Here is a 57,163-nt window from a genome sequence, read left to right on the forward strand (position 1 = left end):
TCACACCCGTTCCCATACCGAACACGGAAGTTAAGCTCTTCAGCGCCGATGGTAGTTGGGGGTCTCCCCCTGTGAGAGTAGGACGTCGCTAGGCATTATTTATTCCGAAGTAGCTCAGTGGTAGAGCAACCGGCTGTTAACCGGTTGGTCGTAGGTTCGAGTCCTACCTTCGGAGCCATTCTATGGAGAGCTGTCCGAGTGGCCGAAGGAGCACGATTGGAAATCGTGTATACGTTAATCGCGTATCAAGGGTTCAAATCCCTTGCTCTCCGCCATAGAGCTCTTACAAACAATGGCCCCTTGGTCAAGCGGTTAAGACACCGCCCTTTCACGGCGGTAACACGGGTTCGAATCCCGTAGGGGTCACCATTCATACGGAGGATTAGCTCAGCTGGGAGAGCACCTGCCTTACAAGCAGGGGGTCGGCGGTTCGATCCCGTCATCCTCCACCATTTATTTTTTATTAGTATTGTCGCGGGGTGGAGCAGCTCGGTAGCTCGTCGGGCTCATAACCCGAAGGTCGCAGGTTCAAATCCTGCCCCCGCAACCAAGGTCCCGTGGTGTAGCGGTTAACATGCCTGCCTGTCACGCAGGAGATCGCGGGTTCGATTCCCGTCGGGACCGCCATTTTTTAATAAGTAGATTTTACATAAGCCATATCGCTTACATAAAATCTTGTTGGCTCAGTAGCTCAGTTGGTAGAGCAAAGGACTGAAAATCCTTGTGTCGGCGGTTCGATTCCGTCCTGAGCCACCATTTTTAGGCCGGTGTAGCTCAACTGGTAGAGCAACTGACTTGTAATCAGTAGGTTGAGGGTTCAAGTCCTTTCGCCGGCACCATAGTTTGTGGAGGGGTAGCGAAGTGGCTAAACGCGGCGGACTGTAAATCCGCTCCTTAGGGTTCGGCGGTTCGAATCCGTCCCCCTCCACCATTTTTTTATTTAGGGGCATAGTTTAAAGGTAGAACTACGGTCTCCAAAACCGTCAGTGTGGGTTCGATTCCTACTGCCCCTGCCAATTCTTACATTGATAAATCGTGGCGGTCGTGGCGAAGTGGTTAACGCACCGGATTGTGATTCCGGCACTCGGGGGTTCAATTCCCCTCGGTCGCCCCATTATTTGTCTTTTTTTATTTGTCTTGATATAGTTTTTATAATCGTGGCGGTCGTGGCGAAGTGGTTAACGCACCGGATTGTGATTCCGGCATTCGGGGGTTCAATTCCCCTCGGTCGCCCTTTTGATGGGGTATAGCCAAGCGGTAAGGCAACGGATTTTGATTCCGTCATGCCTAGGTTCGAATCCTAGTACCCCAGCCATTTTGCGGAAGTAGTTCAGTGGTAGAACACCACCTTGCCAAGGTGGGGGTCGCGAGTTCGAACCTCGTCTTCCGCTCCAAAAAATTGGCGGCATAGCCAAGTGGTAAGGCACAGGTCTGCAACACCTTTATCACCGGTTCAAATCCGGTTGCCGCCTCCATATAGCGCCGGTGTGGCGGAATTGGCAGACGCGCTGGACTCAAAATCCAGTTCCTTCACGGGAGTGTCGGTTCGACCCCGACCGCCGGTATATTATGTAGTACGACTCTACCTCTGCCAGGTAGAGTTTTTTTATTTGGTTTTTGGGTAGTTAAGTTTGAAAGAGGTGTTGTAGAAATGGAACGACAAAAGTTATGGACGCGAAACTTTATTCTTATTTCGAGTGTCAATTTTCTACTGACACTCGTTTTTTTCTTATTAGTTGTGATCATTGGTCTTTATGCTGTTGATTCATTTAAAGCCACAACGAGCCAAGCTGGTTTGGTTACTGGAATTTTTATTGTAGGAACCTTGATCGGTCGATTGCTCATCGGTGGAAAGATTGATGAGATTGGACGAAAAAAGACATTACTTATTGGGTTTATTTTGTTTAATGCAGTCACTTTGTTGTACTTTGTGCAGGTAGACATAACGATTTTATTACTTACGCGCCTGTTGCATGGTATTTCACTTGGAATTGCAAGTACAGCTGCAGCAACGATGGTAGCTTCTATTATTCCAATTGCAAGACGTGGAGAAGGGATCGGCTATTTTAGTATGAGTTCAACCCTAGCTACAGCAATTGGTCCGTTTGTTGGATTAATGCTGACACGCGTAACTACTTTCCCTGTAATTTTTTTGATTTGTTTCATTGTAGGAGTAGTTGGTTTAGTCATTGCTTCATTAGTTCAAGTACCTCCAGTAAAAGCTTTAAAGGATGAAAAGGAAACATCATTCTCAATCCGAAGTCTTATCGAACCAAAGGCAGTTCCTATAGCATTTGTAACACTTGTTATTGCGTTCTGCTTCTCGAGCGTTTTATCATTCATGAATTTCTATGCGATTGATTTAGACTTGATTGAGGCTGCCAGTGTCTTCTTCTTGGTGTATGCTCTATCCGTTCTTATTTCAAGGCCATTTACAGGGCGTTTAATGGATCGAAAGGGAGCAAACTATGTGATGTATCCTGCGTTTGTTTTATTAGCGTTAGGTCTTTATCTATTAAGTACAGCTACAAGCTCCCTTACGTTCTTGATAGCTGCAAGCTTGATTGGTTTCGGATTTGGAAACATGCAATCTTGTACACAAGCAATCGCAGTTAAGCTGACGCCGATGCATCGTATGGGCATGGCTACATCTACATTCTTTATTTTCTTGGATGCTGGGCTTGGTTTTGGGCCATATTTATTAGGAATCATGTTAGGGTTTTTAACGTATGCCGAGATGTACTTTGTGTTAAGCATTGTTGCACTCAGTGCTGTTTTGCTTTACTTCTTTGTGTATGGGAAAAAGGACAAAGAGTATCAGCAAATTTACTAGCTATTGCAGATACCATTAGAATTTGCTATAGTGAGGTTCATATAGAAGAGTCTTTGAAGTGGTCAAGTACGTAATGTAAACGTTCAGAAAGTGCAGTGAGTGATGAGAGCTGCGCCGTCCATGCATGCGGAAACCTCCCATGGAGATGCTGTGCAAACACAGCCGGTTCGTCCCCGATAAAGACGCTTGAGATCGTCCTTGTGACGAATGAAGGTGGTACCGTGTCTATCCAGCAGGAAGGCGCCCTTTTGGGTGTTTTTCTGCTTTTTATTTTGTCAAAATTAAAGGAGGCAATACAATGTCAGTACAACAAAATGATTTTTCAAAGTGGTACATCGATACGATTCAAAAAGCAGATTTAATGGATTATACACCTGTTCGCGGATGTATCGCATTCAAACCAGATGGTTATGAGCTTTGGGAGAGAATACAAGCGGAGATGGACCGTCGTTTTAAAGAGACAGGTCACCGCAATGCGTATTTCCCGATGTTGATTCCTGAGTCTTTCTTCCAAAAAGAAAAAGACCATATCGAAGGTTTCTCACCTGAATTACCATGGGTGACAGAAGCTGCAGGCGAACAGTTAGAAGAACGTCTCGCATTACGTCCGACGTCTGAGACGATGATTGGTCATCTTTATTCAGATTGGATCAAAAGCTATAGAGACCTCCCTGTACTGATCAATCAATGGGCAAATGTTTTCCGCTGGGAGAAAAAGACGTTACCTTTCATTCGTACATCTGAATTTTTATGGCAAGAAGGACACACTGCTCATGTTGATGAAGAGGATGCACGTAAAGAGACGATGCAAATGCTTCAAGTTTACAAAGAAGTAGTAGAAGACTTACTAGCGATTCCAGTATACGACGGTCAAAAAACACCTTCTGAGCGCTTTGCGGGTGCAGTAGATACGTTCTCAATCGAGGCGATGATGAAAGACGGAAAGGCTGTTCAAGCTGGAACATCTCACTATCTCGGGACAAAATTTGCGGAAGCATTTGATATTAAATATTTGAATAAAGAAAATAAGCACGTGCATGTTCACACTACATCTTGGGGAACATCGACTCGCTTGATTGGTGCCATGATCATGGTGCACGGAGATGAACAAGGCCTTGTATTGCCACCAAAAATGGCGCCAACACAAGTCGTATTGATTCCAGTAGGACCTTGGAAAAAGAAGCCTGAAATCGTGGAGAACTTGGATAAAATCTTTGCTGAACTAAAAGCAAAAGGCATTCGTGTGAAATTAGATGATTCGGACCAATCTCCTGGATACAAATTCAACGAGTGGGAATTGAAAGGTGTTCCTGTACGCGTAGAATTAGGTCCTCGTGATTTAGAGAATGGCCAAGCGCTGATGAAAGCACGTGATGCAGAAGAGAAGACAGCAGTCGCTCTTGACGATCTAGTCGCATCGATTGAAAACGAATTAACAGTGATGCAGACTCGACTTTATGACAAAGCGGTTGTTTTCCGTGAAGAGAATAGTCATACGCATGTGGACACATTAGATGAGTTAAAAGCACATATCGAAACTTCACAAACAGAAGGAAAGATTCCTGGATGGATTCTTGGTGGCTGGTGTGGAGAAGACGCATGTGAAGAGAACGTCAAAGAAGAGACGAAATTCACGACGCGTAACATTCCTTTCAATCCACCGACTGAGAAGAAAACATGTATAAACTGTGGTAACGAAGCGAAACATAGCGTGTGGTTTGGTCGCGCGTATTAATAGCAAAACGCCTGCTTGTCACTAGGACGAGCAGGCGTTTTCTGATCCGGTTAAGATTTTGCTTACGCATCTAATTTTTGGTTGGTCAAAAGAGATGGGGAACGTTGGAACGAGTGAAGGGTTATGGGTTGGCTTCACAGGTAGTTGGTTGAGACCGGATCAGCTTCTGACAAGAGTCTCACTTGTCAGAAGGTTACTCGTAACGAGATGCATCAAACTCTAGTTCTACTTGATAGTTCTTAGCATTGACAAGACCTGAAACTTTATTGGCATTTCTTTCATATTGCAGCGCTTTTTCGCGGTATTCTTCTGGGTCGAAACGGGCAACACGCATATAGGCTGCCGCTTCTCCGTATCCATACTCCGGTTGTTCTTTAGGAGATGCACCAAGCTGTTTATAAAGCTTTGCTTGCGCACGAAGCTGCATCGCATACTCAATAGCCTCTACCAACGGAATTTGTTCTCCTTGATAGTCTATTGCTGTAGCAAGGTTTGCTTTATAAATTAAGCGGTCAAGAAGCATGATGTCTTGTCGAATCATTTTAATATCGCTATCGACATCATCTACGGAACGTCGTTGTTCTGGTAGAGCTTGGCCTTTTTCAGAAAGTGTAAATGCAACACGCAGCATTTCTTGTTCGAGTTCTTGTACTTGTTTCGTTAAAAGGCTTCGTAACCGTATACCATCTGCTAATGTAAAAGATGTCATTTAAATCGTTCCTTCCGGATTGGATTTGGATAAGAGAAGTTGTTTACAATCTCCACCATGAATTTGCGTGAACATGGACTGAACAGCATTTAAAAGTTTCCCAGCCTGTTGATCGGCCGTTTCAGGTGTAAGATACACGATATGTAAAGCATCTGTTGTCTGAGTCGTCACCGCAGTTCGCACCGAGTCGACATAGGGACTGCCGAATGGACCAGTTGCATCATGGGAAGTTAGAATACCTGTAAGAGTGGTTTCACGTCCATTTAATGCTTCGTAGGATGTGCTTTCGTCTCCAATGGCAAAATGTAGATGTCCATCAAGATGAGCCGTATCATATAAGCCAAACGGGATGCCGTAATAAAGAGAGAAGAATGTGTTACTATCTATGCCTGAATGCACAGGAAGCATGTAATTCTGCTTTGCCACCCGACGATAAAGGGCCTCAGCGGAAGGACGGTAACGGGTAGGGTTTGTACCTGTCTGTTTAAAAATGGTGCGGTAACTTGTAAGTGTAGGAAAATGTTCGAATCCATGCTCCTCAATTTCAAAAAAAAGTTGCTCTTGAAATAGTTGCAAGCGCCCTTTAAGCATTTGAGGAGAATCGCCTACAGAAATTTTGGTATAATGGATAAGTCCGATTTTCAGCTCAGGTACTCGTTCGATGAGTTGAGAATCAAGTGATACACGCATATATAACCACCCTTTCTATTTGACATCATACCACAGGAGGTGAGGCAGGTGAATGTACGCGATTTTCAAACCCAATTGATTCACTATGCCCACTCCATTGGGATTGATAAAATCGGCTTTGCGCGAGCAACACCTTTTCCAGATTTGAAGCAGCGATTACTTGTTCAACAACAGCTGGGGTTTGCTTCAGGGTTTGAAGAACCCGATATCGAGAAGCGTACAGAACCAGAGTTGTTGCTAGAACACGCGCAGTCCATCATCTCGATTGCAATCGCCTATCCGTCTAAAATGAAAGACGCTCCACAAAGTAAAAGAGGGGCGCGTCGCGGTATTTTTGCACGTGCTTCCTGGGGGATGGATTATCATACGGTGCTACGTGAGAAGCTTGCGCAACTAGAAGCGTTCATCCTTATTCATGTACCAGATGCTAAATTGAAGTCGATGGTGGACACAGGGGAACTTTCAGACCGAGCTGTTGCTGAGAGAGCTGGAATTGGCTGGAGCGCTAAAAACTGTTCCATCATCACACCGGAATTCGGTTCGTATGTCTATTTAGGAGAGATGCTCACAACGCTTCCCTTCGAGCCTTCTGTCCCAATGGAAGATGAATGTGGAGATTGTCGCTTATGTTTGGACGTTTGTCCGACAGGGGCTCTGATTGAAGGAGGCCAATTAAACGCACAGCGCTGCATTGCGTTTCTCACGCAGACCAAGACGATGATTCCTCAAGAGTTCCGTGCGAAAATTGGGAATCGGATTTACGGCTGTGATACGTGTCAGACGGTTTGTCCGAAAAATAAAGGCAAACATACAGCGCACCAACAGGCCTTCACCCCTGACCCAGAGCTTGTAAAACCATTACTCTTACCACTTGTTGAACATACCAATCGTACGTTTAAAGAAACATACGGGCACATGTCTGGTGCTTGGAGAGGGAAGAACCCGATACAACGAAACGCACTCATCGCACTCGTGCATTTTAAAGAGCGAGAAGCTATTCCGAAATTCATTTCGATTTTGCATGAAGATCCTCGTCCAGTGATGCGTGGAACGGCTGCTTGGGCACTTGGAGAACTTGAATCAGACGAGGGAACGAGTGCGTTAAAATTGCGCCTTGAAAATGAAGAAGATGCCACTGTGCGTTCTGAAATCCAACTTGCTTTAACTAAAGGAGAAAACTAATGGCAATTCATATTGTTTTATATCAACCACAAATTCCAGCGAATACCGGGAATATCGCGCGTACTTGTGCAGGGACTGGAGTCAAGCTTCATTTGATTAAACCACTCGGGTTCTCAACAGATGATAAAATGTTGAAACGTGCAGGGCTTGATTACTGGGAGCACGTCGACATTACGTACCACGAGTCACTGGAAGACTTTATTGCGGCTTATCCCCAAGGAGAGTTTTTCTTATTAACAAAGTTCGGTTCGAAGCCCCATACCGATTTTGATTATAGCGACCTGAATAAAGACTATTTCTTCATCTTTGGACGTGAGACAACCGGTCTTCCTGTTGAATTCCGAGAAGCACATCCAGAACGCGCTCTCCGTATTCCGATGAATGACAACATTCGATCACTCAATTTATCGAATACCGCTGCCATTTTAGCATATGAGGCGTTGCGTCAACAAAACTATCCTGGACTCCATTAAAAAAGGACAGCCTCCAAAACGGAGACTGTCCTCTTCTATTATTTTTGAGTTGTTGAACCTGGTTTGTCATCATAGCCTGCAGTTAAGATTGCAGAAAGGAATGCTACACATACACCGAGGATTAAAAGTAATTTCATGGGTTGTGCCTCCTAGCTTAATAGTCTGTTTCAAGTATACAGGATTCTATTTAAAAAAGAAATGCCGAGCAATCGGCTAATTATGGCGAAAAAGCGTCAATTGGGCTAACATGATAAGAAAAGGAGGAGACAGCACATGACGAAAGAGAACACTTCACGAGAGAATGGGTCCATGGCTTCGAATATGGATGAGCTTAAGCAGCTCGGTAAGCAGATGGAAAAATTACGTGATGAGCGAGAACTCTCACAAGATGAGCGCGTCGCCGACCCAAGTCAACACGATAAAGCACCAGAGATTCAAAAACGCGAGGAGTGACACGAGTGAACTTATCCCTACAGGCAACGAAGACACTACAAAATGGAATAGAAATGCCGCGTCTTGGACTTGGCGTATATAAAATGACAGACCGAAAGGAAGCGCTACAAGCGATTTCACACGCTTTAAAAACGGGATATCGCCACATTGATACAGCGTCATTATATGACAACGAGCAAGAAGTAGGCGAGGCGATACGTCATTCTGGCATTGTACGCTCTGATATTTTTGTCACGACAAAAGTCTGGAACACCGATCAAGGGTACGACCAAACATTACGAGCTTTTGAAAAATCACTTAAGCTTTTAGATATGGACTATTTAGATTTGTACTTGACTCACTGGCCAGTGGAAGAGACATTTGTTGAGACGTACCGAGCAATTGAACGCTTATACGATGAAAAACTGTTGCGTGCGACAGGCGTTTCTAACCACCATGCCCATCACTTAGAAAAAATCATGGCTTCGGCAAACGTTCCGCCAATGGTCAATCAAGTAGAATGCCATCCACGTCTTGCACAATTTGAGCTTCGTGAGTTTTGCGCAGAGCACAACATCGCCGTCACAAGCTGGTCTCCACTTTCACGCGGGCGACTGTTAGAAGAACCGAGTCTTGTGCGTCTTGCTGAGAAGCATGGCAAGTCGACTGCACAAATTATCATTCGCTGGCATTTACAAGGGGACCTTATTGTCATTCCTAAGTCTGTAAAGCCGCACCGAATCGAAGAAAATGCGGATGTGTATGATTTTGAATTATCAGCAGAAGATATGCGTATAATCGATGCCTTAAATCGCAACGAGCGTGTCGGAAAAGATCCGGACAATTTTCATTTTGATTTTTAACCTAAGAAAACGCCGTTCCCTTTTGCGGGAACAGCGTTTTTTACGATCTTGGAATTTCTACGTTTACGAGCTCGCCTGTGATCGGATGGCGGAACTGAATACGAAAAGCTTGCAGCGCATAATGTTCGGCCTTGATCGCTTTGGCACCGTATAATGTGTCGCCGACAATGGGATGACCAAGGTGCGCCATATGCACTCGAATTTGGTGAGTGCGACCTGTCTCTAGCAACACATGTACTTTTGTCATTTGAGGGTTGCGTCCCACGACTTGATAGTGCGTGATGGCAGTTTGACCTGTTTGAGACACGCGCCGACGTGATGGATGATGACGGTCTGCTGCAATCGCTGTCTTAATCGTTCCTTGATCTTTTTTAACAGAACCTTCAACAATAGCTTCGTACGTCCGCACAATTTGCTTTTTCTCAAGCATCTTATCCAAAAGGTTTTTCGCAATCGGATGTTTCGCAATCAATACTAAGCCACTTGTTCCTTCGTCAAGACGGTGAACATGCTCAGCGTAACTATGACCTTTCGCATCTAAATAGTGGAACACACCATTCATCAATGTTTGCGTTTCCGTTGGTTCATTCGGATGCGTTTTCAACCCAGCTGGTTTTCCAACAATCAAGAAATGATCATCTTCATAAAAGGGTTGAACCGGTATTTTAGGACTCGGGAAGTAGGACGAACCTTCGTCTTCAAAGGTGATTTGAAACAATTGCCCCACTTCTAGAGGTTTGCTCCAGTCCAGTGCGATTCCTTCCGGTGTTTGAAAAGCCTTTTGCATCCGAAGGGAATGGACAGTCTTTTTGCCAAGCTGCCAATTGTCTTTCACAAGTTCTTCAATTGTAATCGCTGCTGGACTTTTTACTTTTACTGAAAATTTCATAACAAACTCCTTACAGACATTAGTTTTTTACAACTTCGTCAAAAAAGCGTTGGATGTCGGCTTCTGGCATTCCACCGACTGCACGCATTTCTTCTACGCCTTCTTCAAAATGAATCAAAGTAGGGGTTGAATTGATGCCGTACTCTGCACCAGCTTCAGGATATTCTAAAATATTATATTGAAGAATTTCTACATCCTCTTGCTCTGCAAGTGGCATTAAGACTGGCGTCATCTCTTTACAGAAACTACATTCCGGGCTGAAGAAGTAAACTGTCGCGGTTTCACCATTCTCAAGTTTTTCTGTTAGTTCATTCGGTAAGATGATATTTTGATAATTCTCGTCATCAATCAAATCAATCGTCGACTGTGAAAGATTGTCTGTATCGTACGGGTTATTTGCTAGTTTATCTTGGTTTTGAATATTTGTTAAGACTATGATTGCAACAAATGCTGCAACAATTACGCCTCCGAAAAGTAATAATTTCTTCATGCTGTTTTTTCCTCCATGATGGTTTTTAAAAGATAGATACTCATCACTGCAATCCCACTAAACGCTACAAGAGCTAAAAATGGAATTGTAATGAACCCTAAATAATTGATGTATTCGCCTGTGCACGAAACTAGCCCACACTCCGGTGCGCGCTCCCCGAAGAAATCGATTTTTTGAATGGCATAGTGATATCCGCTAGTCAAAACACCGATTCCTGAAAATACAAGTGTTGTAAGTGCAATTCGTGCGTTTTTCTGGTAAATGGCGATTCCGGAAATCACGACGATTGGATACATAATAATTCGCTGGTACCAGCACAGTTCACATGGTTCATACCCTCGGATTTCAGAGAAATAAAGGGAACCAAGAGTTGCAATCAGCGCCAAACCAAAAATACCAAGTAAGGCATTTTCCGACTTTTTGTTCATAGGCAAGGAATCCTTTCAGAAGTTCAGTTTCTTTTCAAGTATAGACAATACGTGCAATCAAGTAAATTATTTTCAACCTCTCCAATCTCACGGTATAATGAGGGATAACGTGTTCAAGGAGGGATAGTTATGAAAGAAGAATTTGATTCAACTCAATTTGAAAAACATATGATCATCCGTCCGATGACATTTGCAGATATAGACTCTATTTTGGAAATGCAACGACTGTCATTTCCAGGTATGGAACCATGGAAAGTGGAACATTTGCGCAGTCACTTGACCGTTTTCCCAGATGGCCAATTAGTGGCAGAACTTGATGGCAAAGTAATCGGGTCCTGTTCAAGCTTGATTATCAACTTTGATGAGTACGATGATCGGCACTCGTGGTCTGATGTAACAGATGGTGGGTACATTACGAATCACAATCCAGATGGCTACAACTTATACGGCATCGAAGTTATGGTGCACCCTGAATACCGTCGGATGAAAGTAGGGCAACGTTTATATGAAGGACGCAAGGATATAGCGCGCCAATACAATCTAAAGTCGATTATTATCGGTGGTCGTATCCCGAACTACCATAAATACTCAGAAGAGATGTCACCGCGTGAGTATGTGACTAGTGTATCGCGTCACAAAATTTATGATCCCGTGTTAACATTCCAGCTGATGAATGGCTTCACATTAATGCGGATCAATCCAAACTATCTGCCGGACGACAAAGCTTCTGGGAAATTCGCGACACTGATGGAATGGAACAATGTCGATTACATTCCACTGTCAAAGCGCCATTTCAGAACGAGTTACCCCGTGCGGATTTGTGTAGTACAGTACATGATGCGCAAAATCAACTCATTTGAAGAATTCGCAAACCAAGTCGAGTATTTTGTCGATGTAGCTTCAGACGCACAATCTGACTTTGTTGTGTTCCCGGAAATCTTCACGACGCAACTTATGTCCTTCCTAGAAGAGCCATCTCCATCTCAAGCGGTTCGAAGATTGACGGAATATACACCACAGTACATGGAATTGTTCAGTGATTTATCGGTTCGATACAATATCAATATCATTGCAGGGTCACACTTTGTTAAAGAAGAAGACGATGAAATCTACAACATCGCGTACCTGTTCCACCGGGACGGGTCGATTGATAAACAATACAAAATTCACATCACACCAAATGAACGCAAATGGTGGGGAATCAGTGCAGGAGACTCAGTTCGTGTATTTGATACAGATTGCGGGAAAATCGCTATCCAGATTTGTTATGACATCGAGTTCCCAGAGCTTGCCCGTATTGCAACAGACATGGGCGCGAACATTATTTTCACACCGTTCTGTACAGAGGACCGCCAAGGCTACTTGCGCGTGAAATATTGTGCACAAGCTCGCGCAGTGGAAAACCAGATTTACACCGTTATTTCCGGGACCATTGGAAATCTTCCACAGACGGAAAATATGGATATCCAGTACGCACAATCCGCTATCTATGCACCATCTGACTTTGAATTTGCGCGTGATGGAATTGTTGGAGAGACAGAAGCGAATGTAGAGATGGTGTTGATTGGAGATGTTGATTTAGAAATTTTACGTCGACAGCGCCAAGACGGGACAGTTAAACAATTAAAAGATCGTCGCCATGACGTCTATTCAGTAGAATACAAAAAGAGCTAAAGACTGGTCAGTGACCAGTCTTTTTCTACAGGAGGGCACTGGTTTTGAATGAACATATGACGCTACTCAAAGAAATCGCAGAATTTTTGAATGAAGAAACCGAAATGGAGACGATGTTACAAGGTGCGCTCAAAAAGCTACTGACGCGCAGTGTTTTTGCTTCCGGCTGGATTTTCTTTATTGATGCGAAAGGGAAGCATACACTGATTGCCGCAGAGAATCTTCCAGACTCGTTAATGGACAATGCGTGCCGCTCGATGAAACGCGGAGGGTGTTGGTGTGTTTCGCGCTATAACAATGGAGAACTACAAAAAGCCTCCAATATCATCGAATGCCAGCGTATCGAACAAGCAGGACGTCTTAGCACACTCCCTTCTGCCGGAATCACGCATCATGCAACCGTACCACTTCAGTCTGGTAAGGAAAAGTTCGGACTTTTGAATGTGGCGACTCCGCATACAATCGAATATGATCAGAGTGAACTAGCATTGTTGGAAGCCATTGCTTTTCAAATCGGATCAGCCATCAAACGTATTCATTTGACGAAGCAAGAGCAAGAAATCGCCCTTGTTCAAGAACGGAATCGACTTGCGCGAGATTTGCATGATTCGGTCAATCAACTTTTGTTTTCTGTGACATTGACCTCTCGTGGAGCAATGGAGATGACAGAAGACACGGATTTGAAGCAAGCGTTTGGAGATATCCATTCCCTCACGCAAGAAGCACTGACAGAGATGCGTGCGCTAATTTGGCAGTTGCGTCCAAAAGGATTGGAGACAGGTTTATTAGAAGGAATCAAAGGCTACGCTGAAATGCTTGGAATTTCTTTGAAAACGCATGTCAGTGGAGTCATTCAACTGCCTTCACGAATAGAAGAGACCGTCTTCCGTATAGCGCAAGAAGGGCTTAACAATATTCGTAAACATTCGGGAACATTGGAAGCGGAATTATTTCTAACAATCAACTCAACAGATATTTTATTTATTTTAAAAGATGAGGGCAGAGGATTTGTCGCTGGGAAAATTCCAGAAAGTCTAGCGTCTGTCGGAATGAATAGCATGCAGGAACGTGCGCGTTCAGTAGAAGGAACGATTGAATGGATCAGTGAACCATCAAAAGGGACAGAGGTATTTGTACGAATTCCGTATTAAAGGAGTGTGCGTATGATTCGCATTGTGATAGCAGATGATCACCACGTAGTAAGGCGTGGGTTATTATTTTTTCTAAAGACGCAAAAAGATTTTGAAGTTGTGGGAGAGGCGACGAATGGGGAAGAGGCGATTGCTATCTCTAAAGAGGTTCGTCCTGATGTGATTTTAATGGATCTTGTCATGCCTGAAAAAGATGGAATCCAGGCAACACGAGAAATTAAAAAGCTGGTACCCGAAACGCATATCTTGATGCTGACAAGTTTCTCTGACCGAGATCATGTGATCCCAGCGATTGAGGCGGGAGCAGCAGGATACCAATTGAAAGATATCGAACCAGACGAGCTTGCAGCGGCTATACGTCAGTTAATGAAAGGCGAAAAACCGCTCAGTCCACTAGCTCAGACGGAACTTGAAAAAGATTGGTCAGAAGAAAAGCCACATCTGACAAATCCTTTAACGGCTCGTGAGCAAGATGTGCTTGCCGAGCTTACAAAAGGTAAGAGCAACAGAGACATCGCTTCTACTTTGTTTGTAACTGAAAAAACGGTGAAGACACATATCTCGAATATCTTTTCGAAATTGAACGTCCAAGACCGCACACAAGCGGCGTTGTATGCAGTGAAGCATGGTCTTACAGAACCTAGCGGGAAGGGTTGAGTTTCTTAGGACCTGAATTTTGCCTACTCATTAAGTTTTTGTCGCGAATTAGTTTCCATAAAATCATTTGGGGCGTTAAGTGAAGGTTTACGGTCGTCAACGGACTGAACTCGGTCGCTAAACGAGCAAGTTCGGTCGCTAATTGGCACCAGTCGGGCGTTAATTGCGGAAGTCCTAAGCCCTTGCTAGAAAATGCCCTTAACAAATAAGCCGTTATTGGTTTACTAAAAATCTAATTCGCTTTCTTGTTTGGATGACACATATCTTTTAGGATTTACTACTAAATTTTAGTGTAATAACTTTCGATAAGAATAAAAAAACGCTACTTGCAAAGTATTGTTCTCTTTGCAAGTGGCGTTATTCAAATATGGAAAAAAGTTGAGTGCAATGGAGGGGCTGACTCCAGTGGGATTACAGTCTGCCGTGAGATCCCGCAGGAGCCTGCGACGAGGAAGCTCACGCAGCGCCCACGGAAAGCAGCCCCGCAGTGGAACTCAACGTTCTAAAGGGGTTTCGACTTTGACTGGAATCGAGTTACGCCCTCTAGACCAGTCGGCTTCACATCTAACTGGAATCGAGTTGCGCCTCCTAGAAATCCCGCAAGAAGCCATCGCGGCCTATGAAGCAAAAAACGCTTCACAGTCCACGCTGTCATCTCGCACAATTTCTGACCAGTCGGCTTCACATCTAATAATCCACCATGTCATACTCCGGCTCAATGTGAACAAGCACAATCGCATGCGGTTTGGCCTTGTGAATTTTCCGCTCGATTTCCTCCGTAATCCAATGACTCTCAATGACATTCAAATACGGATCTACTGTTACTGTCACATCAATTAATGCTTGGTTCCCATGCATCCGCCCTTTTAAATCAGGTACTTTATAAACACCGGGAGTATGAGACACAAGCACTGTCAACGTCTCCGTATCTTCACTACTGAATCCGTCAGACAACATAAACGCAGCGTCATAAAAAATCCCATAAGCCGTGTAGAGAATGATTGCACCTACAACAAGAGCAGTAATTGTATCAAGAATTGGGAAGCCAACAATTGCGCCGATGATCCCAATAGAAGCTCCGAGAGACACAAGAGCATCTGAGCGATTATCGTAAGCTGCTGCACGAAGAGCCGACGACTTAATTTTTTTCGCGAGAGCATTGTTATAGCGGTAGACTCCATACATGACAACTGCACTTCCTAGTCCTACCCATAAAGTTAAGAGAGAAGGGCTCTCTCTTACAGGATCCGCAAAACTTTGAAGAGACTGAATCACGACTTGTAAACCGATGATTGCCATAATAAATGCGGCAACTAACGACGCAATCGTTTCTGCCCGCATATGCCCGTAAGCATGTTGATCATCGGGTGGTTTCTGTGATATACGTAATCCGATTAAAACAGCCACACTTGCTATGATATCCGTAAAGTTATTGAGACCATCTGCTCGTAATGCTTCGGAATCACCGATAGTCCCCACTGTATATTTCACACTACTAAGGACTATATAGACAGCGATACTGAGCCATGCGCCTTTTTCCCCTTTGCGTAAGTTTGTATAGAGTTCCAAAATGTTTCCTCCCTACAACTCCCTATAAACGACAAAAACGACTTCCAAGGAAGTCGTTTTGAACGCATAGATTGTGTGTATAGTATAAGTACTTTCTACAGTTTATAGAGGAATAGCCTTACTGTCAAACAATCATTTGTCTTGTTACTTTCCCTATTACGAAATTGTAAAGAATTATTACTATCCATACATCTAGGCGGCTAAATTTGCTAAAATATAAGCATATTCTTATTAGTAGGAGGCACTATGGGAAATTTACGAGAAATTGCTAAGGCATCTACAAAACTCGGTTTCACTTCATTTGGAGGACCAACCGCACACATCGGGTACTTCCGAGATGAATACGTAGAAAAACGAAAGTGGTTAGATGATAAATTATATGCAGACATTGTGGCGTTATGCCAATTCTTGCCGGGTCCTGCATCATCACAGGTAGGTATCGCAATCGGAATGATGCGCGGGGGAATCTTAGGAGGAATCGTATCGTGGGCTGGTTTCACTCTGCCATCGGTTCTATTTTTGATGCTAGCTGCTTACTTTGTAGTAGGATTCGGATTTACTGATAGCGGGATAATCCAAGGATTAAAAATAGTAGCTGTAGCTATCGTAGCTCACGCATTGCTTGGAATGCAGAAGAATTTAGCACCTGATGCAACGCGAATCGCAATAGCCATTGCTGCGGCCATACTTGTCTTGTTGATTCCGACAGCGTGGGGACAAATTGGCGTGATCGTTTTGGCAGGAGTGGTCGGATACTTCTTGTTCCGCAAAGATAAGACGCTAGATGCTGTTGAATTGAAACTTTCTTTCGGAAAGCGCGCTGGAATAGTGGCTTGGGTGATATTCTTTGGCTTATTGATCGCTTTACCATTTGCACGAACATTTTCTGAAAACGTGTATCTCGGAATTCTTGATACGTATTATCGTGTAGGATCTATTGTTTTTGGTGGAGGACACGTGGTACTTCCAATGCTAGAGCGTGAAGTAGAGATGTCGAGTGACCTGTTCTTAGCGGGATACGGATTAGCACAAGCAGTACCTGGCCCCTTGTTTACACTATCTGCATTTTTAGGACAAGTGACAGCTGGAATTCCAGGAGCACTACTTGCTGTATTTGCGATGTTTTTACCATCGTTTTTATTGGTGATAGGAACTCTTCCTTTTTGGTCGATCATTCGGTCAAAACCAGGAATTCAATCTGCATTGAAAGGTGTAAATGCAGCTGTGGTAGGGATATTACTTGCTGCTCTGTATGATCCAGTTTTCACGAGTGCAGTGAAGTCTTCATTTGATTTCATTATTGTTTTAATTACTTTCACTTTACTTACAGTGTTTAAATTTTCACCCGTGAAGGTTGTGGCAGTGAGTGCTTTATTGGGCTTGTTAGTATACGGTGTTTAATCTAATTAAAAAAGTTGTTGACAGTTAAAATTTAGGTGTGCTAGTGTAAAGAGGTACTAAATAATCAGGAATGGAGGTAGGAGCAATGAAAAACGTAGTTACTATGAATCACCAGTTTAATTTGAAGTCCTACCTACTAGATATGATACATGCCGTATAACCTTTATTAAGGTATATATGCACATGTCCATTTCTATGGGCATGTGCTTTTTTGTGCTTATCAACTTCCATTATTTAGAAAAAATAGAAGGAGTGAAGTATGATGAATCGTATCATCACAGTTCGAAAATTATCAAAACCGGAGTCTCTAGAAAGTGGCTAGTGAAAGGAAGGGATATTTATGTTTAGTGTACTTGGAAAATTAAATTGGTTTTTTAAAGAGCATTGGATTCGCTATTCTGTAGCAATAACATTACTTATTATTGGAAGTGTAATAGAGGTAATACCTCCGTGGATTATAGGAGAGGCTATCGATTCTATTACTACAGGCTCATTAACAGAAAGTTCCTTAAGGGAATATGTACTCTTATTTGCAGCCATTATTTTAAGTGGGTATATCATCAACTTTATATGGCAGTATCAATTGTTTGGAGGTTCCGTCAAGATTGAACGGATTCTAAGAACACGCCTGATGTCGAAGTTTTTAGCGATGACACCAGGTTTTTACGAGAAAAACCGAACGGGAGATTTGATGGCCCGTTCTACAAACGATTTGAACGCAGTTGCTACAACGGCTGGTTTTGGCATTATGACATTAATCGATTCAACGCTCTATATGCTAGCAATTATTCTTGCAATGGGATTTTTGATCTCATGGAAGCTGACATTTTTTGCTTTACTTCCAATCCCGATTTTAGCTATTATCATGCAATATTTGGGGAAAATCATTCATGAAAAGTATATGGAAGCACAAGATGCCTTTGGTGACTTGAACGACCGAGTACTCGAATCCATTGCGGGTGTGCGTGTTATTCGCGCGTATGTGCAAGAACGTCAAGATGAGCAGAACTTTGCGGATATGAGTGACATGGTTTATGAAAAAAACATGGTCGTTGAACGGATTGATGCATTATTCGGTCCGATTACAAAAGTCGGAACTGGTATCAGTTACGTCGTTGCACTCGGATACGGAGCGCATTTGGTATCTGTTGGTGAAATGACCGTTGGAAACCTCGTAACATTTAATGTTTACTTAGGTCTTGCGATTTGGCCAATGTTTGCAATTGGAGAGCTGATCAATGTCATGCAGCGTGGGAATGCTTCACTTGATCGTGTACAAGAAACCCTGAGTACTCCTCAAGATGTTATAGAGCCTGCCAGAGCTTCTCTTGCAAAGGAACAACCAACTGTTGGTTTCCGACAAGTGGAATTTACCTACCCAACCTCAGAAGTCGTCAATTTAAAAGATGTTGAGCTTCGTGTAGAAGCGGGTCAAACATTAGGTATTGTAGGAAAGACAGGAGCTGGAAAGACCACATTTGTGAAACAGCTACTAAAAGAATATCCGATGGGCAAAGGTGCTGTAGAAATAGGTGATATTGCGATTGCTGATCAGACACGGGAAGCTGTGCTATCAAAAATCGGATACGTTCCACAAGATCACGTACTCTTTTCAAGAACGATTCGAGAGAATATCTTATTTGGAAAAGAAGACGCAACTGAGAAAGACCTGCTAGGTGCAATTCGTCTTGCTTATTTTGAAAAAGATCTTGAAAACTTGCCACGAGGACTTGAAACACTGGTTGGAGAAAAAGGGGTTTCCTTATCAGGTGGTCAAAAACAGCGTGTCTCAATTGCACGCGCGCTCATTAAAAATCCAGATATCTTAATTTTAGATGATTCACTCTCTGCAGTTGATGCGAAGACTGAATCCAAAATCATTGAAAATATTCAACAAAACCGGACTGGGAAAACTACGATTATTACCACTCACCGTTTGTCTGCTATCCAACATGCTGATCAAATTATCGTTTTAGATGATGGTGTAGTAGTAGAAAAGGGCACACACCAAGAATTACTCGCTAAAGGTGGTTGGTACCGAGAACAGTTTGATCGTCAGCAGTTAGAGGAGGTGTAGAGATGACGACCTCAAAACGACTTTATCTCTATGCATTAAAGTATAAAAAGACGATTCTTAGTGGGCTTGGCCTACTGACAATCGCTGTTATCGTGGATCTGATTGGTCCATTTATTGCAAAATATATTATTGATACACAAATTACAGCCGAGCAAATCGACTTTGTTGTCGTTGCACAGTTACTCGCAGTATTCTTCGGATTACAAATTGTTGCGGCCGTATTTCGCTACTTCATGTATATTCAGTTACAGATTGGAGCTAACCGCGTCGTCCAACATTTACGAAATGACGTATTTAAGCACATACAGCGTGTACCGGTTCATTACTTTGACCGATTACCAGCAGGAAAGATTGTGGCACGCGTAACAAATGACACGGAGGCCATTCGTAATCTATACGTACAAGTGCTTTCTCAGTTTGCGACAAGTATCATTTCGATTACTGGAGTTTATGTAGCACTATTCATTTTAGATGTACGCCTGGCCGCGATGGCGCTAGTGATTGTCCCCTTAGTTTATATTTGGATGATTCTGTACCGAAAATATGCTTCGAACTACAATCATATCGTTCGTACAAAACTGGCTGATATGAATGCGATGATTAATGAATCGATTCAAGGGATGTCAATCATCCAAGCGTTTCGTCGTGAAAAACAAATGGCTCGTGAATTCGAAGAAATGAATGAAAGTCACTTTAAGTATCAAAGCAAACTGTTAAAACTTGATTCAGCCACATCATTTAATTTAGTATTTGTGCTCCGTAACATGATGTTCCTTGGATTTATTCTTTATTTTGGAGCAGCCTCTGTAGGAGCAGAAGCAGCCGTGACGGCAGGAACACTTTACGCATTTGTCGATTACATCACACGGTTGTTCAACCCATTGACTGGAATCGTGAATCAGTTTTCACAACTAGAGCGCTCTCTCGTGGCGGGAACACGCGTATTTGAACTTCTTGATGAACCAGGAGAGCAAGTATCTGAACAACGAGTTCCTCGCTATCAAGGAAATGTCGTCGTCGAAGATGTCTGGTTTGCGTATAAAGATGAAGAGTATGTATTGAAGAATTTAAACTTCTCGGCAAACAAAGGAGAGACAGTAGCGCTTGTTGGTCATACAGGATCAGGGAAGAGTTCAATCATGAATTTATTGTTCCGTTTCTATGACCCGTCAAAAGGCAAAATTTATATAGACGGTCAAGATATGACGTCTCTTTCTCGTCAAGCAGTTCGTGAACATATGGGAATCGTACTACAAGACCCTTATCTCTTCTCGGGAACGATTGCTTCGAACATCAGCTTAGATGACCCACGTATTTCACGTCGTCAAGTGGAAGAGGCAATTGAAGCTGTTGGTGGGGACCGTGTACTGAAGAATCTAGCACTCGGTCTGGATACGCCAGTCGTTGAAAAAGGGAGTACATTGTCTTCAGGGCAACGTCAGCTGATTTCATTTGCACGTGCTTTAGCCTTCAATCCAGCTATTTTAATTTTAGATGAAGCAACGTCGAATATTGATACAGAGACTGAAGAGTTGATCCAACATGCAATGGATGTGCTGAAAAAAGGACGTACAACATTCATTATTGCGCACCGCTTATCAACCATTAAAAATGCCGACCGAATCTTAGTGCTTGATAAAGGTGAGATTGTTGAGAACGGAAATCACGACGAATTGATTGCACTTGGTGGTCAATATGAAAAAATGTATCGTCTCCAAGCCGGAACTGCCCAACTAGCGTGAAACTTTCTTATATTCTCAAACGTACTAGTAAGTAATCTAACGTAAAGGAGCGTTTCTCATGTCTTTATTCAACAAAATGTTAGCAAGTATTGGTGTAGGTTCAGCAAAAGTCGATACAGTTCTCTCGAAAGCAGTATTTCATGCAGGAGAAGTGATGGAAGGCGTGGTCAAGATTTATGGAGGGAAGACAGAGCAAAAAATTGATGCTCTATATCTAGCCGTCTATACGACCTATATTCGTGAATCAGATGATCGAAAGTTTACAGACAAAGCAATGATTCAAAAACACAAAGTTTTAGATGGATTTACACTTGCCGCGAATGAAGAAAAAGAAATTCCATTCTCATTCGTCCTTCCTTTTGATACGCCTGTCACAAAAGGGTCCACACGTGTTTGGATTCAGACAATGTTAGATATTGCCTCAGCTGTGGATCCGACTGATAAAGACTATATTCAAGTAGAACCTACCACCCTTGCCAATACGGTGTTGAAAGAGATTGAAAATCTAGGTTTCCGTTTACGTAAAGCAGAGTGTGAACAAGCATCAAGAAAATACAGAGGTGTCTATCCATTCATGCAGGAATTTGAGTACGTGCCGATGACTGGAGAGTTTTACGGAAAGTTAGATGAAGTGGAAGTGGTCTTTTTAAGTCAAACTCCTGAAAAAGCAGAGCTGCTTCTTCAAATTGATCGGAAGGCTCGCGGGTTCGGAGGTTTCTTAGCAGAAGCGATGGATCAGGACGAAACATTTGTCCCTTTGACAGTACACAAGCACGAGGCTTCTGAAATTAAGTCGCGTATCTATCAGCTTCTTCGTAAATACTCATAACAAAAAAACCAGTAGTTTCTCTTAATTAAGATTGAGAGAGCTGCTGGTTTTTTTGTACCAAGGTTTCATAGGTGCCTGTCACTCTTTACCAACTGTTTCCATTTGGTGCCTGTCACTCTTCTTCTTTTCTTGAGATACCACTTAAAATCGAAAAAAGTTTCCATAATATGACTTCGGTAGAACAAATATTGATTTGGGTAGAATAAATCATGAATAGTGTTCAATAAATCGCACATTCGTCCGATGAACGTTCGCTCAATTCTTGATATGCGGAACGCAACGTCTTGAACAGTCGGCTCCACATCTAAATGGAATCGAGTTCCGAACGCCAGAAACACGCTCCGGAATCAGCCGCACCCGTAAAGGCTGAAAAGAGCCTTCACGGGCACGTCTGATTTCCTCGGAGTTTCTAGAGCGGCGTTCTCCACATCTAAAACTCAATCATAAACATGAAAAACCATTAACTCATGGATAAAAGACTTCACTTTGTCCTCATCTTCCGGAACACCATCCAACCACTGAATCGTGCCATCCTTCTCGTAAATTCCACGATACTTTTGTTGACGATAATAAAAACTAATCTCCCACCCAGGGAGCGACTTGTTTTCAAAAAGGGATTGATAACTAAAGTGTTGTAACATAGGGACACTCCTTTCATAGCTACATTAAGTGTAGCATATTGTGTTTCTATGAGGAGGTTCGTCTATGAGTAATGAATTAGAAAAAGCGATTCGGGATGAATACCAAGCGTACTATTCCTATCGACAATTGGAACAATTGACCGAAGATCCATTTTGGAAAAAAGTAATCCGCCATATATGAGGATGAGAAGTCGCACTATGAGATGTTTCAACAATTGTATTTCTTATAAACTGGCCGCTATGTCACAGGTATTGAAAAGCCTAAGCCAATAGAATCTGTTCGGAAATTTTTACTGCAAGCATGGAAAGAGGAATTAGAAGCTGCGGACTTTTATAAAGTAATGGTACTAAAAACACCCTCGCCACAACCTTTTTGGATTGCGATGCATGACGAAATGGAACATGCCATACGCTTACCAGGATATATCCATTGGTTTGACGAGAGGTCCTGATATAGTCAGGGCCTCTCTTTTTGGTATACTATCACCTAGAGACTAAAGAAAAAGGTGAATGACATGGAAATCGTAACAACTATCGTCTTCATGGCTCTCATTGGAGCTGTCATCGGCGCATTTACAAATCACATTGCCATCAAAATGTTATTTCGACCATACGAAGCAAAATATATTGGGAAGTGGCGTGTTCCATTTACCCCAGGACTTATTCCAAAACGCAGAGAAGAACTGGCTTCTCAGCTAGGGAAACTGGTCATCCATTATTTATTGACGCCAGAACTCATCGAGAAGCGGTACTTAAACAAAGAAGTACAAGGGAGAATCCAACGTGTTGTTGAGGAACAAATTACTTCTGGTCTTGGATTTGAGACAACACCAATATCTAAGTGGCTTGAACGTGCAGAACTAAAAAATGTAACGGGTTCTGTGAAAGACTTAATTGATAGCCAAGTGGATTTTCAAGCCCTGAAAATTACGGATAAGCTTCAGACGGGCACAGTCCAAACCGTATTGCCAGTAGCTTGGCAGCTAAAAGTGGAAGCGAAGTTACCAGAGCTCACATCTGCCATTCTTCAAAAAGGAACCGACTTCATCGAATCACCAGAAGGCAATCGTACACTTAAACAATTAGTGGATGATTTTCTTGCCTCTAAAGGCACTTTTGGAAATATGATTCTTATGATGGTTGGCGATTCCAATACACTTGCGAACAAATTACAGCCAGAAATCAAGAAATTTCTAGATGCTCCTTCCACCCAAACATTGATTACAAATCTTCTTGTACAAGAATGGGACAAAATAAAAGAGCGTCCTTTAGTTGAGTTGTTGAACGGCTTTGATGCTGCACCAGTAGTAGAGCAAATCAAGGCGTATATCCATAAACAAGTCGCAATTGAGGAGCAATTGGAAAAACCAGTTACACACTTATTCCCAACAATTGGAGCAGTGGTGAGCGATTCGATTTTGCCAAAAGCTTTTGACTATACATTTAAGCGCCTGCATGCGGAACTTCCAGCCCTGTTTGAAAAGTTGAAGCTCGATCAAGTGGTAAAAGAGCAAGTGAATACCTTCCCGGTTTCGCGATTAGAGGAACTTGTGTTAGGCTTGTCTAGAAGAGAATTTAAAATGATTACAATTCTCGGAGGGGTTCTTGGAGGTCTGATTGGGGTCATTCAAGGAATTATTGCCCTCGTTATTAATAGTTAGGAGCTGTTTTGATGAACATTTATGACGATATTAACAAATTAGAGACAACATTGCGTTCAACTTCTGAAATGCAAGGAGTCAAAGAAGCAATTCAAGCCGTGAAAGACGATCAAGAAGCAAAAGAACTTTTTGAGTCGTTCCGTAAGATTCAAATGACACTACAAGAAAAGCAAGTCAAAGGGGAAGAAATCCCTGGAGAAGAGCTTGAGTACGCTCAGAAGACAGCGCAACTTGCTCAGTCAAATGAGAAGATTATGGCTATGTTAGAAGCTGAAATGAAACTTAGTCAGTTAATCGAAGAAATCAACCGTATTTTATTGAAACCAGTTCAAGAGCTATACGAGCAGTTTTAATAGACGTAAATCCAACCTCGCTTAACGGGGTTGGATTTTTTTGATGATTCAAGAAGTAGACATGGTGCCTGTCACCCTTTACCAACAGTTCCCATTTGGTGCCTGTCACTCTTCTTCTGAATAGACCTAAACAGAAAAATAGTTTCCATAATATGACTTCGGTAGAATAAATATTAATTTGGGTAGAATAAATCATGAATAGTGTAGAATAAATCTCACATTCATCCGATGAACGTTCGCTCAGTTTTAGTCCTCCAACGCAAAATTTCTGAACAGCCGGCTCCACATTTAATAAAAAAAGGACTTTTACAAAAGCTGTCGAATAGATACTAGGGGAGGGGAATCACAATGACATACGAAACACTAAAAATCGATCAAACAGGTGAAGTCCTGACAGTCACGCTCAATCGACCAGAGGCACTAAATTCTATGAATGGACAAATGATTGATGAACTAACAAATTTTTTTACAGACCTACATAACGATACAACATCAAAAGTTGTCGTTTTAAAAGGGGAAGGTCGTGCATTTTCAGCAGGTGGAGATATCAAAGCGATGCTTGCAAATGATGGGTCGTTCGACATTGGGGATATCATGAGTAAACTTGAAAAGTTAGCTCTCGCGTATTACACGCTACCAAAACTTACAATTGCGGCTGTTCACGGAGCAGCAGCGGGATTAGGGTTCAGTCTCGTATTGGCGAGCGATTTTATTTTAGCTGAAAAATCAGCAAAACTAGCCATGAACTTTATAGGCATTGCACTTGTTCCGGATGGAGGAGGCCACTTCTTCTTAAAAGAGCGAGTGGGTGTACCAAAAGCGAAGCAGATTATTTGGGAAGGCAAGATGATGACGGGTCAACAAGCTCACGAAGCTACACTTGTCGATCAAGTAGTAGAAGATGGTCATCTTCAGGCGACCCTGGATCACTTTACAAACCAGCTAACAGCATCTCCAGTTCAAGCTATGCTAGAGTCTAAGAAGATTTTACATGGAATTAAAACTAAAGAGTTGCAACAAGTTCTTGCAGGTGAAGCAGCTGCTCAGACAGCTATGCGTTCTGCAGCGGATCATCTAGAAGGCATCGATGCTTTTGTAAACAAGCGCAAACCACAATTCAATCAATAAAAAATAGCCGCTCTCTCAGGAGGCGGCTATCTTCTATACATGGAATAAAATTAACTTTCCAGAAGTATTGACTAAGCGATGCGTCGTTTCCCCGTATCCTAGTTCTTCAATACGCGATTCCCCTTGACGTTTCGCTTCTTCATCTGAAGCGTATTCCCATTTTTCTTCCGCTAAAAGTTTCCCCGTTTTTTCAAACGCAGTAAAAGTGTACGTATGCATGTGCTTCTTCCCCTTTCTCTCTACTATCAGTATACAGAAAAATCCCATATGATATAATAGAACAAATATTCGATTTAAGGAGTAGACTATGGTAATCCGATTCTTTCATGCAGCAGATCTTCATCTAGAGAGTCCTTTTGCAAAAATTCAAAGCATGCCGGAACACTGGCAACAACGCATCCGAAATGCATCGTTTGGCGCATTTGATTCCTTCGTCCAAGATGCTATTACGAATAAGCCGGACTTTATCCTACTTGCAGGAGATATTTACGATGGTGAAACCCGTAGTTTACGCGCACAAGCCTATTTTAAGAAAGCTATGGAAACACTTGCACAGTACGATATTCCGGTTTATATCATTCATGGAAATCACGATCATTTGGCAGGGAATTGGACGCGTTTTAAGCTTCCGCCAAATGTGACTATATTTGGTGAAACTCCTGAATCGTATGAACTCGAAATAGATGGACAAGTTGTTCAAATTAGTGGGTTCAGTTATCCACGACGTCATCTTCCTGAAAGTTATATTGAAAAGTATCCACCAAGAAAATCCTATGCAGATTATGCGATTGGCTTGCTTCATGGAAGTGAGCAAACACAACAAGAACATGATGTATACGCACCGTTTACACTAGAGCAACTTCGCCAAACTTCCTATGATTATTGGGCTCTCGGCCACATCCATAAGAGGCAACAACTTAGCACAAAACCAGCAATTGCGTACGCAGGGACTTTACAAGGTCGCAATCGAAAAGAGCAGGGAGTTCAAGGCTATTATCATGTCGAACTATCAAACGGTGAGCCTACCATTACATTTCAGAAGGCTTCACAAGTTGTATTTGACGAAATTGAAGTTGTATTCGAATCGACAGCGTCAATTGATCACTTCCAAGAACAACTAATCAAAGCGCTGGAGCCGAAAACGGATCACATTTATACATTAGTACAAGTGACTATAAAGACTCCGAAAGAAGACTGGATGCTGACGACGAACGAAAACGAACTGCGAGAATTTATACTAGAGCAGGTGAATCAAACAATTCAAACTGTTTATATTACTCATCTAAACCTGCATTGGACTACTGAACTGGACCCAGCATTTCAACAGTTGATGAATCAGTTTGCTTTACCAACGATTCCTACAGCTATGCAACAAGTACTTGATTCATCTACTTTAGAAGATCAAGTGAAAGAGCGAATGCACGCCATTCTTACTGATCGGAGTGGTGGTCAATGAAACTTCTCGAAGTCCATCTTTATGGATTTGGCAAACATGTTGATCGTACATTTTCATTTTCAACACAAACAGTGGTTGTAGGGAACAATGAAACAGGGAAGAGTTCTCTTTATGAAGCGATTCTGCAAATCTTCTTCGGATTTCCGACTCGTGCGTCTGCGAATCGTTTAGAACCTAAATTTGGAGTTCGGTATGGTGGCTGGGTGAAAATTGAGTTACAGGACAAGCTATATCAAATTGAGCGCGTGGAAGGGAAGTCCTCTGGAGTAGTTACTGTTACTGAAAATGGCATCTACTACGGAGGCGAAGAAGAACTACGGAGTTTACTTAAAGGATTAACAAGAGAACAAGCAGAATCTGTCTACGCTTTTCACCTTTTTGACTTGCAGCAAATTCACCAACTTTCTCAAGAAGACCTGACAGAACTTTTTTTTGCTAGTGGAACGACAGGTACGAATCCCTATGCGGTGTTAAATAAAGACGCAGCGAAAGAATTACAAGCGCTCTATAAACCAGGTGGAAAGAAACCGCACATCAATCGCCAGTTAGAAGAATTGCGTGATTTAGAGAACCAACTCGTGAAAGGGTTGGAACAAGAGCGGTATTATGCAGAACTTACACAGCAACAACAGCAAGTAGAGAATCGTCTAGGTGAGGTTCGAAATGAAATTCGACTTACAAAACAGCAGATTTTTGAAGCGGAAGAACAGCAGATGTTGCATCCACTATTTGAGGAATATGAAATGTTGCTCCACGTTACAAATGAGAGAGTCGACGTCTCCCAAACCGACCAAGACGACGTTCGGGAACTCTCGAATCGCATTTTGGATCTCACGCAAAAAGAAACGACGCTTTTGAGTACTTCCGTTGATGCTAATCAGTTGCATGAAAAAGAACGGGAAATTGAAGAGTTAGAATTGATTTTAGCTGATGAGACGTCTTGGAGGGAAGTGCACAGTAAAATTGCCGAATTAGAAGAGCAACTTGAAGGTATCGTCCGCGAACAACAACCTGCACTTGCAGCTTTAGCAATAGACCCATTCGACTTGGAAACAAAACTGGAAGGGTACGATTTGTCTTATCAAAAAGAACAACAACTGGATACATTACTCAAACCCACGTCTAATTGGGACAATACGAAATATAAGTTTCTTTTACTGACAGCTGGAGCTTTTGTCGTGCTTGGATTTGTGACGGATTGGCTATTCTTCTATCTTCTCTCACTAGTTCTCATTGTAGCTGGAATCGTTGTGCCTTCTCGATTTAGTGATGTGGAGAGCGATAAAGCAGACAATTTCTTAAAAGAGTACGGTGTAAAGCCAACAGGAAATTATAGAGCGCGAGATATTTTCGATCAACTACGCAAGTTGCAACAGCTGCAGCTAAGTTACCGACAAATCGAAGAGCGTTTAACTAGCACACTACTTGAACGTGCAAAAATTGCGGCAAAGTTTCCTCAACATGCACAATCTGAATCCGTATTCCAAGAGGCTAGAAGACGACTTACAAAGCTTCATGAAGACTATCGCCTTTTGAAAGTGCGAGAAGCTGAACATATGTATACTGTGGAGCAGAGAAAAAAAGCTCAGAAGGCTAAACAAGTAGTAGAGGCGCAGTTACAAACGATCTATGAAAAGTATAGCGTTCCTAGTAGAGATGCTTTCGACACCTTAGTCAAAGATGCACAAGAAACCGCCAAAAAGATGGAGCGGCTTCAAGAATTGAAACGTCGATTGCATGGCAAAGCTCGAAAAGATTTTGACAATGCAAAGCTCATCGTTGAACTGGATCGTTTAGAATCGGAACAGACAGAACTTACACGATCTGTTGTCACAATCGAACAACAGATTGATCAGCTAGTGAGTGATGAACAAAGAGCCAAATTGCTTCAACAGATCGAAGCAAAAAAAGGACAGCTAGAAGAACTGGTCATCGACTATCTTGCGTGGCAAGGAATAGCATCAAGTATAGAAGCACACTATGAGCATTATCAAAAAGATGTCTTTCCAGCCACTATTCAGCGAGCTAGTGAGCTGTTTGCTCGGTTTACTGCAAGTGCCTACAAATCATTAGGTTATAGCGAGAACCGATTTGTAGCAGTATCAAAAGATGGTACGCTTTTCGAGATGAAAGAGCTGAGCCAAGCTACGAAAGAACAAGCCTATTTAGCGCTACGATTCGCACTTGCAGAAGAACTATCAAAAGAAAAACCATTTGTTATTTTGATGGATGATCCATTTGTCCATTTTGATGCGATTCGTTTTCAACAAGTGGTACAATGGTTGATGAGTGAGGAGAATCAATTGCCTTATCTATATTTCACATGCCGCGATGAGTGGCTGTCTCCACACAAAGTGCTGCATATGGAGACTGAAAGGAGCAAATCATGAAGGGGATTACAACACTTCGAGTAGGCGATCCAGTCGATCACTATTTACTAATAAAGCAGAGTACTGTTGGAGTTACAACAGTTGGAAAACCATTTATGTCTCTTGTATTGCAAGATAAAAGTGGGGATATTGAGGCGAAACTTTGGGACACGACAGATGAACATGCCCGTCTTTATGGAGCGCAAAAAATCGTTCGTGTAGGCGGCGAAATCCACGACTACCGTGGAAAGTTACAACTGCGTGTTAAGAGTATCCGTCCTGTAAAAGATGAAGAAGGGATCACAATTACAGATCTTGTACCATCAGCAGAAAAGTCTAAGGAAGAGTTAATGAATGAATTGACTCCATATATTTTCGAGATGACAAATCCAACCATTCAACGTCTTACGCGTCATCTTTTGAAAAAACATCACCTCGCATTCACAACGTATCCAGCTGCTACCCGAAATCACCATGACTATGCAACAGGGTTACTGGACCATGTCGTGTCGATGTTACGTCTTGGCAAATCGTTAACGGAGTTATACCCGAGCCTTAATAAAGATTTATTGTATTCAGGTATTTTACTACACGATGTAGGAAAGGTCATTGAACTTTCTGGGCCTGTAGCGACAAGCTATACAATAGAAGGAAATTTGCTAGGACATATTTCAATCATGGTAAATGAGATTGCGATGGCTGCAAAAGAATTGGAAATCGAAGGGGAAGAAGTCATGCTTCTTCAACACATGGTGCTATCTCACCACGGCAAAGAAGAGTGGGGAAGCCCGAAACGTCCGATGCTTCGTGAGGCTGAAATTCTGCATTATATTGATAATATAGATGCGAAGATGGCGATGTTAAATCGTGCGCTTGAAAAAACAACGCCAGGTGAATTCTCAGAACGCCTATTCCCGCTCGAGAACCGTTCATTCTACCGACCTACGTTTGATATTTAGATGTGGAGCCGACTGATCAGAAATTTTGCGAGATGACAGCGTAGACTTTGAAGGCGAAGTATACTTGAGAAATCCAGATTCACCTTCCGACGATTGCTTTCAAGATCAAATTAAGAAAGAAAAGGACTGGGGCCGCTCGATTCGAGCGGCCCCAGCGCGGTTCTTCTTAGTTTGCCCTTACGCAATCTTCTACAGTTGAATCAGGCTAGTTCAAGTGCTTGTTGAGATGAAGTTGTGACCTGCAAGTTTAAGATTCGGCTTCGCCTCTATATAATAATTGAAATAACCTTTATAGCTACAACTGACATTAGTAGTGCCAGGCTGTGCTAACGCAAGGCCTGATTTAACAATCTATAGAACACAGTTTAGGACAGCGAGTCTTATGGTGATGAAAGGTGACAGACACCATTTGTAACTCAATCTCTGGCACTACCTCCTCTTGTCGATTGAGACTGCACTAGAAAAAAACTCCGATCACATGCTGATCGGAGTTTTTTGTATTATTCGTTTGTTTCTTCTTCTTCAGCTGGAGCCTCGTAATCTAAGAAGTTTGCTAATGCGCCTTCAAGCTCTTCGTCTTGAATTTCAACATTTGCATCTTTCATTAGTTGTGCAACTGTACCGAATAAAGCAGATGAATCTGCTTTCGCAATTTTCACTTCACGCTCTAACTCTTCACGCATATCCTCGAAAGATTCTTCCGTTTCACGCTTTTCAATTACTTCAATGATATGGAAACCAAAATCAGACTGAACAGGTTCACTAATAACGCCAGGCTCTAAAGAAAACGCTGCTTCTTCAAATTCTGGAACCATTGCACCGCGACCAAACCAACCTAAATCGCCACCAGAAGTTTGAGCTTGTGGCTCAGTTGAATACTCAGCAGCAAGTGCAGCAAAGTCTTCGCCTGCATCAAGCTTTTCTTTCACTTCGTTTGCAGTAGCTTCATCTTCTACTAAGATGTGACGAGCATTTACTTCTGTTTTAATCTCATCGTATTTCGCTTGAATTTCTTCTTCTGTTGCCTCAACACCATCAATTAGTGCTTCTTCTTGAAGAAGATTCAATTTAAGAAACTTTTTATAAGACTCTTCTGTATAGCCTTGTTGAGCGATGAATGCATCAAAGTTTTCACCTTGTTCTTCTTTGTCCGCAGCTAAGGCCGCTTCTACTTGCTCATCGGATACATCGTATTCAGCATCAAGAGTTTTTTCAATCATTAACAATTGAAGTGCTTGATCACCGATAGATGCTTTCATTTCATTGTACAAATCATTTTGAGTAATATCGCCATATTCAGAGCTTACAACCACAGGTGATGAAGCTTCTTCGTCTGAGCATGCGCCTAAAGTAAAGATTGAGGCTGCCAGAGCAGTTGTCATTAATGTTTTTTTCATTTTGGTATCTCTCCTAACTAGATTCAGACAATGCTTACTATAACATAAACGTTTAAAAAACAAAATAGTTCCATATTTGCCTACGGACTCACAGAGACATCCGCATACTGTAAAGGACAAGGAGGTGATTGTAATGGGTCATAGCTATTAAAACGGCTCAGGCTTTTCCTTGATTGTCGTTCTTTTCATTCTTCTTATTATTGTCGGCGCAACATCCTTAATGTAACAAAAAAGAACGGATGCCATTTGGCGTCCGTTCCATCTATACTGCATATGTTATTTTTACATAAAGTGAAACAAATAATAGAGTAATACAAATATTTACCATTCGGAATACTTTTGTCTGCTTCTCTTCTGATAGTTCGCGAGACGTGACAAATGCAAGTGCCATTCGATTTATTTGAAAGAAATAGAAGGCGGCAAATCCAAGTAGTGCCAAAATAATCATACTGTGACTCCCTTCGTGAACACTTTCATCATAGCAAAACAACGAGTTGCTAGCAATAGTTACGTACGAGGAGAGACGAGGATCTCATAACCATCCTCAATTTCTTCAATCCAAGCCTTCTTAGGTGAACGAATTAACTCTTTTACATAAATCAAGTCAATGACACACATGCCACAATGGTATGCAAAAAGTAAGATGAAGTAGTGAGCGAACTCTGGGAATATATAGATTCCTAGTAAAAACACAGTGGATAGCACTAAAAACGGCAATAACAATGCAAAAATGAATCGACTTTTTCCAATCGGTTCACAAATTTTAATCATAAACATTGGAATCACACCGAAGTGCATAGATTTTTTTAATTTCACACGCCCATTTAAACGAGAGAGGGGAATGTAATGCAACAACTTGTGCACAGGATATACTGCTAAAAATGAAGCAACAAAGATGATGAAATATTCACTAGAACGCGTGCTTTCACTTACAAAAGACAGGCCAATATATGCGAATGAAAAAATCAAGAAAACAATAAAAGATGAAATTAAAAACAAACGGTCATAGCCGTACTGACGGCGGATATTAATGCTTTTCCAGCATTGCATGTAAAACACCCCTAAACTGATAGTTCAAGAGTTTACAATACGATGTTTCACCAATTAATTCAAGAGGGAAATTGTAAATTATTTGATGGCGCTTTCATCTTTTTCGTCAAAATCGAATTCATGTTCAATATTTGCAAGTGATCGTTCGAAAATATCCATGAAATCATCCCCGTAAATATTGCGTATGACTGCCATCATATCCATAAATTCTGGGAAGCGACCATAAAGTTGTTTGATAGGAAGAGAACCTTCAATGACTGAATGGGAAGTATTGTGATAATTTTCATACATTTCTTCTAACAAGTTTGCGCCTTTTTCTGTAACGGTTACATAAGTGTTACGCTTATCGTCCTCTCTTTTTGAAAAAGCTAAAAGTTCACGTTGCTCCAACTTTTTCGAGAAGTTAAATGCCGTAGAAACATGCATCACACCGAACTTCGCTATATCAGAAATTGTGGCACCTTTTAAATGATAAGCAATCCACAAAATATGGTGCTCATTGATATTCAAGTCGTATGGTTTGATCCAAGTTTGCCAATCTTTTTCAACAGCTTTCCAGAGTGCTTTTGACAATTGACCAAGTCGCTGACTAAAAATCATTGCTTCTTTTAGAGAATAATTTTCTGACATAGGGTTCGCCACCTTTTCTTATTGGATTGGGAAGAAGACTTTATGCATTTGGCTATGTAGTGAGTGGATTCTGTAGTTCTTTCTAGTATAACAACTGAGAGGAAGAAACGGAAATATAGGAGTATAATATTATGACAATAAAAATAAAAAGCATCTTCTCTTATTAAAAGAAAGAGAAAATGCTTTTTGATGTCAACCAGCCTTATCGGATTTTTTTGCCGGTAATGCTTGCTGAATTTCATCCATTGATTTTTGAATGGCCTCAAGGTCTTGTTGAATTTTTGCTTGAATGGGTGCAGTTTCTCGTTGCCACGTATCCACGCTTTCCTTCATTCCTTGTAAAGCATCCGGTGCCACTTCTTTCGCTGACGTGATCAATTGTTGCAATGCAGTTTTCATTTCTTGAAAATGTGTCTTTACCTCATTTAAATCGTATTTAACAGTGGTTGAAGTAGCACGAAGCTGACTACGCACTTCAGGCCCGCTTTTAGGAGCAGATAATAAAACGGCTGTCGCTGAAACGGCAGCACCTGTAAGTAGGCCCCAAACAAAACGACTTTTATCCATGGAATGTCCCCGCCTTCCAAACTATGTAGTTGTTTAAAGTATACCAACATACCTATGTATATAAACATAATACCATATGAATTAAAAAACCCTCCACCGTATACGGGGGAGGGAGTACGTATTATGAATTAGCTACAGATGTTCGCAAAGTTGAACGTTTCAATGTCTGCTGAACAATCGGATAGATGACCACAAATGCAATTGTATTTAATGCAATAGCTGGCAGAACGACACCAAGATACAGTGCTCCGAATGGAACGTCCGCGCCCATAATGAAAATTGCACTTGCTAAGAAAATTGCTCCTGAAAGTGCTGTTCCTAAAGCTGTGATAACTGCTTGCGCGGCAAGCTTTTTAGCGAATCCTTGAATAGCGACTGCAACTGCGAAAAACACTAATGCTGTAATGAATTTGTCGATTACGTTTGGTAGGAAGCCTCCTGGGAATGTTGTAAATAATCCAGAAAGAATTCCAGTTGCAAGACCGACTACTATTGTATGTTTAAGATTTAAAGAAAGTAAAATCGTGATGAACATCATCGTAAGTAGAAAATCGGGCTTCATTCCTCCGTTAATCCCTGGGATCACAAGGTATAAAACAGTCCCTACTCCTAATAACATTGCGGATAATACTAAGTTTTTTGTATTCATTTTTTTCTCTCCTCTGCTATGTCTAAACTCGTACTCTCCTTGTATGCACTCATTGCTACAAGCGAAAGCTTATTGATTAGTATACAACATTCATCTAATAGTGCAATAGATAGAGTTTATATATTTTCAGATAATTCAGTAGCAAGTGCCTGAATCTTCTCGAGTGGGTATTCTTTTTCTTTCGTTCTCCATGTTGCTTTAAATCCATCTGTCTCATCATAACGAGGAATTAAGTGTAAATGGAAATGAAAAACGCTTTGTCCTGCAGGAGCTCCATTATTGTTTAATAGGTTCATTCCTGCCGGATGGAAGGTTTTTTTCAAAGCTGTCGCAAGTTTTGGGACCACTCGAAAGAGATTTGCTGCTTGTTCTTCTGAAAGGTCGTAAACAGATTCTTTATGTTCTTTTGGAATCACAAGAATATGGCCTTTAGTAAGCGGCATAATGTCCATAAAAACAAATACATGGTCATCTTCATAAATCTTCGTACTCGGGATTTCACCAGAAATTAATTTGCAAAAAATACAATCTGACATCGTGAACACTCCTTTTCGTATGACTAGTTGTAGTTTACCATATGCTAGAATGAGATAGAGCAAGATGCTAAATTGAAATGTGAAAGGGGTCACTTTGATGTCACTCTTAAAATTAGATAAAGTAACGGGCGGCTATTCCAAAAAAGCAGTTATCCATAACATTTCCTTTACTGTTGAACCGGGGGAACTGGTCGGACTGATTGGCTTGAACGGAGCAGGGAAAAGTACAACGATTAAACACATTATCGGATTATTACAACCTCATTCGGGTGAGATATCCATCAATGGTCATACGATTTCAACGCAATCGGAAGCCTACCGTAAATCATTCACATACATTCCTGAAACACCTGTATTATATGATGATTTAACACTGCAAGAACATCTTGAGTTAGTTGCCCTTGCTTATGAGATTGATGAAGACCAAGCAAAACAGCGAGTGGACGCTTTATTAGAAGAGTTTCGTATGCAAAAGCGATTAAAATGGTTCCCTACGCATTTTTCTAAGGGAATGAAACAAAAAGTGATGATTATGTCTGCTTTCATGGCGAATCCTGCACTCTATATTATTGATGAACCGTTTGTAGGTCTTGATCCACTAGCAATTCGAGCTCTTTTAAATCAACTTGAAACGCGCAAACAAAATGGAGCGGGTATTCTTATGACGACACACGTTTTAGCAACTGCTGAAAAGTATTGCGATAAATTGATTCTTCTGCACAACGGAAAAATTCGAGCAGCAGGTACGATGGAGGATTTACGAAAAGCTCTAGGAATGCCCGGGGCGAGTCTGGATGACTTGTATATTGCGATGACTGAGGAGCAAGAGTATGCGTAATTTACAGTCACTTTATGGCCAACGCTTTCAAAGCTACTTCCTCGATATCCAAAAGTACATGCAATTTATTATTTCCGGTCACATCGCAATCGTTCTATTATTTGTTATCGGTGCAGCAGGTTACTCCTATAGCGAGTGGTTGAAAACTCCGCCTGAAGGGTTTCCTGTATTTTTGGTAGCGGCTAGTTTATTAATGCTCGTTGTCGTGCCTAATCGGCCCGCCTTGTTATTAAAGCAAGCCGATCACTATTATTTACTTCCAATGGAAAGTAAACTACTGTTCTATTTGAAACCTGCTTTGCGTTGGTCAGTCACCATTGTCGTCATTCGTGCACTCGTCGTAACAGTCGTGTTACTACCATTGCTTACGCGTGTCGGTGAACTCGAAACGTCTATGCTTCTTGCTCTAGGGGGAGTGGTGGTAGCGGCGAGTTACTGGAATGTGCACACGAAATTTCATGTACTATGGGGTAGACCGGATGCTTTGCTATTAGATTTTTTCGTACGTGCACTCCTGTTGTTTGGTATTTTTTATTTTCTACTCGTGGGCAATCTAGTATTGTTCATTGCTTGTTTGGGACTAGCCGGAGGATACTTCCTCGCTACGAAGAAAATGGCTATGACTCCATTCCCGTTTGATCGAATGATTGATTTTGAACAACAACGGATGCAACGCTTCTATCAATTTGCAAATTATTTTACTGAAGTGCCACATGTACGCAGTAAAGTATCCCGCAGAGCGTGGGCAGATGGGATTTTGACGAAAAAAGATTTACACAGCTTCTTAATCACCCGAAGCTTCATCCGTAAAGATGAATTGTTTTATATGTGGATACGCCTTGCCCTGTTAGTAATTGTATTCCCATTTCTTTCATTTTCGTATGTGGTGGCAGGTTTGATGGTCGTTTTTACATTTGCGATTGCAATCCAAACGTACCAAGGCCTGTTGTTTAACCAATTGTTTCGGATGGATATGTTATATCCGCAACCACATCTCACAAGGTCACAAGCTGTCAGCCGTTTTGTGCGAATTGTGAGTTATAGTCCACTGGCAATCAGCCTTCTTGTTGCACTGTCGCAACATCCTCCAATTTTTTGGGGGCTTGGGGCACTTGCAGCTGTGGTGTCTGTAGAATGGTATTTACTACGTAAAAAGAAGCAGCCTTAATCGGCTGCTTCTTCGTCGTTTTTCGTACGGTACGTTTGTGTATAAGGTGAACTTGTGAAAATGTTTTGTTTTGCTGCCAACGTCTCGAGTGACGTAAGGTGGCGGTCTGCCCATTGTTTATAACTTGAAGGACCTGACCACTGGGAAAGAATCAAATATGTGTCGGCTTTTTTAGGGCGCAATATTCGAAGCGCAAACAATCCAGGTTCATTCGTCACACCTTGCATCATTTGCTGAGCAGCATGTTCAAACACTGGCCTTCCTTCATCTGTAACAGGAATGTGGTAGAAGTAAAAGTAACCTTTCTCTTCAAAAGTGCCGTGACTCGCAAGTACTTCGTATGAACGAGGTGTTTGAAATTTTGTTTTGCCAGTTGTTTCATGAATGAGAAGTGTACCGGATGAGCCGTATAAAACGTGCATCGATTCCGAACTGTATTTCTCCTGAAGCTTTATCATAAATTCTGGTGTTCCGGACGTTGTGTAAAAATTAGTCATATTTGTACCCCCTGTGGCTAGTTTTACTTAAGTATTTCCCATTGTTCACAATTTGAAAACACTTTCGCTTGATAGAAAGGCAATTCTATGACATTTTGCCTCGAAATCTATACAATAGATGAGAGAAGTTCTAAAGTAGTAGATAGACTAATTGTGTAGGGAAGGAAAGACTTCAATGAAAATTACAAATGACACGCTATTGCGTGCAGCACGTGGCGAAAAAGTAGAGCATACACCGGTGTGGTTTATGCGACAAGCTGGCCGATCGCAGCCCGAATATCGTGAAATCAAGAAGAAGTATTCGTTAGAAGAAATTACGCGTCAACCTGAGCTTTGTGCATACGTCACAAAACTTCCTGTAGATAACTACAACGTAGATGCAGCGATTTTGTACAAAGACATCGTGACACCACTTCCTGGTATGGGTGTAGATGTTGAAATCAAAGCGGGTATCGGACCAGTCATCTCCAATCCGATTCGCTCTGTGGCGGATGTTGAGAACCTTCAACAGTTTGATCCGGAGACGCATGTACCGTTCGTGTTAGAAACAATTGAAATGCTAACAAAAGAACAGCTGACAGTGCCTTTAATCGGATTTGCGGGTGCACCATTTACACTGGCAAGTTATATGATTGAAGGTGGACCTTCAAAAAGCTACAACAAAACAAAAGCATTTATGGTCAGTGAACCACAAGCTTGGTACGCACTGATGGAAAAGCTTGCGGATATGATCATCATCGATATTAAAGCGCAAGTAAAAGCGGGTGCTAGTGCCGTTCAAATCTTCGACTCATGGGTAGGGGCATTGAATGTAGAAGATTATCGTCTTTACATTAAACCTGTTATGACACGTATCTTTACGGAGTTACGTGAAACAGGTGTGCCACTGATTACATTCGGAGTTGGCGCAAGTCACTTGGCTAACGAATGGCATGATCTACCGGTCGATGTTGTAGGACTTGACTGGAGATTATCCATTGAAGAAGCCCGTCAGCGCGGGATTACAAAAACAGTTCAAGGAAACTTGGATCCATCGTACTTGATCGGCTCTTGGGATGAAGTTGAAAAACGAGCACGACGTATCGTAGAGCAAGGGGTTGCTCATCCTGGCCATATCTTCAATTTAGGCCACGGTGTATTCCCAGAAGTTGATCCAGACGTTTTAAAGCGACTAACAGATTTAGTTCACACATATAGCCGTGAATTGATCTCCCAAAAATCGAATTGAGGTGTCTTTGATGAAGAAAAAAGTTGGATTACTAGTCATGGCGTATGGCACGCCTTATACAGAAGCAGATATTGAGCGTTATTACACGCATATTCGTCACGGGCGTAAGCCGAGTGAAGAGGCGCTAAACGACTTAACAGAACGTTACCGTGCGATTGGTGGTATTTCTCCTTTAGCAAAAATTACAGAAGACCAAGCAAAAGCAATTCATGAAAAAATGAATGCTTCACAAGATGAAGTAGACTACGTATTATACATTGGGTTGAAGCACATCGAACCATTCGTAGAAGATGCAGTGGAAGCAATGGCAAAAGACGGTATTAAAGAAGCCGTGTCAATTGTATTAGCACCTCACTTCTCGACATTCTCTATCAAGTCATACAATGGCCGCGCAAAAGAAGAAGCGGATAAATATGGCATTGCTATCAAATCTGTAGAAAGTTGGTACGATGAGCCAAAATTCATCGAGTACTGGAATCAAAAAATTTCAGAAACGTTCAATGCGATGTCTGAAGAAGAGCGCACGAAAGCTGTTTTAGTCGTGTCTGCCCACTCGCTACCTGAAAAAATCTTGGCAAATGGTGACCCATACGCGCAGCAACTTGAAGAAACAGCACGCTTGATTCAACAAGCAACAGGTGTTGAGAATGTTGAAGTCGGCTGGCAATCGGCTGGACAAACTCCTGAGCCATGGATTGGACCAGATGTTCAAGATTTAACAGAAGAGCTCTATGAAGAAAAAGGTTACCGAAGCTTCGTCTACACGCCGGTTGGTTTTGTAGCGGATCACTTAGAAGTTCTTTATGATAACGACTACGAATGTAAAGTTGTTTGTGATCGATTAAACGCAAATTACTACCGTCCAGAAATGCCAAACACGCATCCTCTATTTATTGAAGCGGCAGTTGATGCAGTAAATAAAGTGTTAGCAAAGTAATCTGAAACAGGAAGAGATGAATGAAATGGCTGAGAACAGAAAAAAAGTGGCTATTATTGGTGGGGGGATTACGGGTCTTTCGGCTGCCTACTATCTGCAGAAGCAGTGCCGTGAACAAAACTTACCAATCGACATTTACCTGATTGAAGCCAGTTCACGCTTAGGCGGAAAGATTCAAACGGTTCGCAAAGATGGTTTTACAATCGAACGCGGGCCGGATTCCTTCCTTGAACGCAAAAAAAGTATGGGAATTCTTGCACAAGAGCTTGGTATCGCGGATCAACTGGTCCACAATGCAACCGGACAATCGTTTGTTCTTGTTAATGATCAATTGCATCCGATACCTGGTGGTTCGATTATGGGTATTCCTACTGAATGGAAGCCATTTGTAACAACTGGACTTTTCTCATGGAGTGGTAAACTCCGTGCAGCAGGTGACCTCGTGATGAGTAGATCAGGTATAGAAGAAGATCAACCACTCGGTACGTTTTTCAGACGTCGTTTCGGTTCAGAAGTAGTTGAAAATTTAGTTGAACCATTGTTAGCTGGAATTTATTCTGGAGACATTGATAAACTCAGTCTTCACGCAACGTTCCCTCAGTTCTACGAAGTAGAGAAAAAACATAGAAGTTTAATGCTTGGTATGAAAAAGACACGTCCTGCTTCCTCGACTCCACAAGCTGCTAACCGGAAACCACAAGGGATCTTCCAGACATTTAGTGGTGGACTTCAGTCGATTGTAGAGGCACTTGAAGATGCCTTGACAGATGTCACGATTCTAAAGGGCTCAAAAATTCAAGGGGTTCATAAGCTATCGGATGATCAATTGAAACTTGTGTTTACAACGGGCGACAACTTGATAGTAGATAGTGCCATATTCACGTTGCTTCATCACCAACTCGCAGAGATATTTGAAGACCATGGCATCTTACAGCATTATGATGAAGTACCACTATCTTCAGTGGCTACTGTTGCGATGGCATTTTCAAAGTCCCAAGTAGTGCAAGAAAAAGAGGGAACAGGATTTTTGGTGTCACGAAAAAGTGACTATGCGATCTCGGCATGTACATGGGTCAATAAAAAATGGCCGACTTCAGCCCCAGAAGATAAAGTTTTGTTAAGGAGTTTCGTTGGCAAGTCTGGTGACGAGTCCATCGTCGAATTGCCAGACCATGAAATCGAGCAAATTGTCCTTCAAGACTTACGAAAAGTGATTTCCATAACGGGAGAACCAGAATTTACAATTGTGACACGCTACCAAAAGGCAATGCCACAATACTTAGTAGGTCATAAAGAGCGTTTACTAAAAGCAAAAACCGAGCTTGCAGCGCATTTTCCAATGATTCAATTGGCAGGAGCGTCGTTTGAAGGGTCTGGGTTACCGGACTGTATCGATCAAGCAATTCGTGCAAAAGACCACGTCCTGGACTATTTAAAACCACATCTAACTTAAGGTGTGGTTTTCTTCTGTTTAAAATTGGTCATGTGGATTTCAAACATTTTTCACACTTTCCCAGTACACTAGAAGGCGAGGTGACAGGATGAGAAGACTTTTTGTGTTGATTGGGTTACTAATTCTAGCCGGTTGTTCATCTTCCTACCCGGGGATGACTGCTTCTGAAGAACCAACAATTTTAGTTTATAGTCAGCTAGATGCAACACTGTCGTCGTACTCAGAACAATTAAAGTTGGGACAGACTTGGGAGCTAGAACGAGCCTATACCGGAATGATTTTGTTGCCTGAAGATCAGATTTTATTTTACGGGTACGGGCTCGATACAGCTGGAATTTACAACTTGAGAACAGGTGAACTACTTGCAGAGGTCGAGACTCCTGAAGGGACAGTCGGTGGTTATAGCGATGCATACGGCTTTTACCTAGCTAATAGTCAAACAAATACTGTTACCATCTATGATTTTACATTTAACGAAATCAAACAAATTCAAACAGGTAGGTATCCGATGTCGATAACGTCCCAGGATGCTATGCTCTACGTTGTCAATTATCAAGATGACCATTTGACACTAATAGACCAAGTGCAATGGGAGACACATGATGAATTTTCAATTCCACGTGCTTCTCAAGGCGTCAAAATTCACAACGATTCAATTTACATTGGGGGCCATGGCAGCGGTTCTGAAGTGAATACGAAAGTTATTCAGTTGGACAAAGAGACGGGGGAAGTTGTTACTACTATTGAAGCACCGATTATGCCGATTTCCTTTATAACGCATCAAGACGAACTGTATACATTGAGTCATGGAAGTAATCAATTATATAGATTAGATGAACAATCGGTAACTGATGAAATGGAAGTAGCATCGAATCCATTTGCAATGGGGGCGTCACAAGAGTTTATTTATTTGGCGGGGTATGACGATGATACACTGTACAAAATAAACGAGATGGAAGTCGTCGATTCTATTCCTACAGGAGACGGTCCATTGCAACTTTTACTCTGGGAGGGATCAAAGTGACAACTGTATTAATCGTAGATGACGAGCAGTCCATGCGAAGGTTGCTTGACCTCCAACTTACTCAAAAAGGATACAATGTTGTTACTGCTTCAAGCGGAGAAGAGGCTTTGCATCTTCTTAAGTCCGTGCGTATAGACTTAGTCGTGGTGGACGGTATGATGCCTGAAATGGATGGATTTGAATTGAGTCGAAAAATCCGTGAAATTTCTGAGACGCCTATTGTATTTCTGACAGCACTAGATGATCGGGAATCGTTACTTAAAGGATTTGAGAGCGGTGTGGATGATTATGTGACAAAACCGTTCGATAGTGAAGAACTGCATGCGCGCATTCAGGCGATTTTAAAACGTTCAAAAGTGGAAGCTATGAATGGACATGAGCTTTTCCGCTCGGGCCTCCATGTGAATATAGAATCGAGATCCGTGACAATGGACGGGGAGAAAAAGCAGTTAACACTAAAAGAGTTAGAACTTCTAATACTTTTGATGAAAAGTGAAGGACGAGCCTTTAGCCGGGAAGAATTACTGACTCATATTTGGGGAAGTCATTACGAAGGAACTACACGTACAGTAGACACACATGTCAAAACGTTACGTTTAAAACTAGGGTCTCCTGCTGATCAGTTTATACACACGGTTTGGGGGATCGGCTACAAATTCGAGGTGATGGAATGAAGCGTTTATCCACGAAAGTGTGGGTGCTCTTTGTAACCATTTCAGCTCTATCGATTGGTATCATTACGATTCTTTCCTATTATTTTTATGAATCGATCTATGTAGCGGAAGTTCAACAAACACTAGAACAAGAAGCAACTAACTTTGCAGTAGTAGCAGATGGCACAGTAACAGACACCTTTATTGAAGAAGTAGATGCCTACAATCAGTATGCCACTACGGAAATCTTTGCTGTACGAAACCCACGTGAATTAAGCGCTTGTCTACCGTTTGAAATTGATTATGATGCATTGATTTCAGGAGAGGATCGTCAGCGATTGGTTAATGGGGAAGTAGTTGTGAAAAGGGGCTATCAAAGTCGCTTTGATCGAGACGTATTAAGTGTCATTTATCCAATCAAAGAAGACACGCGGCTGAATGGAATTCTATATTCCTATGTTCCGCTTTCTCCCATCCGTGATTTCTTACAGAGCCATCTTGTTTTAGTGGGTGTAAGCGGAGGTTTATTGTTTATTTTGTTCGCTTTTATAAGCCGCTTTATTCTCCTATCTGTCTTAAAGCCACTACATGATTTGCAGAAAGCTACTGAAGACTTTGCACAAGGAAATTATAGTGTACGCGTAGATGTGCATTCATCAGATGAGATTGGGACGTTGAGTACGACATTTAATCAAATGGCAGAAGCAGTTGAAACAGAAGACCAACGTAAGAAGCAATTTCTCGCGACAGTCTCTCATGAGTTGAGAACACCCCTAAGCTCACTTGTGGGCTATAGTCAATCTTTGCAACAGGGATCTTTAGATGCACAGCATTATCCAGAAGTCTTTCAATTACTGGCATCTGAATCGGCTCGAATGAAGCGGTTGACAGAAGATTTACTAGCTGTCGCACGTAATGAAGATCGGGTGTTGGCGAAAGAGCCGTTGGTAGCAGCTGAACTTGTTCATCAAACTGTTCGTATAGTAAAACAAAAAGCAGAGCAACGAACTATATCGTTACTAGTTGAACTGGATGATTCCCTCATCATTGAGGCAGAGGAACAGGCTATGATGCAGATTCTTGTCAATCTAGTGGATAATGCAATCGCATATAGCATAGAGGGAAAAAGTATTCACATACGTCTGACTAGCAGACAAAATGAAGCGATTTTTGAAATCGAAGATGAAGGGGTGGGCATAGCGCCCAACCATTTGCCACATATTACAGAAAGATTCTATCGAGTGAATGAAGCGCGCACCCGGTCTGATGGAGGATCTGGATTAGGGTTAACAATTGTCAAACAACTCATAGAGGCGTCTGGCGGGAAGTTAGAAATCTTTAGTGAACTAGAGAAAGGGACTACTGTAAAAGTAACGGTTCCCCTATGGAAGGAAGAGAAAGCATGAAGAAGTTTTTAGTCATTGGAGCCATTACGCTGGCACTAGCAGGCTGTTCAAATGATGCGCACGAGGGGATGCATGAACCTTCACTAGAAGTAGTGGAAGTTGAAGTGTTAACAAATAAGCAACTAGAGCCTGGTGAACAAGTTACTTTGTCTGCTCGTGTCACGCAAGAACAGCAAGCGGTGAATGATGCAGAAGAAGTGAAGTTTGAAGTATGGGAGTCTGGTTTGCGCGATCAAGGTACTACCTTGGAAGGTGAACTAACAGAAGATGGCGTTTACGAAGTCGCGTATACATTTGAAACAGAAGGCGTCTATTACATGTTTGCGCACACAACAGCTCGCGGTATGCACGTCATGCCGAAGACAGAGTTCATCGTAGGAGACCCAGATATGTCAGAAGTGTTGGAAGATAACTCAACCGATACTATGGACCATGAAGAAGACCATAATGACCATAAGTAAAAAAATCCGGGTACCTTGTCTAGTTTAAGCAGGGTACCCGGTTACTGTTTCGTATTCATTTTGATAAATCTCCTTTAAGCTTGCGAGTTACACTTTTCACATTGCGTTTGATAGCACTCATGCATTTCTTCTAGTTTATCGCCACAAGTAGCACATTGTTTTGCAGGTAGGTTACGGAAATACTCTACTACGTTTTCAATCATTGTGTTCACCTCCATCTGTTATAGTACTGTTTAACTTATTTGAAGTGTAATATAACACAGATAACTTTGTCAACCCAAAACTTTCAGAATCATGTAAAATACTTATGAAGGGAGTTTTGACAATGCTTTTTATTGATAATAAAGGAATTACAGATCCTCGTATAAATTTAGCGATTGAAGAATATGCACTTACTACAATGGATGTGGAAAAAGATTCTTTCTTCCTGTTCTATATCAACCAACCGTCAATTATTATTGGACGCAATCAAAATACAGTAGAAGAAATCAACACAGATTTTGTAGAGCAAAATGGAATCATCCCGGTTCGTCGTCTGTCAGGTGGAGGCGCAGTGTATCATGATCTTGGGAATTTAAACTTTAGCTTCATCACAAAAGATGATGGGGAGAGCTTCCGGAACTTTAAGAAGTTTACGCAACCGATTGTAGATGCGTTAAAAGAAATGGGCATTGACGCAGAGCTTAGTGGGCGTAATGATATTATGGCTGAAGGTCGAAAGATTTCTGGCAATGCACAATTTGCAACAAAAGGCCGTATGTTTAGTCACGGAACACTTCTGTTCGACTCGGAAATGGATGCCGTCGTATCTGCTTTAAAGGTACGAAAAGATAAAATCGAGTCAAAAGGGATCAAATCAATTCGCAGTCGTGTTGCAAACATATCTGAATTCTTAGAGCAACCTATGTCGATAGAAGAATTTAAGAAGCGTCTTTTAATTTCTATCTTCGGTGGAGAACAAAACATTGTCTACCAAGAGCTTTCTGAACAAGACTGGGAAAATATCCATAAGCTCTCTGAAAAGCGCTACCAAGCGTGGGACTGGAACTTTGGGAAATCACCGAAGTTCAACTTGGATCACACACAGCGTTTTGCTCCAGGGTCAATTGACTTAAAGCTTCAAGTGACAAAAGGCAAGATTGAAGATGCAGCGATTTTTGGTGACTTCTTTGGAGTAGGGGACATGGCCGACGTTGAACAACGTTTGGTAGGAATCGACTACTCACGCAAAGCAATCGATGAAGCGCTCGCAGATATTGATATCCCGACGTACTTCGGTGGTATTACACGTGAAGAATTTTTATCTCTTATTTATTAATATGCGTTGAAACTAAACATGCTCACTCAGTCCTTGGGAGAGCTGTTTTTTTATAAGGAGGCGACGAATTTGGAGAAACACCGGATATTTATTGTAGAAGATGACGTGAAAATAGCTGAGATGTTAGCAGGAATGCTTGCTAAATATCAATATGATACACGTGTAGTTGAAGATTTTGACAAGATTGCGGAAGAAGCAGCTGTCTGGAATCCTCACTTAATTTTGTTAGATATTAATCTTCCGACGTATGACGGGTATTTTTGGTGTCGTGAACTGCGTCAAGTGACGACCTGCCCGATTATTTTTGTCTCGGCACGAACATCTGAAATGGACCAAGTATTTGCGATTGAAAACGGAGGAGACGACTACATCACGAAACCATTTCATTATGAAATCGTCTTAGCTAAAATAAAGAGTCATATACGAAGAACTTACGGTGAGTATGCAGTGAAGCAAGAGGAGCGCACAGTAAAGCTTGGTAGTATGACATTATTTATGGAGCGACTAGAGCTGGATTGCAAAGGGACAATCGTGCCTTTACAAAAAAAAGAATGCGTTATATTGGAGTTATTGTTCGATCAGCATCCAAAAGTAGTATCACGCGAACGGTTGCTTGAAGAATTATGGGACGACCAATCGTTTGTAGATGAAAATACGCTCAATGTGAACATGACCCGCGTCCGGAAGAAACTTAAGGACTATGGTGTGAAATCCACCATCGAGACAGTGCGCGGAGCAGGATACCGATTGCTCCTTCATCCGGAGGAAGGATGACGTGATCCGTTTATTTATACGTGAACACCTTATCTCTCTTTTGTTTCCTGTATTCATTGCATTTTTAGGAATTTTACTGTACAGCCTAGACGGCTATCAATCTATTAATACAATGATATATGTCGTTGTATTAACAATTATTTTAACGCTACTCGTCCATTTTTATTTGTATTTACGAAAGTACAAGTATTATAAACGATTGCTCACACCACCTAAGGCGATGGAAGATTTATTAGAGAAAATTTACCCATCTCCGGAACAAAAGCAAGAACAAGTATACTGGCAACAACTGTATCGATTGTATCAGCAGGAAGTGCAACGGCTCTATGCTGCCCAGAAAAGACATCTTCAGTTTATGAATGGTTGGGTTCACCAAATGAAGACGCCAATAGCAGTCATTGAGATGATGGCCCAGCAAGATGAAAAATTAGATAGTCAATCTGTCAGTGAAGAAACGGAGCGAATCAAAAAAGCATTAGAAGCTGTTCTGATGAATGCGCGCCTCGATACATTTGAAGAGGATTTACGGATTGAAAAAGTTAATCTAGGTGACCTCGTTACGTCCGTGATCAATGAAAACAAGCGGTTATTTATTAAGCGACAAGTTTTTCCTGTACTAGAAGTAGACGAAAGTTTAGTCGTATCTACAGATCGCAAATGGCTTCAATTTGTCGTTTCTCAGTTTATTACGAATGCGGTAAAGTATTCCTTCACGCCCCAATCAAAAATTTGGGTGTCGACAACATGCGGAGAATCCAATTGCCGGTTAATCGTCAAAGATGAAGGAATTGGTATTCCAAAGAGTGATTTAAAACGTGTAACGCGCGCTTTCTATACAGGTGAAAATGGGCGTAAAACTGGTGAATCTACAGGTATGGGTCTTTACATTGCAAATGAGGTAAGTAAAAAGCTCGGTCATGAGCTGACAATTGAGTCAGAAGTTAATCAAGGGACAACGGTTACATTGACTTTTGAGGATTATGAGAAAGTAGGGGACTAAAATGGCAGTTGTTAAAGCAAATCATATTACCAAAATCTACGACGGGAAAGTTGCACACTCTGCCATTAATCAACTGTCATTTGAAGTGGAAAAAGGAGAATTCCTGGCCATTATGGGTCCTTCGGGCTCGGGCAAAACGACGCTTTTAAATATACTCTCCACAATCGATCAACCTACCTCTGGGACCTTAACAATTGATGGGCAAGACCCACAATCGTTATCAGCGAAGCAATCTGCTTTATTTCGGAGAGAACGTTTGGGGTTTGTGTTTCAAGATTTCAACTTACTACCTTCGCTAACAGTAGAAGAAAACATGGTATTGCCACTGACACTCGCAAATCAAACAGTTTCTGAAATGCAGACACGTTTAGATGAACTTGTCACGGAACTTCATCTTGAATCGGTGCGTGCTAATTTTCCAAATGAATTATCTGGGGGACAAGCGCAGAGAACAGCGATTGGACGTGCACTTATTCATCAACCGACAGTCCTTCTTGCAGATGAACCAACGGGAAATTTGGACTCGAAAGCTTCGAAAGATGTGTTGGAACTATTGACACGGGTGAACAGAGAATTGGATACCACGATTATTATGGTGACACATGATCCGATTGCAGCAAGCTATTGCGACCGGGTGCTGTTTATTAAAGATGGGGAATATTTCAATGAAATCTACAAAGATGATTTACGCCAAACATTCTTCCAGCGTATTTTAAATTTACTCTCGCTACTTGGAGGGAACGTTAATGACCTTTCTACAGTTCGCCTATCGTAATGTAGTGCGAAACCGCAGGGTCTATGCGGCGTATTTTATGGCGAGCAGCTTTTCTGTCATGGTGTTCTTTATTTATTCCATGTTATTATTCCATCCATCCATTGAAAATCAATTCATCCAAGACATTGCCTTTATGGGGATGGCTGTAGCGGATGTCGTGTTAGTCATCTTCACATTGTTTTTTTTATTGTATTCTTTGAGTGCTTTTTTACAGGCTCGATCCAAAGAATTTGGGATTTTGCAGCAACTGGGAATGGACCGTGGTCAACTACAGCGTCTAGTCTTCACGGAAACAATGATTTTAGGGATTTTCGCATTAGCAACGGGGCTCTTTTTTGGCTACATTTTCACGAAGTTTTTCTTTATGATCATTCGTGCCATGCTTGTTCTTGAAAGTCTGCCTCTTTACTTCAGTCTGGAGCCCTTTTTACTAACGACGGTTGTCTTTGTCACCCTTTTTATCATTATTTCAATTGCAGGAAGCGTGTTTATTAGGCAGAGCCCGATTGTTCAGTTAATGATTGGGGGAAATCGCGTTAGTGAGTCGACACATTACTCTACTGTTGGGGCATGGGTCTCTTTCGGTTTGCTTTCTGTCGCCTATGGTCTCGTAATTTACTCATTGTTTACTATGAATGTGTGGTGGTCACCAGTGATCGTGCTCTGTGCGATCTGGGGAAGCTACTATTTCTTTAAAGATGGAATGTTGTATTTAATCTATTCGTTACGAAATCATAAAAATGTATATTGGCGATCAACGCGTATTGTGACGTTTTCAGATGCCATTGAAAAGATTCGTGAGAACTCTCGTATGTACTTTATTGTGACGATGGTCTCGACTTTAGCTATAATCTCAGTTGGGGTGGTTGCTTCATTAACTAGCTTTGCAAATCAATATAGAGAAAGCAATCCCATCAGTGTACTCTATTTGAGCGAAGCGACAAACCCTTTTGAGCGCCAACATATCGCGGGTTTGACTGCAGACTTTTACGAGCAAAACTTAACTTATACTCTCTTGACTGCACCGATTGTAAAACAAACATCTGCCGCTACAAATGACCCGGTTCATTTATTACGTGAAACCGACATCAATACAATAGCCGCTGTATTAAAGGAACCCTTGATTGATCTTGAGCCAGGGGAAGGGATGCGATTTGGTCAACCGGTGAACGAGGCGAACCAGCAATTGATTCACCTCAGAGAAAATACAATTTATTTTCATGTGGGAGAAGGCTATATGCACTTCCCCCTACCAGAAGCCGCTTTTGATGGCCCGGCTTATATTTTGTCGGATGAAGATTATGACCGAATTTCAAATGCCTATCTCTATGGTCGATGGGATGAAAATTTGACAACAATATTTGCGTTTCACGTACCTGATTGGTTACGAACAGATGCGATTGGTTTGGATCTCGATAGGGAAATGATTGCCTCCTACGAAACAGGAGAACAGCTGCCGTTTTACTTTGATAACCCAGGACTCAACTATTCGTATATTAGTTCCACATTCTCGCTTTTACTTGTCACAGGGCTCTTAGTAGCTGCTGTACTTATTCTTGCGGCGGGCAGCTTTATCTACTTTAAGTTCTACACAAATCTCGAGAAAGATAGACGACAGTTTGAAGTATTACGACATATGGGACTGACAAACCAAGAATTGCGTATGATTGCAGATCGCCAGTTATATCCGCAGTTTTTCTTACCGTGGGGACTTGCTATGCTCCATGCTACCTTCTCATTTTTATTTTTACAGGCAGTTTGGGTCGATATTGCAGCACTGTCCATTGCGATGGAAATGCTAATCGTACTTGGCGTATTCACAACCATTCAAGCAGCATATTATTTCTTGATTCGTTGGCGCTATTTAGCGCATCTTCAATTAAATGATGAGTAAAGCTCTCCTTTTGGAGGGCTTTTTTTTAACATTGCTATTCGGTGGAATTTTTAGTAGAATGAAAACTATGAAATGAATGACTATTCATTCAATTTGAAAGGGGAATTCTATGAGTCTAGTTTCACGCGTACAGCAACAGGCTGTGCAAAATACAACGAAAGCAGCATACAGTTTCATGGGGAAAGAGACGTCTTATGCAGAGTTTGAAGGAACAGTCGCAAAATTTGCAGGAGCATTACAAACTCTTGGCGTTAAAAAAGGAGACAATGTTGCCTTTTTATTAGGAAATACACCTCATTTTTTGATTTCACTTTATGCAACAATGCGTTTGGGTGCTACAGCAGTACCGATCAATCCGATTTATACACCGGATGAAATTTCCTACATTATCAAAAATAGCGATGCAAAGGTAGTCATTGCTCTTGATTTGTTATTGCCATTCGTAGAGCAAGCTGCAGGAGCGTTCCCAATAGTGGCACAATACATCATCTGTGAAACAACACCTGAAACAGGGGATAAGCTGCGTGCACTTCCAGAATCTTTACAAGCTAAAGTGAAACCGTTTTCAGTATTAGTTCAAGCAGGGGAGATGATTGCTCCGGTAGAAGTAGCGGACAATGATACTGCTATTATTTTATACACATCAGGAACTACAGGTCATCCAAAAGGCGCGATGTTGACGTTTGAAAACATTTTTTCAAATGCTCGAGATGTTGCAGAATATCTACAATTTTCGCCAAATGACCGGGTGCTTGCGACATTGCCTGTATTCCATGTATTTGCATTGACGGTCGTTGTAAACGCGCCACTCGTTACGGGGTCTACTATACTTTTAGTACCAAAATTCTCACCAGCAGATGTATTCCAAGTGGCTAAAGAAGAAAAGGCAACTGTCTTTGCAGGCGTACCTACGATGTACAATTTCTTATATCAATTCCCAGATGCAGATCCAGCAGACTTCTCAACTGTTCGACTTGCCATCTCGGGTGGAGCATCACTGCCTGTAGCGCTACTTCATAATTTTGAAGACAAATTTAACGTGCGTATTTCAGAAGGATACGGTTTATCAGAAGCCTCTCCAGTAACGTGTTTCAATCCACTAGACCGTGAACGAAAAGCAGGTTCCATTGGTACATCCATCATCAATGTGGAAAACAAAATTGTAAATGAACTTGGTGAGGAGTTACCTGTAGGAGAAGTTGGAGAACTGATTGTACGAGGCCCCAATGTAATGAAAGGCTATTACAACATGCCGGAAGAAACAGCCAATGCAATTCGTGATGGGTGGTTATATACAGGAGACCTTGCACGAAAAGATGAAGAAGGGTACTTCTATATCGTTGATCGTAAAAAAGATATGATCATCGTTGGAGGCTACAACGTGTATCCTCGTGAAGTGGAGGAAGTGTTGTTCGCGCATCCTGGAATTTTAGAAGCAGCTGTAGTCGGCGTACCAGATCTAAACTTTGGTGAGCAAGTGCTGGCATTTGTAGTTCTAAAAGACACAGCACTTTCAACAGACGAGGTAGAAGCATTCTGCCGTGAAAAGCTTGCGAAATACAAAGTTCCAACTCGAATCGAAATACTTGAAGAACTTCCGAAGAACACAACAGGAAAAATTCTCCGCCGTACATTAAAAGAACAATCCACTACAAACTAATACTATTGCCAGTTTTCTCCCTAGTTCACGAATAGGGGAGGGAGCTGGTTTTTTATTATCTTTTGTATGAATAGTTTGGCGATTTAAATAAATTCAAGTATACTGAGAAGGTATTTTGATAACCGAAATAAAAGGAGTGTGTCTTATGACGAAACAAAAAGTAACTGCTCAAGATATCACAGAAATTACATCTGTTGCGGCTCCAGTCTTTCACCCAACAGAAGATAAAGTTGCCTATGTAGCCACTGCAATCAATGCGGAAAAAAATACATATGAAAGCAGTATATATGTAACAACGGTCACAGGCGAGCCAGTGCAATGGACACATCAAAAAGACCGAATTTCATCGGTGAAATGGTCCCCAAATGGAAGCTATTTATCATTTCTGTCTAACCGCAATGAGAAAAATCAGCTCTATATTTTGCCAGTTACAGGAGGAGAAAGCCGCCAACTGACAACACTCCCATATGGTGTTTCTAGTTATGAATGGGATCCTTCAGAACAAACTCTATGGATTACAGCACGGTATGATGCCGAAACAGGATGGGAAAAACCTGAAGAAAAAAAGGATGAATTTCCAAAAACCTATACAGCAAAGAAGATGAAATACATTCAAGATGGCGGCGGTCTTGTGGATCATTCGAAGTATTCACAAATCGGCAGGATTTCACTCGATGGAAACCTTGAGTTATGGTCAAATGAACATAAAAACGAATCTATTCAAGCGGTTTCACCCGATGGAAAACAACTCGTGATTTCATCAACTACGCTTGAAGATGATCAAGTGTTTGAATCTGCCGTGTATTTAGCAGATGTTGAAACTAAAACTAAAACTGCTGTAACCAATGAACCTGGATATTATGGAGGCGCTGCATATTCTAAAGATGGCGGTTATTTGGCATTTGTAGGATCAAATCGCACATTTGAAAACGCGACGCATTCGAACATCTATGTATATGATCTACAAGCAAAAACAGTAGAAAGTCTTACAGAAGGTCTAGATGCACCAGTAGGCGATTATGTCGTAGCAGATGTACAACAAGGAGCAAGTGCGGCATCTGTTGTGTGGACGAAAGACAATCATCTGTATTTCCAACTCTCCACACAAGGAGACGTGCGCATTTACGCAGCGGCTCTTGATGGACAGATTTATCCAGTGACGGGTGAAAATGAACATGTCTATGGATATTCAGTGAATGCAGCCGCAACTACACTTGCTGTAACTGTGAGTAATCCCGTATTCCCTGGTGAGTTAATTTTTCACGAGATTCAAAGTGGAGAGAGAAAACAAAAAACAAATCATAACAATGACTACATGGAGACGAAGCAGTTAATTGAGCCAGAAGCGATTGTCTTTGAAGGACCACTCGGTTGGCAAGTGCATGGCTGGTTAATCAAACCACCTGAAGCACAAGAGGGGAAAGTGCCACTTGTGACAAATATTCATGGTGGGCCTCATGCATTTTATGCAAATACGTTTTTCCATGAGATGCAGCTACTGGCATCACAAGGGTTCGGTGTCCTGTATATCAATCCGCGCGGAAGTCATAGCTACAGCCAAGAATTTGTAGATGCCGTGCGCGGTGATTATGGTGGCAATGATTATCAAGACATCATGGCAGCAGTTGATTATGTCGTAGAGCAGTATGAGTGGGTTGATTCAAATCGTCTTGGTGTGACAGGTGGGTCCTACGGCGGTTTCATGACAAACTGGATTGTCGGCCACACAGATCGTTTCAAAGCAGCTGTAACACAGCGATCTATTTCGAACTGGATTAGCTTCTACGGCGTCTCAGATATCGGCTATTATTTTACGGAATGGCAAATTCAAAGTGATATGACAGATATCGATAAACTATGGGACCATTCTCCACTTAAGTATGCGGCAAATGTAACTACTCCTTTATTGATTTTACATGGTGAAGATGATTTACGTTGTCCAATCGAACAAGCACAACAACTATATATCACCTTGAAGCGGATGGGGAAAGAGACGGAGTTTGTGCGATTCCCGAATGCGGATCACAATCTCTCTCGTACAGGTCTGCCAAACCTACGCATTGCGCGTTTAGAAGAAATTACAGGGTGGTTCGTAAATCGCCTTTAAGTTGAAAGTTTACTATGTTTTATAGTGCGCAAAAGGAGTTTCTCAGTTTAGTCGAGAAACTCCTTTTTCATTAAGTTTATTTTATTTCCCTTTGAATTGTGGCTTCCGCTTTTCACCAAAGGCAAGCAAAGCTTCCACACGATCTTCTGTAGGAATCGTAAGTTCATAAGCTTTTCTCTCAATTTGAAGGCCTGTTTGCAAATCTGCATTCATACCATTTTTTACAGCAAATTTCGCTTGAACTAAAGCGACAGGACCGTTCGAGAGTATCGAAAGTGCAAATTCTTCTGTCTGGTCAACAAGGGCGTCATCTGGAGCGACTTGCGTAAGTAAACCATAAGAATGTGCTTCTTCGGCAGTCAATTTTCTAGCCGTTAAAATCAATTCAAGAGCTTTGGATTCCCCAATCAAACGAGGTAGACGTTGTGTCCCTCCAGCCCCAGGAATGATGGCCAAGCTAGTCTCTGTAAGACCCATTACACTTTTTTGTGAGGCAATACGGAAATCACAAGCAAGAGCAAGCTCCATACCGCCACCAAATGCAAACCCATCAATCATGGCAATTGTAGGCTGGGGCAAGTTTTCGATTGTTGTAAAAACCTCACCAATTTTGTATAGATTTCGTTTTACTTGTTCAGTAGTTAATGTCTTTCGTTCTTTGAGGTCAGCCCCAACACTAAACGCACGTCCGCCAGCTCCCCTAAAAATCACTAAGCGAATATCTGGGTTGATGCGAATAGCATCGACCACTTGACCAAGTTCTGAGAGCATATCATAATTAAACGCGTTCATCGCATCTGGTCGATGCAAAGTGACAACCGCCACGTGTTCTTTTTGTTCGTAAAGCAATGTTTCCATGTCAATCCCTCCCCATTCTAGACTACCATTTTCAAAATTCGCTGTCACTCCATGAAAAAAGCCTTCCGCAGAGGGAAGGCTAGACTTTAGTTAGTTGTTGCATCTTGTGCAAATTCAGATGAACCCGGTTTTAAATCTAAATGAGTTTGAAGAATAGAGGATGTTTCTTCTAAGCTTTCTTGATCTAGCTGCCAGTAATATGTGCCTGTTGTCATATCATCATAAACTTCTAAGGTAAGTGTTTCCACTTGGGGGCGTCCTTTCGTCAAATAATCGAAAAATGAACGCATCTCATCAAATGTTAAATCGGTCTTCATATTATTTCCGACAGCATCGATGACATCTCCGTAACGTGTAAACGAGGAAGCAGAAGCAGCTTTTTGAATAATCGCTTCTAAAATCATTTGTTGTCGTTTTCCACGTTCGATATCATTGTCAAGTTTACGTGTTCGAGCTAGTGCCAAAGCTTCTCGACCATCCAGTAGCTGGCGACCTTCTTTTAATTCGACTGTGTATTGATCATTTTCATCAAGTTCCAAGTGATCATAAGGAACGTCGACATTGACGCCGCCTAGGGCATCCACAGTATCAATAAACGCATTGAAATTCATTTTTACATAATAATCTATTGGAATATCCAAAAGCTCTTCGACTGTCTCAATTGAAGCTCGTGTGTCTCCATATGCATGCGCGTGTGTAATTTTATCTTCATAACCGACTTCTGGGATATACACATAAGAGTCACGTGGAATACTCACAAGTTTAATGGACTTATCTTCATTATTCAGTGTTGCAACCATTAAGGCATCAGACCGACTTGAATCTTGTCCTTCACTGCGTTTTTCGCTGTCATCAATTCCTACAAAGAGAATGGATACATTGTCAGTTAAAGGTTCAACTTCCTCTTCTCTTAATTCAGAGCCATTCGCGCGATCGGCTAGCGCTTCAAAACTACGTTCTGCAGCAACCTCGGCACGTTTTGTCAAATACACGCCATAAGTAGCAGATAAGATTGCCACCGTTCCGAACAAGATTAAAACGAATAAATAATCGTGCGCTTTTTCGATCGTTTTTTTGTTTGTGTTCTATTCATTTTTAAACGCCTCCTGAAGATTTTAAAATCTTCATTTATAATTCCGTGTCATGTTTATCAAATTCCAGGTAATGGATGGCTTGTTGGTGGAATTTACATGTAGCACTTGTCAAAGAAGTCATCCAATCCTCAAAAACTTGGGTGTCTTTTTTATTAACATAAACCAATAGTTCTACCTTATCTGTATACCTGATTTCATCCAGTCTATAAACATTTTGACGCAATTCATTTTCAACTTTGCCAAGTAAGGTGTAATCAATTTCTACACTATAGAGCTGATGACGTACACGTTGGACAATTCCTGTATGTTTAAGTCCTTCAGATACAGTACTTCCATAGGCGCGAATCAATCCACCGCCGCCTAACTTAATTCCACCAAAGTAACGAGTAACTACAGCAGTCACATTTCGAAGGTCTTGTTTTTTTAGAACTTCTAACATAGGAACGCCTGCTGTGCCACTAGGTTCCCCATCATCTCCAGCCTTTTGAATTGCATTGTTTTCGCCAATCACGTAAGCAAAACAATTGTGATTTGCAGATTTATGCTGTGTACGTATTTCATTGATAAATTCTTGCGCTTGTTGTTCAGAATCTGTCCGTTTTAAATGACAAATAAAGCGAGATCTTTGAATGACGATCTCATGGGAAGACGACTTTTTGATTGTATAATAATTAGAATTCATTGCATACTCCTTTAGTGAAATGAAATCGTTCTGTAACGTAATTTTAATATGTTATTGGGAAATTAGTGCTATAATGGTTTCTGTCAGGTTTTTAATTTGAGTAACTTGAGATACAG

General features: G+C 41.7%; 55 protein-coding genes, 16 tRNA genes, 1 rRNA gene and 1 pseudogene. 53 read left to right on the forward strand and 20 right to left on the reverse strand.

Features of this window, described 5'->3' with window-relative positions; all coding sequences use genetic code 11:
• The 19 genes from rrf to proS all read left to right on the forward strand — a co-directional run.
• Positions 1-94 (forward strand): 5S ribosomal RNA (gene rrf / locus JOD03_RS00005); the annotation flags it as partial.
• A gap of 9 nt (positions 95-103) precedes the next feature.
• Positions 104-178: transfer RNA gene (locus JOD03_RS00010), tRNA-Asn, on the forward strand.
• Positions 179-184: 6 nt separating this feature from the next.
• Positions 185-275: transfer RNA gene (locus JOD03_RS00015), tRNA-Ser, on the forward strand.
• Between the two features lie 19 nt (positions 276-294).
• Positions 295-369: transfer RNA gene (locus JOD03_RS00020), tRNA-Glu, on the forward strand.
• Between the two features lie 7 nt (positions 370-376).
• Positions 377-452 (forward strand) — tRNA-Val (locus JOD03_RS00025).
• A 21-nt stretch (positions 453-473) separates the two neighbouring features.
• Positions 474-550 (forward strand) — tRNA-Met (locus tag JOD03_RS00030).
• Position 551: 1 nt separating this feature from the next.
• Positions 552-627: transfer RNA gene (locus JOD03_RS00035), tRNA-Asp, on the forward strand.
• A 53-nt stretch (positions 628-680) separates the two neighbouring features.
• Positions 681-756 (forward strand) — tRNA-Phe (locus JOD03_RS00040).
• Between the two features lie 7 nt (positions 757-763).
• Positions 764-839: transfer RNA gene (locus tag JOD03_RS00045), tRNA-Thr, on the forward strand.
• 8 nt (positions 840-847) lie between these two features.
• Positions 848-931: transfer RNA gene (locus JOD03_RS00050), tRNA-Tyr, on the forward strand.
• A gap of 11 nt (positions 932-942) precedes the next feature.
• Positions 943-1,016: transfer RNA gene (locus JOD03_RS00055), tRNA-Trp, on the forward strand.
• Positions 1,017-1,038: 22 nt separating this feature from the next.
• Positions 1,039-1,114, forward strand: a tRNA-His gene (locus tag JOD03_RS00060).
• 46 nt (positions 1,115-1,160) lie between these two features.
• Positions 1,161-1,233: transfer RNA gene (locus tag JOD03_RS00065), tRNA-His, on the forward strand.
• 7 nt (positions 1,234-1,240) lie between these two features.
• Positions 1,241-1,315: transfer RNA gene (locus JOD03_RS00070), tRNA-Gln, on the forward strand.
• A gap of 4 nt (positions 1,316-1,319) precedes the next feature.
• Positions 1,320-1,394: transfer RNA gene (locus JOD03_RS00075), tRNA-Gly, on the forward strand.
• A 7-nt stretch (positions 1,395-1,401) separates the two neighbouring features.
• Positions 1,402-1,475: transfer RNA gene (locus JOD03_RS00080), tRNA-Cys, on the forward strand.
• A gap of 6 nt (positions 1,476-1,481) precedes the next feature.
• Positions 1,482-1,565: transfer RNA gene (locus JOD03_RS00085), tRNA-Leu, on the forward strand.
• A gap of 86 nt (positions 1,566-1,651) precedes the next feature.
• Entirely contained in the window at positions 1,652-2,833 is a 1,182-nt protein-coding gene (locus JOD03_RS00090; protein ID WP_204588788.1) for an MFS transporter, read from the forward strand.
• A gap of 298 nt (positions 2,834-3,131) precedes the next feature.
• Positions 3,132-4,568: a proline--tRNA ligase gene (gene proS / locus JOD03_RS00095; protein WP_204588789.1), complete on the forward strand. Its 1,437-nt coding sequence runs from the start codon at positions 3,132-3,134 to the stop codon at positions 4,566-4,568.
• A 193-nt stretch (positions 4,569-4,761) separates the two neighbouring features.
• Here proS and JOD03_RS00100 read toward each other — a convergent pair whose 3' ends face one another.
• The gene (locus JOD03_RS00100) at positions 4,762-5,277 is read right to left on the reverse strand and encodes a hypothetical protein (RefSeq protein WP_204588790.1); all 516 of its coding nucleotides are present in this window, start codon (positions 5,275-5,277) and stop codon (positions 4,762-4,764) included.
• Positions 5,278-5,967, reverse strand: a complete 690-nt coding sequence (locus tag JOD03_RS00105) for a B3/B4 domain-containing protein (protein ID WP_204588791.1) — start codon at positions 5,965-5,967, stop codon at positions 5,278-5,280.
• Between the two features lie 48 nt (positions 5,968-6,015).
• On the opposite strand from JOD03_RS00105, the gene queG reads away from it, so the two are divergent.
• From queG to JOD03_RS00125, 4 genes are all read left to right on the forward strand, one after another.
• Positions 6,016-7,149 carry a tRNA epoxyqueuosine(34) reductase QueG gene (gene queG / locus JOD03_RS00110; RefSeq protein ID WP_204588792.1) on the forward strand — a complete coding sequence of 378 codons (1,134 nt, stop codon included), beginning with the start codon at positions 6,016-6,018 and terminating at the stop codon, positions 7,147-7,149.
• Complete coding sequence (gene trmL / locus JOD03_RS00115) at positions 7,149-7,622, forward strand: tRNA (uridine(34)/cytosine(34)/5-carboxymethylaminomethyluridine(34)-2'-O)-methyltransferase TrmL (protein ID WP_204588793.1); 474 nt, start codon at positions 7,149-7,151, stop codon at positions 7,620-7,622. Before queG ends, trmL begins: the two co-directional genes overlap by 1 nt.
• Positions 7,623-7,895: 273 nt before the next feature.
• Positions 7,896-8,075 (forward strand): hypothetical protein, encoded by a 180-nt coding sequence (locus tag JOD03_RS00120; protein ID WP_204588794.1) that lies wholly within the window; start codon positions 7,896-7,898, stop codon positions 8,073-8,075.
• Between the two features lie 53 nt (positions 8,076-8,128).
• Positions 8,129-8,917, forward strand: coding sequence for an aldo/keto reductase (locus tag JOD03_RS00125; protein ID WP_239584767.1), 789 nt, complete (start codon positions 8,129-8,131; stop codon positions 8,915-8,917).
• Positions 8,918-8,957: 40 nt separating this feature from the next.
• Here JOD03_RS00125 and JOD03_RS00130 read toward each other — a convergent pair whose 3' ends face one another.
• From JOD03_RS00130 to JOD03_RS00140, 3 genes are read right to left on the reverse strand one after another with little or no spacing between them, the layout of a single operon-like run.
• The gene (locus JOD03_RS00130; protein WP_204588796.1) at positions 8,958-9,806 is read right to left on the reverse strand and encodes an RluA family pseudouridine synthase; all 849 of its coding nucleotides are present in this window, start codon (positions 9,804-9,806) and stop codon (positions 8,958-8,960) included.
• A gap of 19 nt (positions 9,807-9,825) precedes the next feature.
• Entirely contained in the window at positions 9,826-10,296 is a 471-nt protein-coding gene (locus tag JOD03_RS00135; RefSeq protein ID WP_204588797.1) for a thioredoxin family protein, read from the reverse strand.
• Positions 10,293-10,724, reverse strand: a complete 432-nt coding sequence (locus JOD03_RS00140; protein WP_204588798.1) for a disulfide oxidoreductase — start codon at positions 10,722-10,724, stop codon at positions 10,293-10,295. Before JOD03_RS00140 ends, JOD03_RS00135 begins: the two co-directional genes overlap by 4 nt.
• Positions 10,725-10,853: 129 nt before the next feature.
• On the opposite strand from JOD03_RS00140, the gene JOD03_RS00145 reads away from it, so the two are divergent.
• The 3 genes from JOD03_RS00145 to JOD03_RS00155 are packed head-to-tail and all read left to right on the forward strand — an operon-like array spanning position 10,854 to position 14,206.
• The gene (locus JOD03_RS00145) at positions 10,854-12,398 is read left to right on the forward strand and encodes a carbon-nitrogen hydrolase family protein (protein ID WP_204588799.1); all 1,545 of its coding nucleotides are present in this window, start codon (positions 10,854-10,856) and stop codon (positions 12,396-12,398) included.
• Between the two features lie 38 nt (positions 12,399-12,436).
• Positions 12,437-13,549 (forward strand): GAF domain-containing sensor histidine kinase, encoded by a 1,113-nt coding sequence (locus tag JOD03_RS00150; protein WP_204589352.1) that lies wholly within the window; start codon positions 12,437-12,439, stop codon positions 13,547-13,549.
• 12 nt (positions 13,550-13,561) lie between these two features.
• On the forward strand, positions 13,562-14,206 hold the full coding sequence (locus tag JOD03_RS00155; protein ID WP_204588800.1) for a response regulator transcription factor: 645 nt from the start codon (positions 13,562-13,564) through the stop codon (positions 14,204-14,206).
• A 687-nt stretch (positions 14,207-14,893) separates the two neighbouring features.
• Here JOD03_RS00155 and JOD03_RS00160 read toward each other — a convergent pair.
• The gene (locus tag JOD03_RS00160) at positions 14,894-15,775 is read right to left on the reverse strand and encodes a cation diffusion facilitator family transporter (protein WP_204588801.1); all 882 of its coding nucleotides are present in this window, start codon (positions 15,773-15,775) and stop codon (positions 14,894-14,896) included.
• A gap of 246 nt (positions 15,776-16,021) precedes the next feature.
• On the opposite strand from JOD03_RS00160, the gene chrA reads away from it, so the two are divergent.
• From chrA to JOD03_RS00180, 4 genes are all read left to right on the forward strand, one after another.
• Entirely contained in the window at positions 16,022-17,176 is a 1,155-nt protein-coding gene (gene chrA / locus JOD03_RS00165) for a chromate efflux transporter (protein WP_204588802.1), read from the forward strand.
• Between the two features lie 340 nt (positions 17,177-17,516).
• Entirely contained in the window at positions 17,517-19,253 is a 1,737-nt protein-coding gene (locus tag JOD03_RS00170) for an ABC transporter ATP-binding protein (RefSeq protein ID WP_204588803.1), read from the forward strand.
• 2 nt (positions 19,254-19,255) lie between these two features.
• Entirely contained in the window at positions 19,256-20,995 is a 1,740-nt protein-coding gene (locus tag JOD03_RS00175; RefSeq protein WP_204588804.1) for an ABC transporter ATP-binding protein, read from the forward strand.
• A gap of 58 nt (positions 20,996-21,053) precedes the next feature.
• Positions 21,054-21,824, forward strand: a complete 771-nt coding sequence (locus tag JOD03_RS00180; RefSeq protein ID WP_204588805.1) for a sporulation protein — start codon at positions 21,054-21,056, stop codon at positions 21,822-21,824.
• 437 nt (positions 21,825-22,261) lie between these two features.
• Here the strand turns inward: JOD03_RS00180 and JOD03_RS00185 are convergent, their stop codons facing one another.
• Positions 22,262-22,465, reverse strand: coding sequence for a DUF5342 family protein (locus tag JOD03_RS00185; RefSeq protein ID WP_204588806.1), 204 nt, complete (start codon positions 22,463-22,465; stop codon positions 22,262-22,264).
• A 515-nt stretch (positions 22,466-22,980) separates the two neighbouring features.
• On the opposite strand from JOD03_RS00185, the gene JOD03_RS00195 reads away from it, so the two are divergent.
• The 3 genes from JOD03_RS00195 to JOD03_RS00205 all read left to right on the forward strand — a co-directional run bounded on the left by JOD03_RS00195 (position 22,981) and on the right by JOD03_RS00205 (position 25,607).
• Positions 22,981-24,126: a DUF445 domain-containing protein gene (locus JOD03_RS00195; RefSeq protein WP_204588807.1), complete on the forward strand. Its 1,146-nt coding sequence runs from the start codon at positions 22,981-22,983 to the stop codon at positions 24,124-24,126.
• A gap of 11 nt (positions 24,127-24,137) precedes the next feature.
• On the forward strand, positions 24,138-24,479 hold the full coding sequence (locus tag JOD03_RS00200) for a YlbF family regulator (RefSeq protein WP_204588808.1): 342 nt from the start codon (positions 24,138-24,140) through the stop codon (positions 24,477-24,479).
• A gap of 348 nt (positions 24,480-24,827) precedes the next feature.
• Positions 24,828-25,607, forward strand: a complete 780-nt coding sequence (locus tag JOD03_RS00205) for an enoyl-CoA hydratase (protein ID WP_204588809.1) — start codon at positions 24,828-24,830, stop codon at positions 25,605-25,607.
• 33 nt (positions 25,608-25,640) lie between these two features.
• Here the strand turns inward: JOD03_RS00205 and JOD03_RS00210 are convergent, their stop codons facing one another.
• Complete coding sequence (locus JOD03_RS00210; protein WP_204588810.1) at positions 25,641-25,826, reverse strand: YhzD family protein; 186 nt, start codon at positions 25,824-25,826, stop codon at positions 25,641-25,643.
• Between the two features lie 88 nt (positions 25,827-25,914).
• Here JOD03_RS00210 and JOD03_RS00215 point away from each other — a divergent pair, with 88 nt between their 5' ends.
• From JOD03_RS00215 to yhaM, 3 genes are read left to right on the forward strand one after another with little or no spacing between them, the layout of a single operon-like run.
• Positions 25,915-27,063, forward strand: a complete 1,149-nt coding sequence (locus JOD03_RS00215; RefSeq protein WP_204588811.1) for a metallophosphoesterase family protein — start codon at positions 25,915-25,917, stop codon at positions 27,061-27,063.
• A complete protein-coding gene (locus tag JOD03_RS00220; protein WP_204588812.1) occupies positions 27,060-29,453 on the forward strand; it encodes an AAA family ATPase in 2,394 nt (797 codons plus the stop codon). Before JOD03_RS00215 ends, JOD03_RS00220 begins: the two co-directional genes overlap by 4 nt.
• Positions 29,450-30,391, forward strand: a complete 942-nt coding sequence (gene yhaM / locus JOD03_RS00225; protein WP_204588813.1) for a 3'-5' exoribonuclease YhaM — start codon at positions 29,450-29,452, stop codon at positions 30,389-30,391. Before JOD03_RS00220 ends, yhaM begins: the two co-directional genes overlap by 4 nt.
• Positions 30,392-30,891: 500 nt before the next feature.
• On the opposite strand, the gene JOD03_RS00230 is transcribed toward yhaM, so the two are convergent.
• Positions 30,892-31,788, reverse strand: a complete 897-nt coding sequence (locus JOD03_RS00230; RefSeq protein WP_204588814.1) for a peptidylprolyl isomerase — start codon at positions 31,786-31,788, stop codon at positions 30,892-30,894.
• Between the two features lie 154 nt (positions 31,789-31,942).
• Between JOD03_RS00230 and JOD03_RS00235 the strand changes: the two are divergent.
• Positions 31,943-32,014, forward strand: a pseudogene (locus JOD03_RS00235) (YjcZ family sporulation protein); the annotation flags it as partial.
• A gap of 36 nt (positions 32,015-32,050) precedes the next feature.
• Here JOD03_RS00235 and JOD03_RS00240 read toward each other — a convergent pair.
• The 6 genes from JOD03_RS00240 to JOD03_RS00265 form a co-directional block, all read right to left on the reverse strand.
• Entirely contained in the window at positions 32,051-32,236 is a 186-nt protein-coding gene (locus tag JOD03_RS00240; protein ID WP_204588815.1) for a hypothetical protein, read from the reverse strand.
• Between the two features lie 59 nt (positions 32,237-32,295).
• The gene (locus JOD03_RS00245) at positions 32,296-32,838 is read right to left on the reverse strand and encodes a DUF3267 domain-containing protein (RefSeq protein ID WP_204588816.1); all 543 of its coding nucleotides are present in this window, start codon (positions 32,836-32,838) and stop codon (positions 32,296-32,298) included.
• A 78-nt stretch (positions 32,839-32,916) separates the two neighbouring features.
• A complete protein-coding gene (locus JOD03_RS00250; RefSeq protein ID WP_204588817.1) occupies positions 32,917-33,468 on the reverse strand; it encodes an HTH-type transcriptional regulator Hpr in 552 nt (183 codons plus the stop codon).
• A 192-nt stretch (positions 33,469-33,660) separates the two neighbouring features.
• Positions 33,661-34,035 carry a YtxH domain-containing protein gene (locus tag JOD03_RS00255; protein WP_204588818.1) on the reverse strand — a complete coding sequence of 125 codons (375 nt, stop codon included), beginning with the start codon at positions 34,033-34,035 and terminating at the stop codon, positions 33,661-33,663.
• Positions 34,036-34,156: 121 nt separating this feature from the next.
• Entirely contained in the window at positions 34,157-34,684 is a 528-nt protein-coding gene (locus JOD03_RS00260) for a tryptophan transporter (protein ID WP_204588819.1), read from the reverse strand.
• Positions 34,685-34,800: 116 nt separating this feature from the next.
• The gene (locus tag JOD03_RS00265) at positions 34,801-35,220 is read right to left on the reverse strand and encodes an HIT family protein (RefSeq protein ID WP_204588820.1); all 420 of its coding nucleotides are present in this window, start codon (positions 35,218-35,220) and stop codon (positions 34,801-34,803) included.
• A gap of 94 nt (positions 35,221-35,314) precedes the next feature.
• On the opposite strand from JOD03_RS00265, the gene JOD03_RS00270 reads away from it, so the two are divergent.
• Positions 35,315-36,058, forward strand: coding sequence for an ABC transporter ATP-binding protein (locus JOD03_RS00270; RefSeq protein ID WP_239584734.1), 744 nt, complete (start codon positions 35,315-35,317; stop codon positions 36,056-36,058).
• Positions 36,051-37,226: an ABC transporter permease gene (locus JOD03_RS00275; protein WP_204588822.1), complete on the forward strand. Its 1,176-nt coding sequence runs from the start codon at positions 36,051-36,053 to the stop codon at positions 37,224-37,226. Before JOD03_RS00270 ends, JOD03_RS00275 begins: the two co-directional genes overlap by 8 nt.
• On the opposite strand, the gene JOD03_RS00280 is transcribed toward JOD03_RS00275, so the two are convergent.
• On the reverse strand, positions 37,223-37,723 hold the full coding sequence (locus tag JOD03_RS00280) for an antibiotic biosynthesis monooxygenase family protein (RefSeq protein ID WP_204588823.1): 501 nt from the start codon (positions 37,721-37,723) through the stop codon (positions 37,223-37,225). The genes JOD03_RS00275 and JOD03_RS00280 overlap by 4 nt on opposite strands.
• A gap of 175 nt (positions 37,724-37,898) precedes the next feature.
• Here JOD03_RS00280 and hemE point away from each other — a divergent pair, with 175 nt between their 5' ends.
• From hemE to JOD03_RS00315, 7 genes are all read left to right on the forward strand, one after another.
• On the forward strand, positions 37,899-38,951 hold the full coding sequence (hemE, locus tag JOD03_RS00285) for a uroporphyrinogen decarboxylase (protein ID WP_204588824.1): 1,053 nt from the start codon (positions 37,899-37,901) through the stop codon (positions 38,949-38,951).
• Positions 38,952-38,958: 7 nt separating this feature from the next.
• The gene (hemH, locus tag JOD03_RS00290) at positions 38,959-39,888 is read left to right on the forward strand and encodes a ferrochelatase (protein WP_204588825.1); all 930 of its coding nucleotides are present in this window, start codon (positions 38,959-38,961) and stop codon (positions 39,886-39,888) included.
• Positions 39,889-39,913: 25 nt separating this feature from the next.
• A complete protein-coding gene (hemY, locus tag JOD03_RS00295; RefSeq protein ID WP_204588826.1) occupies positions 39,914-41,341 on the forward strand; it encodes a protoporphyrinogen oxidase in 1,428 nt (475 codons plus the stop codon).
• An 88-nt stretch (positions 41,342-41,429) separates the two neighbouring features.
• Positions 41,430-42,365: a beta-propeller fold lactonase family protein gene (locus tag JOD03_RS00300; RefSeq protein WP_204588827.1), complete on the forward strand. Its 936-nt coding sequence runs from the start codon at positions 41,430-41,432 to the stop codon at positions 42,363-42,365.
• Entirely contained in the window at positions 42,362-43,039 is a 678-nt protein-coding gene (locus tag JOD03_RS00305) for a response regulator transcription factor (protein WP_338032409.1), read from the forward strand. Before JOD03_RS00300 ends, JOD03_RS00305 begins: the two co-directional genes overlap by 4 nt.
• Positions 43,036-44,424: a sensor histidine kinase gene (locus JOD03_RS00310; RefSeq protein ID WP_204588828.1), complete on the forward strand. Its 1,389-nt coding sequence runs from the start codon at positions 43,036-43,038 to the stop codon at positions 44,422-44,424. Before JOD03_RS00305 ends, JOD03_RS00310 begins: the two co-directional genes overlap by 4 nt.
• Positions 44,421-44,885 (forward strand): FixH family protein, encoded by a 465-nt coding sequence (locus JOD03_RS00315; RefSeq protein WP_204588829.1) that lies wholly within the window; start codon positions 44,421-44,423, stop codon positions 44,883-44,885. Before JOD03_RS00310 ends, JOD03_RS00315 begins: the two co-directional genes overlap by 4 nt.
• A 74-nt stretch (positions 44,886-44,959) precedes the next feature.
• On the opposite strand, the gene yhfH is transcribed toward JOD03_RS00315, so the two are convergent.
• Positions 44,960-45,088: a protein YhfH gene (gene yhfH / locus JOD03_RS00320; RefSeq protein WP_204588830.1), complete on the reverse strand. Its 129-nt coding sequence runs from the start codon at positions 45,086-45,088 to the stop codon at positions 44,960-44,962.
• 122 nt (positions 45,089-45,210) lie between these two features.
• On the opposite strand from yhfH, the gene JOD03_RS00325 reads away from it, so the two are divergent.
• From JOD03_RS00325 to JOD03_RS00355, 7 genes are all read left to right on the forward strand, one after another.
• Positions 45,211-46,203: a lipoate--protein ligase gene (locus JOD03_RS00325; protein ID WP_204588831.1), complete on the forward strand. Its 993-nt coding sequence runs from the start codon at positions 45,211-45,213 to the stop codon at positions 46,201-46,203.
• 69 nt (positions 46,204-46,272) lie between these two features.
• Positions 46,273-46,977: a response regulator transcription factor gene (locus JOD03_RS00330; protein ID WP_275580350.1), complete on the forward strand. Its 705-nt coding sequence runs from the start codon at positions 46,273-46,275 to the stop codon at positions 46,975-46,977.
• A gap of 1 nt (position 46,978) precedes the next feature.
• The gene (locus tag JOD03_RS00335) at positions 46,979-47,977 is read left to right on the forward strand and encodes an ATP-binding protein (protein ID WP_204588833.1); all 999 of its coding nucleotides are present in this window, start codon (positions 46,979-46,981) and stop codon (positions 47,975-47,977) included.
• A 1-nt stretch (position 47,978) separates the two neighbouring features.
• A complete protein-coding gene (locus JOD03_RS00340; RefSeq protein WP_204588834.1) occupies positions 47,979-48,752 on the forward strand; it encodes an ABC transporter ATP-binding protein in 774 nt (257 codons plus the stop codon).
• Complete coding sequence (locus JOD03_RS00345) at positions 48,724-50,646, forward strand: FtsX-like permease family protein (protein ID WP_204588835.1); 1,923 nt, start codon at positions 48,724-48,726, stop codon at positions 50,644-50,646. The genes JOD03_RS00340 and JOD03_RS00345 overlap by 29 nt, the downstream gene beginning before the upstream one ends.
• 109 nt (positions 50,647-50,755) lie before the next feature.
• Complete coding sequence (locus JOD03_RS00350; RefSeq protein WP_204588836.1) at positions 50,756-52,306, forward strand: fatty acid--CoA ligase family protein; 1,551 nt, start codon at positions 50,756-50,758, stop codon at positions 52,304-52,306.
• A 145-nt stretch (positions 52,307-52,451) separates the two neighbouring features.
• Positions 52,452-54,413: a S9 family peptidase gene (locus tag JOD03_RS00355; protein WP_204588837.1), complete on the forward strand. Its 1,962-nt coding sequence runs from the start codon at positions 52,452-52,454 to the stop codon at positions 54,411-54,413.
• Positions 54,414-54,494: 81 nt separating this feature from the next.
• Here the strand turns inward: JOD03_RS00355 and JOD03_RS00360 are convergent, their stop codons facing one another.
• The 3 genes from JOD03_RS00360 to JOD03_RS00370 form a co-directional block, all read right to left on the reverse strand.
• Positions 54,495-55,271 carry an enoyl-CoA hydratase-related protein gene (locus tag JOD03_RS00360; protein WP_204588838.1) on the reverse strand — a complete coding sequence of 259 codons (777 nt, stop codon included), beginning with the start codon at positions 55,269-55,271 and terminating at the stop codon, positions 54,495-54,497.
• A gap of 86 nt (positions 55,272-55,357) precedes the next feature.
• On the reverse strand, positions 55,358-56,290 hold the full coding sequence (locus JOD03_RS00365) for an LCP family protein (RefSeq protein WP_338032410.1): 933 nt from the start codon (positions 56,288-56,290) through the stop codon (positions 55,358-55,360).
• Positions 56,291-56,399: 109 nt separating this feature from the next.
• On the reverse strand, positions 56,400-57,047 hold the full coding sequence (locus JOD03_RS00370; RefSeq protein ID WP_204588839.1) for a YigZ family protein: 648 nt from the start codon (positions 57,045-57,047) through the stop codon (positions 56,400-56,402).
• Between the last annotated feature and the right edge of the window lie 116 nt (positions 57,048-57,163).

Origin of the sequence: Chryseomicrobium aureum, assembly GCF_016909155.1 — a bacterium.
Taxonomy (GTDB): domain Bacteria; phylum Bacillota; class Bacilli; order Bacillales_A; family Planococcaceae; genus Chryseomicrobium; species Chryseomicrobium aureum.

What these genes read in the sequence shown, in the direction of transcription:
- JOD03_RS00090 (WP_204588788.1), top strand. Translation starts at nt 1,652, where the DNA reads ATGGAACGACAAAAGTTATGGACGCGAAACTTTATTCTTATTTCGAGT.
- proS (WP_204588789.1), top strand. Translation starts at nt 3,132, where the DNA reads ATGTCAGTACAACAAAATGATTTTTCAAAGTGGTACATCGATACGATT.
- JOD03_RS00100 (WP_204588790.1), bottom strand. Translation starts at nt 5,277, where the DNA reads ATGACATCTTTTACATTAGCAGATGGTATACGGTTACGAAGCCTTTTA.
- JOD03_RS00105 (WP_204588791.1), bottom strand. Translation starts at nt 5,967, where the DNA reads ATGCGTGTATCACTTGATTCTCAACTCATCGAACGAGTACCTGAGCTG.
- trmL (WP_204588793.1), top strand. Translation starts at nt 7,149, where the DNA reads ATGGCAATTCATATTGTTTTATATCAACCACAAATTCCAGCGAATACC.
- JOD03_RS00120 (WP_204588794.1), top strand. Translation starts at nt 7,896, where the DNA reads ATGACGAAAGAGAACACTTCACGAGAGAATGGGTCCATGGCTTCGAAT.
- JOD03_RS00125 (WP_239584767.1), top strand. Translation starts at nt 8,129, where the DNA reads ATGCCGCGTCTTGGACTTGGCGTATATAAAATGACAGACCGAAAGGAA.
- JOD03_RS00130 (WP_204588796.1), bottom strand. Translation starts at nt 9,806, where the DNA reads ATGAAATTTTCAGTAAAAGTAAAAAGTCCAGCAGCGATTACAATTGAA.
- JOD03_RS00135 (WP_204588797.1), bottom strand. Translation starts at nt 10,296, where the DNA reads ATGAAGAAATTATTACTTTTCGGAGGCGTAATTGTTGCAGCATTTGTT.
- JOD03_RS00140 (WP_204588798.1), bottom strand. Translation starts at nt 10,724, where the DNA reads ATGAACAAAAAGTCGGAAAATGCCTTACTTGGTATTTTTGGTTTGGCG.
- JOD03_RS00145 (WP_204588799.1), top strand. Translation starts at nt 10,854, where the DNA reads ATGAAAGAAGAATTTGATTCAACTCAATTTGAAAAACATATGATCATC.
- JOD03_RS00155 (WP_204588800.1), top strand. Translation starts at nt 13,562, where the DNA reads ATGATTCGCATTGTGATAGCAGATGATCACCACGTAGTAAGGCGTGGG.
- chrA (WP_204588802.1), top strand. Translation starts at nt 16,022, where the DNA reads ATGGGAAATTTACGAGAAATTGCTAAGGCATCTACAAAACTCGGTTTC.
- JOD03_RS00170 (WP_204588803.1), top strand. Translation starts at nt 17,517, where the DNA reads ATGTTTAGTGTACTTGGAAAATTAAATTGGTTTTTTAAAGAGCATTGG.
- JOD03_RS00175 (WP_204588804.1), top strand. Translation starts at nt 19,256, where the DNA reads ATGACGACCTCAAAACGACTTTATCTCTATGCATTAAAGTATAAAAAG.
- JOD03_RS00180 (WP_204588805.1), top strand. Translation starts at nt 21,054, where the DNA reads ATGTCTTTATTCAACAAAATGTTAGCAAGTATTGGTGTAGGTTCAGCA.
- JOD03_RS00185 (WP_204588806.1), bottom strand. Translation starts at nt 22,465, where the DNA reads ATGTTACAACACTTTAGTTATCAATCCCTTTTTGAAAACAAGTCGCTC.
- JOD03_RS00195 (WP_204588807.1), top strand. Translation starts at nt 22,981, where the DNA reads ATGGAAATCGTAACAACTATCGTCTTCATGGCTCTCATTGGAGCTGTC.
- JOD03_RS00200 (WP_204588808.1), top strand. Translation starts at nt 24,138, where the DNA reads ATGAACATTTATGACGATATTAACAAATTAGAGACAACATTGCGTTCA.
- JOD03_RS00205 (WP_204588809.1), top strand. Translation starts at nt 24,828, where the DNA reads ATGACATACGAAACACTAAAAATCGATCAAACAGGTGAAGTCCTGACA.
- JOD03_RS00210 (WP_204588810.1), bottom strand. Translation starts at nt 25,826, where the DNA reads ATGCATACGTACACTTTTACTGCGTTTGAAAAAACGGGGAAACTTTTA.
- JOD03_RS00215 (WP_204588811.1), top strand. Translation starts at nt 25,915, where the DNA reads ATGGTAATCCGATTCTTTCATGCAGCAGATCTTCATCTAGAGAGTCCT.
- JOD03_RS00220 (WP_204588812.1), top strand. Translation starts at nt 27,060, where the DNA reads ATGAAACTTCTCGAAGTCCATCTTTATGGATTTGGCAAACATGTTGAT.
- yhaM (WP_204588813.1), top strand. Translation starts at nt 29,450, where the DNA reads ATGAAGGGGATTACAACACTTCGAGTAGGCGATCCAGTCGATCACTAT.
- JOD03_RS00230 (WP_204588814.1), bottom strand. Translation starts at nt 31,788, where the DNA reads ATGAAAAAAACATTAATGACAACTGCTCTGGCAGCCTCAATCTTTACT.
- JOD03_RS00240 (WP_204588815.1), bottom strand. Translation starts at nt 32,236, where the DNA reads ATGATTATTTTGGCACTACTTGGATTTGCCGCCTTCTATTTCTTTCAA.
- JOD03_RS00245 (WP_204588816.1), bottom strand. Translation starts at nt 32,838, where the DNA reads ATGCAATGCTGGAAAAGCATTAATATCCGCCGTCAGTACGGCTATGAC.
- JOD03_RS00250 (WP_204588817.1), bottom strand. Translation starts at nt 33,468, where the DNA reads ATGTCAGAAAATTATTCTCTAAAAGAAGCAATGATTTTTAGTCAGCGA.
- JOD03_RS00255 (WP_204588818.1), bottom strand. Translation starts at nt 34,035, where the DNA reads ATGGATAAAAGTCGTTTTGTTTGGGGCCTACTTACAGGTGCTGCCGTT.
- JOD03_RS00260 (WP_204588819.1), bottom strand. Translation starts at nt 34,684, where the DNA reads ATGAATACAAAAAACTTAGTATTATCCGCAATGTTATTAGGAGTAGGG.
- JOD03_RS00265 (WP_204588820.1), bottom strand. Translation starts at nt 35,220, where the DNA reads ATGTCAGATTGTATTTTTTGCAAATTAATTTCTGGTGAAATCCCGAGT.
- JOD03_RS00275 (WP_204588822.1), top strand. Translation starts at nt 36,051, where the DNA reads ATGCGTAATTTACAGTCACTTTATGGCCAACGCTTTCAAAGCTACTTC.
- JOD03_RS00280 (WP_204588823.1), bottom strand. Translation starts at nt 37,723, where the DNA reads ATGACTAATTTTTACACAACGTCCGGAACACCAGAATTTATGATAAAG.
- hemE (WP_204588824.1), top strand. Translation starts at nt 37,899, where the DNA reads ATGAAAATTACAAATGACACGCTATTGCGTGCAGCACGTGGCGAAAAA.
- hemY (WP_204588826.1), top strand. Translation starts at nt 39,914, where the DNA reads ATGGCTGAGAACAGAAAAAAAGTGGCTATTATTGGTGGGGGGATTACG.
- JOD03_RS00300 (WP_204588827.1), top strand. Translation starts at nt 41,430, where the DNA reads ATGAGAAGACTTTTTGTGTTGATTGGGTTACTAATTCTAGCCGGTTGT.
- JOD03_RS00310 (WP_204588828.1), top strand. Translation starts at nt 43,036, where the DNA reads ATGAAGCGTTTATCCACGAAAGTGTGGGTGCTCTTTGTAACCATTTCA.
- JOD03_RS00315 (WP_204588829.1), top strand. Translation starts at nt 44,421, where the DNA reads ATGAAGAAGTTTTTAGTCATTGGAGCCATTACGCTGGCACTAGCAGGC.
- yhfH (WP_204588830.1), bottom strand. Translation starts at nt 45,088, where the DNA reads ATGATTGAAAACGTAGTAGAGTATTTCCGTAACCTACCTGCAAAACAA.
- JOD03_RS00325 (WP_204588831.1), top strand. Translation starts at nt 45,211, where the DNA reads ATGCTTTTTATTGATAATAAAGGAATTACAGATCCTCGTATAAATTTA.
- JOD03_RS00340 (WP_204588834.1), top strand. Translation starts at nt 47,979, where the DNA reads ATGGCAGTTGTTAAAGCAAATCATATTACCAAAATCTACGACGGGAAA.
- JOD03_RS00345 (WP_204588835.1), top strand. Translation starts at nt 48,724, where the DNA reads ATGACCTTTCTACAGTTCGCCTATCGTAATGTAGTGCGAAACCGCAGG.
- JOD03_RS00350 (WP_204588836.1), top strand. Translation starts at nt 50,756, where the DNA reads ATGAGTCTAGTTTCACGCGTACAGCAACAGGCTGTGCAAAATACAACG.
- JOD03_RS00355 (WP_204588837.1), top strand. Translation starts at nt 52,452, where the DNA reads ATGACGAAACAAAAAGTAACTGCTCAAGATATCACAGAAATTACATCT.
- JOD03_RS00360 (WP_204588838.1), bottom strand. Translation starts at nt 55,271, where the DNA reads ATGGAAACATTGCTTTACGAACAAAAAGAACACGTGGCGGTTGTCACT.
- JOD03_RS00370 (WP_204588839.1), bottom strand. Translation starts at nt 57,047, where the DNA reads ATGAATTCTAATTATTATACAATCAAAAAGTCGTCTTCCCATGAGATC.